The 57,671-nt window shown below is 48.1% G+C and carries 51 protein-coding genes (1 of these 51 running past the window's edge); 1 reads left to right on the top strand and 50 read right to left on the bottom strand.

The features are described 5' to 3' along the window. The 30 genes from A8709_RS20330 to A8709_RS20185 all read right to left on the bottom strand — a co-directional run. Window positions 1-436, bottom strand: the start of a protein-coding gene (locus tag A8709_RS20330; protein ID WP_065854539.1) for an S-layer homology domain-containing protein. It extends 2,591 nt beyond the left edge of the window; the window shows 436 of its 3,027 coding nt (coding positions 1-436); it begins with the start codon at window positions 434-436; the stop codon falls past the left edge of the window. Between the two features lie 417 nt (window positions 437-853). Then, on the bottom strand, window positions 854-4,771 hold the full coding sequence (locus A8709_RS20325; RefSeq protein WP_084225203.1) for an S-layer homology domain-containing protein: 3,918 nt from the start codon (window positions 4,769-4,771) through the stop codon (window positions 854-856). A gap of 276 nt (window positions 4,772-5,047) precedes the next feature. Beyond that, window positions 5,048-6,157: an MraY family glycosyltransferase gene (locus A8709_RS20320; protein ID WP_065854537.1), complete on the bottom strand. Its 1,110-nt coding sequence runs from the start codon at window positions 6,155-6,157 to the stop codon at window positions 5,048-5,050. A 137-nt stretch (window positions 6,158-6,294) separates the two neighbouring features. Then, window positions 6,295-7,089 (bottom strand): WecB/TagA/CpsF family glycosyltransferase, encoded by a 795-nt coding sequence (locus A8709_RS20315; protein ID WP_065854535.1) that lies wholly within the window; start codon window positions 7,087-7,089, stop codon window positions 6,295-6,297. Window positions 7,090-7,176: 87 nt separating this feature from the next. Further along, window positions 7,177-8,310 carry a polysaccharide pyruvyl transferase CsaB gene (gene csaB, locus A8709_RS20310; RefSeq protein ID WP_065854533.1) on the bottom strand — a complete coding sequence of 378 codons (1,134 nt, stop codon included), beginning with the start codon at window positions 8,308-8,310 and terminating at the stop codon, window positions 7,177-7,179. After that, complete coding sequence (locus A8709_RS20305; protein ID WP_065854531.1) at window positions 8,283-10,334, bottom strand: DUF5693 family protein; 2,052 nt, start codon at window positions 10,332-10,334, stop codon at window positions 8,283-8,285. The genes csaB and A8709_RS20305 overlap by 28 nt, the downstream gene beginning before the upstream one ends. A gap of 184 nt (window positions 10,335-10,518) precedes the next feature. Continuing rightward, entirely contained in the window at window positions 10,519-12,222 is a 1,704-nt protein-coding gene (locus A8709_RS20300) for a phospho-sugar mutase (protein ID WP_425262340.1), read from the bottom strand. A 25-nt stretch (window positions 12,223-12,247) separates the two neighbouring features. Further along, the gene (gene fabZ, locus A8709_RS20295) at window positions 12,248-12,676 is read right to left on the bottom strand and encodes a 3-hydroxyacyl-ACP dehydratase FabZ (protein ID WP_065854527.1); all 429 of its coding nucleotides are present in this window, start codon (window positions 12,674-12,676) and stop codon (window positions 12,248-12,250) included. Window positions 12,677-12,854: 178 nt separating this feature from the next. Then, a complete protein-coding gene (locus tag A8709_RS20290; protein WP_065854525.1) occupies window positions 12,855-13,373 on the bottom strand; it encodes a CDP-alcohol phosphatidyltransferase family protein in 519 nt (172 codons plus the stop codon). Between the two features lie 155 nt (window positions 13,374-13,528). Continuing rightward, entirely contained in the window at window positions 13,529-13,747 is a 219-nt protein-coding gene (locus A8709_RS20285) for a DNA-directed RNA polymerase subunit beta (RefSeq protein WP_065854523.1), read from the bottom strand. A gap of 24 nt (window positions 13,748-13,771) precedes the next feature. Beyond that, complete coding sequence (locus tag A8709_RS20280) at window positions 13,772-14,638, bottom strand: flagellar hook-basal body protein (RefSeq protein WP_065854520.1); 867 nt, start codon at window positions 14,636-14,638, stop codon at window positions 13,772-13,774. A gap of 24 nt (window positions 14,639-14,662) precedes the next feature. Next, entirely contained in the window at window positions 14,663-15,556 is an 894-nt protein-coding gene (locus A8709_RS20275; protein WP_065854519.1) for a flagellar hook-basal body protein, read from the bottom strand. 28 nt (window positions 15,557-15,584) lie between these two features. Next, window positions 15,585-16,583, bottom strand: coding sequence for a rod shape-determining protein (gene mreB, locus A8709_RS20270; protein ID WP_065854517.1), 999 nt, complete (start codon window positions 16,581-16,583; stop codon window positions 15,585-15,587). A gap of 165 nt (window positions 16,584-16,748) precedes the next feature. Further along, a complete protein-coding gene (spoIIID, locus tag A8709_RS20265; protein WP_028556953.1) occupies window positions 16,749-17,039 on the bottom strand; it encodes a sporulation transcriptional regulator SpoIIID in 291 nt (96 codons plus the stop codon). A 247-nt stretch (window positions 17,040-17,286) separates the two neighbouring features. Beyond that, window positions 17,287-18,021, bottom strand: coding sequence for a M23 family metallopeptidase (locus A8709_RS20260; RefSeq protein ID WP_065854515.1), 735 nt, complete (start codon window positions 18,019-18,021; stop codon window positions 17,287-17,289). An 82-nt stretch (window positions 18,022-18,103) separates the two neighbouring features. Beyond that, complete coding sequence (gene spoIID / locus A8709_RS20255) at window positions 18,104-19,153, bottom strand: stage II sporulation protein D (protein WP_065854513.1); 1,050 nt, start codon at window positions 19,151-19,153, stop codon at window positions 18,104-18,106. A gap of 327 nt (window positions 19,154-19,480) precedes the next feature. Continuing rightward, window positions 19,481-20,800 carry a UDP-N-acetylglucosamine 1-carboxyvinyltransferase gene (gene murA / locus A8709_RS20250; protein ID WP_065854511.1) on the bottom strand — a complete coding sequence of 440 codons (1,320 nt, stop codon included), beginning with the start codon at window positions 20,798-20,800 and terminating at the stop codon, window positions 19,481-19,483. 199 nt (window positions 20,801-20,999) lie between these two features. Continuing rightward, window positions 21,000-21,260: a DUF1146 domain-containing protein gene (locus A8709_RS20245; protein ID WP_065854509.1), complete on the bottom strand. Its 261-nt coding sequence runs from the start codon at window positions 21,258-21,260 to the stop codon at window positions 21,000-21,002. 19 nt (window positions 21,261-21,279) lie between these two features. Next, the gene (locus A8709_RS20240) at window positions 21,280-23,778 is read right to left on the bottom strand and encodes a S8 family serine peptidase (RefSeq protein WP_065854684.1); all 2,499 of its coding nucleotides are present in this window, start codon (window positions 23,776-23,778) and stop codon (window positions 21,280-21,282) included. 246 nt (window positions 23,779-24,024) lie between these two features. Continuing rightward, on the bottom strand, window positions 24,025-25,536 hold the full coding sequence (locus A8709_RS20235) for an NADH-quinone oxidoreductase subunit N (protein WP_065854507.1): 1,512 nt from the start codon (window positions 25,534-25,536) through the stop codon (window positions 24,025-24,027). Window positions 25,537-25,540: 4 nt separating this feature from the next. After that, window positions 25,541-27,163, bottom strand: coding sequence for a complex I subunit 4 family protein (locus A8709_RS20230; protein ID WP_065854505.1), 1,623 nt, complete (start codon window positions 27,161-27,163; stop codon window positions 25,541-25,543). Continuing rightward, a complete protein-coding gene (nuoL, locus tag A8709_RS20225) occupies window positions 27,153-29,075 on the bottom strand; it encodes an NADH-quinone oxidoreductase subunit L (RefSeq protein ID WP_065854503.1) in 1,923 nt (640 codons plus the stop codon). The genes A8709_RS20230 and nuoL overlap by 11 nt, the downstream gene beginning before the upstream one ends. A 15-nt stretch (window positions 29,076-29,090) precedes the next feature. Further along, window positions 29,091-29,402, bottom strand: a complete 312-nt coding sequence (nuoK, locus tag A8709_RS20220; protein WP_065854501.1) for an NADH-quinone oxidoreductase subunit NuoK — start codon at window positions 29,400-29,402, stop codon at window positions 29,091-29,093. Window position 29,403: 1 nt separating this feature from the next. After that, a complete protein-coding gene (locus A8709_RS20215) occupies window positions 29,404-29,934 on the bottom strand; it encodes an NADH-quinone oxidoreductase subunit J (RefSeq protein ID WP_065854499.1) in 531 nt (176 codons plus the stop codon). Beyond that, on the bottom strand, window positions 29,927-30,379 hold the full coding sequence (gene nuoI / locus A8709_RS20210) for an NADH-quinone oxidoreductase subunit NuoI (protein ID WP_065854497.1): 453 nt from the start codon (window positions 30,377-30,379) through the stop codon (window positions 29,927-29,929). The genes A8709_RS20215 and nuoI overlap by 8 nt, the downstream gene beginning before the upstream one ends. A 166-nt stretch (window positions 30,380-30,545) precedes the next feature. After that, entirely contained in the window at window positions 30,546-31,550 is a 1,005-nt protein-coding gene (gene nuoH, locus A8709_RS20205) for an NADH-quinone oxidoreductase subunit NuoH (RefSeq protein WP_065854495.1), read from the bottom strand. Next, the gene (locus tag A8709_RS20200; RefSeq protein ID WP_065854493.1) at window positions 31,550-32,650 is read right to left on the bottom strand and encodes an NADH-quinone oxidoreductase subunit D; all 1,101 of its coding nucleotides are present in this window, start codon (window positions 32,648-32,650) and stop codon (window positions 31,550-31,552) included. The genes nuoH and A8709_RS20200 overlap by 1 nt, the downstream gene beginning before the upstream one ends. A 3-nt stretch (window positions 32,651-32,653) precedes the next feature. Beyond that, entirely contained in the window at window positions 32,654-33,643 is a 990-nt protein-coding gene (locus A8709_RS20195) for an NADH-quinone oxidoreductase subunit C (protein ID WP_065854491.1), read from the bottom strand. Further along, on the bottom strand, window positions 33,640-34,158 hold the full coding sequence (locus tag A8709_RS20190; protein ID WP_028556938.1) for a NuoB/complex I 20 kDa subunit family protein: 519 nt from the start codon (window positions 34,156-34,158) through the stop codon (window positions 33,640-33,642). Before A8709_RS20190 ends, A8709_RS20195 begins: the two co-directional genes overlap by 4 nt. After that, window positions 34,143-34,508, bottom strand: a complete 366-nt coding sequence (locus tag A8709_RS20185; protein ID WP_065854682.1) for an NADH-quinone oxidoreductase subunit A — start codon at window positions 34,506-34,508, stop codon at window positions 34,143-34,145. Before A8709_RS20185 ends, A8709_RS20190 begins: the two co-directional genes overlap by 16 nt. A gap of 220 nt (window positions 34,509-34,728) precedes the next feature. Here A8709_RS20185 and A8709_RS34685 point away from each other — a divergent pair, with 220 nt between their 5' ends. Further along, window positions 34,729-34,893 carry a hypothetical protein gene (locus A8709_RS34685; RefSeq protein ID WP_167357136.1) on the top strand — a complete coding sequence of 55 codons (165 nt, stop codon included), beginning with the start codon at window positions 34,729-34,731 and terminating at the stop codon, window positions 34,891-34,893. Window positions 34,894-34,995: 102 nt separating this feature from the next. Here the strand turns inward: A8709_RS34685 and A8709_RS20180 are convergent, their stop codons facing one another. The 20 genes from A8709_RS20180 to A8709_RS20085 form a co-directional block, all read right to left on the bottom strand. Then, window positions 34,996-35,400 (bottom strand): F0F1 ATP synthase subunit epsilon, encoded by a 405-nt coding sequence (locus A8709_RS20180; RefSeq protein ID WP_065854489.1) that lies wholly within the window; start codon window positions 35,398-35,400, stop codon window positions 34,996-34,998. 92 nt (window positions 35,401-35,492) lie between these two features. Then, window positions 35,493-36,890: a F0F1 ATP synthase subunit beta gene (atpD, locus tag A8709_RS20175; RefSeq protein WP_065854487.1), complete on the bottom strand. Its 1,398-nt coding sequence runs from the start codon at window positions 36,888-36,890 to the stop codon at window positions 35,493-35,495. 45 nt (window positions 36,891-36,935) lie between these two features. Then, on the bottom strand, window positions 36,936-37,793 hold the full coding sequence (gene atpG, locus A8709_RS20170) for an ATP synthase F1 subunit gamma (protein WP_065854485.1): 858 nt from the start codon (window positions 37,791-37,793) through the stop codon (window positions 36,936-36,938). 129 nt (window positions 37,794-37,922) lie between these two features. Beyond that, a complete protein-coding gene (gene atpA / locus A8709_RS20165; protein WP_065854482.1) occupies window positions 37,923-39,437 on the bottom strand; it encodes a F0F1 ATP synthase subunit alpha in 1,515 nt (504 codons plus the stop codon). A 32-nt stretch (window positions 39,438-39,469) separates the two neighbouring features. Further along, window positions 39,470-40,003, bottom strand: a complete 534-nt coding sequence (locus A8709_RS20160; protein WP_065854480.1) for a F0F1 ATP synthase subunit delta — start codon at window positions 40,001-40,003, stop codon at window positions 39,470-39,472. Beyond that, window positions 40,000-40,485 carry a F0F1 ATP synthase subunit B gene (atpF, locus tag A8709_RS20155; protein WP_065854478.1) on the bottom strand — a complete coding sequence of 162 codons (486 nt, stop codon included), beginning with the start codon at window positions 40,483-40,485 and terminating at the stop codon, window positions 40,000-40,002. The genes A8709_RS20160 and atpF overlap by 4 nt, the downstream gene beginning before the upstream one ends. A 75-nt stretch (window positions 40,486-40,560) precedes the next feature. After that, a complete protein-coding gene (atpE, locus tag A8709_RS20150) occupies window positions 40,561-40,785 on the bottom strand; it encodes a F0F1 ATP synthase subunit C (RefSeq protein WP_028556930.1) in 225 nt (74 codons plus the stop codon). A gap of 78 nt (window positions 40,786-40,863) precedes the next feature. Continuing rightward, the gene (gene atpB / locus A8709_RS20145; RefSeq protein WP_065854680.1) at window positions 40,864-41,562 is read right to left on the bottom strand and encodes a F0F1 ATP synthase subunit A; all 699 of its coding nucleotides are present in this window, start codon (window positions 41,560-41,562) and stop codon (window positions 40,864-40,866) included. Window positions 41,563-41,608: 46 nt separating this feature from the next. Further along, window positions 41,609-41,989, bottom strand: a complete 381-nt coding sequence (locus tag A8709_RS20140; protein WP_065854476.1) for an ATP synthase subunit I — start codon at window positions 41,987-41,989, stop codon at window positions 41,609-41,611. Continuing rightward, window positions 41,989-42,210, bottom strand: a complete 222-nt coding sequence (locus A8709_RS20135) for an AtpZ/AtpI family protein (protein ID WP_065854474.1) — start codon at window positions 42,208-42,210, stop codon at window positions 41,989-41,991. Before A8709_RS20135 ends, A8709_RS20140 begins: the two co-directional genes overlap by 1 nt. A 223-nt stretch (window positions 42,211-42,433) precedes the next feature. Beyond that, window positions 42,434-43,570 (bottom strand): non-hydrolyzing UDP-N-acetylglucosamine 2-epimerase, encoded by a 1,137-nt coding sequence (gene wecB / locus A8709_RS20130; RefSeq protein ID WP_065854472.1) that lies wholly within the window; start codon window positions 43,568-43,570, stop codon window positions 42,434-42,436. Window positions 43,571-43,637: 67 nt separating this feature from the next. Then, complete coding sequence (gene upp, locus A8709_RS20125) at window positions 43,638-44,267, bottom strand: uracil phosphoribosyltransferase (RefSeq protein ID WP_065854470.1); 630 nt, start codon at window positions 44,265-44,267, stop codon at window positions 43,638-43,640. A gap of 294 nt (window positions 44,268-44,561) precedes the next feature. Continuing rightward, entirely contained in the window at window positions 44,562-47,765 is a 3,204-nt protein-coding gene (locus A8709_RS20120; RefSeq protein WP_065854468.1) for a glycosyl hydrolase, read from the bottom strand. 17 nt (window positions 47,766-47,782) lie between these two features. Next, window positions 47,783-49,381, bottom strand: coding sequence for a response regulator (locus tag A8709_RS20115; protein ID WP_065854465.1), 1,599 nt, complete (start codon window positions 49,379-49,381; stop codon window positions 47,783-47,785). Then, the gene (locus A8709_RS20110) at window positions 49,381-51,168 is read right to left on the bottom strand and encodes a sensor histidine kinase (protein WP_065854463.1); all 1,788 of its coding nucleotides are present in this window, start codon (window positions 51,166-51,168) and stop codon (window positions 49,381-49,383) included. Before A8709_RS20110 ends, A8709_RS20115 begins: the two co-directional genes overlap by 1 nt. Before the next feature lie 70 nt (window positions 51,169-51,238). Beyond that, window positions 51,239-52,855, bottom strand: coding sequence for a type 2 periplasmic-binding domain-containing protein (locus A8709_RS20105; protein WP_065854461.1), 1,617 nt, complete (start codon window positions 52,853-52,855; stop codon window positions 51,239-51,241). A 77-nt stretch (window positions 52,856-52,932) separates the two neighbouring features. After that, window positions 52,933-53,805 (bottom strand): carbohydrate ABC transporter permease, encoded by an 873-nt coding sequence (locus A8709_RS20100; RefSeq protein ID WP_084225201.1) that lies wholly within the window; start codon window positions 53,803-53,805, stop codon window positions 52,933-52,935. A 17-nt stretch (window positions 53,806-53,822) separates the two neighbouring features. Then, entirely contained in the window at window positions 53,823-54,725 is a 903-nt protein-coding gene (locus A8709_RS20095; protein WP_065854460.1) for an ABC transporter permease, read from the bottom strand. 172 nt (window positions 54,726-54,897) lie between these two features. Then, window positions 54,898-56,598: a family 16 glycosylhydrolase gene (locus A8709_RS20090; protein WP_065854458.1), complete on the bottom strand. Its 1,701-nt coding sequence runs from the start codon at window positions 56,596-56,598 to the stop codon at window positions 54,898-54,900. A gap of 2 nt (window positions 56,599-56,600) precedes the next feature. Then, window positions 56,601-57,671 (bottom strand): glycoside hydrolase family protein (locus A8709_RS20085; protein WP_208607715.1); only part of this gene is annotated, 1,071 nt, incomplete at its 5' end.

Genomic DNA, 57,671 nt, shown 5'->3' with positions numbered 1-57,671 from the left:
TTGTATCAGTGATACCATCGATGATACCAGCTTTTTTAGCTGCTTCGATGAAAGGAATGGACCAAGCGATGGAAGCGTCAGTACCGTCTACATCTGCGAAAGTGGAAGTTGTTTCAGTTCCAACTGTCAAACCAAGTACTTTAGCAACAAGTTTAGCTGCTTCAGCGCGAGTCATGTTTCCTGTGATATCAAAAGTTGTATCTGTTTTACCTTCCATGTAACCTTTAGCAAGCAAAGCATCAACTTTAGCTGCCATTGTTGCATCTAGACCAGCAAGGTCTGTGAAGTCTTTGGAAGTTTTTACAGCCGCTGTAGTTGTCGCGGTAGTAGTTGCATCCGTTGTTGTTGTTGTAGTAGTTGTATCAGCCATTGCTACTGATGCGAACATTGAGAATGCTAGAGTTGCAGTTGCAAGTACTTTAAAAGTCTTTTTCATAAAATGTGTTTCCTCCTAATATTTTAAAGTTTTTTTGTTATAAAAACTTATAACCAACGTTGCGACATGTGAATCATGTGACTCTGTGAATCTCTTGAAGCACACTTGATAGCTTTCCGTGTAGCTTCGCGTCTATCACCTCGGCTACAAACTTAGTATACGACACTCTATACTACATTTCATTGTAAAGTATTTTCCAGAAGAGCTTCTCTTTTCGCCTGAATGGAGTCACCTCAACCTTCTATACCCACAAGTTAAAGATTAATGCCTATTTGTAAAGGAAATAAGAATAGAAGCTTAATATAAACTAAAAATTACCTGAATGTTTCCTGAAAGACAATTAAAAGACACATTTAGAAAGCACAAAAGACTGCATCCGATTTCTCTCGGAATGCAGTCTCTTTGGCGATTCTAGCGTTATTTAGGAACCTTCTTCTGTTGTTTCAATACGCGCATAGCCACTACAGCAGCTTCTGCACGGGTAAAGTTCTCAAGCGGATCAAAACGCAAGGTCGTCTTCTTCTGGCCTTGTAGAAGGACATTTTCTTTTCCTTCTATTAAACCTAGCTTGCTGATTGCGTCAATGGATGTAAGAGCATAGTAGTCGATACTATTAGCATCTGTGAAAAGCTTTTGTAGATTCGCTAGTGATTTGGCCTCGTCACCGCTTAGCTTGGACTCTGCGGCACGTGCAATCATCACCGCGGCATCTTGACGCGTGATCGCGTTATTCGGCAAGAACATGCCGTTCGCGTTCCCTCTGACGATACCAGCTCTTGCAGCAGCTTCAATGTAAAGGAAGTTGTATTGCTCGAACTGTGTATTACTATTGCTTCCAGCCAAGTTGTAGCCCCTCTGTACATCGACAAAGGTACTGTTGTTATAGCCAACTCCTGTTTGCTGTGTATCTAGGTTCTCTAAAGGAATATCAAAAATCTTCACAAGCATCGTAACAAACTCACCGCGATTGATCGCATCGTTCGGCATGAACTGACCAGGTGATTTGCTATTCATGATACCTTTGGAATAGAGCGTGTCTAAATCATTTCTCGCCCAAGGGTGGTTCGTCACATCATTATAGCTATCATCCATGTACATGACCTGGAAATAGCCGAATGAACTAACTGGAACGGTAATGGTGTTGGATTTCGGATCAACGACACCGCCAATATTTCTCCATGAAGGCGTAGCAGGCCCTTGCCCTGTTGCATTGTTAAAGTAACCATATTGGTAAACAGTCAAGTACTTCCACGCATCGTCTCGAATATTAGAATCATATTTGAGCGTCAGGGTACCGCGTTCCGTAGGCATAACAAGATCGTTATAGTTACGGTTATAAAATGGTGTTAATTTCGGATCGGTCGTATTCGGCAGAATACCTCCGCCTAGGAAAGCTTGTTGCAAGCTTGAATTCGTTGAATTCGCATTTACAGGGATAATCCCTGCATCTACCCAGAAACGCTTGCTAGCAGGCCTAAAATGGCCTGTAGGCTCGATTAATAGTTGTTTCCAGCCTGTACTCTCATTGAGCTTGTCGATACGTCCATCATCGTTATTCGCGATACCAAACAAAATCTGACGATCTGTAGTAATGTATTGTGTCGCATTAGTCCGATCATTACGCATCAACTTTGTATCTTTCGGGAATTTCAAATCAATATCGCCATTAAAAATTTTCATGTTACTCGCTAAAGGAGCTTTGTACGACGCACCTTCAATACCTGTATCCGTATTGAACAAGACGATACTGCCGTTCGTTTTACCGGTACCGCGGGTAACTACGAACTTAATTTCGTTAGCACCTACTTTGAGATTTCTTACTTCATAGAAGAAATGCCCTGTTGCTTTGTCAAGAATCGCTTGATCTTTACCAATCGTCACGGAATCTGCTTTATCTGCTAAGATTTCTAGCATGTAGAAGTTCTGATTGATATTCGCCTGATCGACGCCTTTGCTGTTCTTAATAATTTGATTTCGTTTTGGTGCGATGAAATCATAAGGAACCGGCTCTCTTGTTATCGTGATTAGTTTGTTCGCTGTGGAACCAGAAGTACCATTAGCTGCAACTAGTTCAAATACATAGTCACCGTATTCCGTCATGTTATAGACGACGGAGTCGAAGTCTTGTACAGGCTTAACATACTGCGTCGAGTTCAATCCAACAATTTGCGTACCTGTAACCGATGTAGATGCTGCCTTGCGTAAGTATAGCGTCGTCCCAGGCAGTCCTGTTCCTGGATTTACGATAGAGTTCAGAACTTGACCTCTAAATTGAACGGATGGCGCTCTTGTTACAAAGGTATCTGGCAATGAGCCCGCGATAAATTCAGGATTTAAAGGATCAGTCTCAACTGGTTTCAAGTTATTTACCACTGGGACATCGTCGGAAAGTATAAAAATGTCGACGCTCGATGACGTGATTAATTGTCCACCTATATTTAAAGCGATTTTCAATGTGTATTTGCCATCTGTTTTACCGTCACTTTGGACAAACTTGTTTATCAAAGCTTTTGTAAGTGTAAATGTACCATTGTTAGCCACCGTCGGTTGTTCAGTAGTAGCATCAACAGATAGTTGCTTATCATTAAGTGTATAGACTACTTTGGGGTATTCTGCTGCAGGTAGATTAACTACTCTACCTGTTACACACGGGACTGATCCTGAAACGCTAGGACATGTCAACTTAGCCGCGTTATTCACGACGATTCCGTTAAAAATATTATTGACAATGACGTATGGTGCACCGGAGACAATTAAGTCATATTGCTTAACCCCGGCTGTGTATGGGGCTCTATTTGTATCATACGGTGTAATTTTCATGGTAACAGGGCCATCTGCAATCCCTTGCAAGTTTATATCCGCATATACAGATCCTGTTGTGGTTGTAATTGTAGGGTAAAGTACAACTGATGGATCATTTGGGTCAGCACCGGTGTTGTAGATCGTTCCGTTTAATTCAATTTTAACGTACTTTGCAACGCTATTCGTATATACTCTTAGAGAAGCAGGGAAGTCAGTGAGTTGGGTTGTTCCCGATTCACTCATAATAGCTTCGTAACTAGCACCACCTGCTGAAGCTTTACGAGTAAGTCCCACGTGATCGACATAGGCCTGATTCGGGTTCACATAAGAATAATTATACTTTGAATATGTCACACCTCCATTAGTATCCGTAAATTTGAATACTAACTCTTGATATGTCGCACCCTTGTTAATAGGCAAGGAACCAGTAATATCATAAATATTATAAGCACTTGTAGAAGAAGCACTTTTGGTAATTGAAGCAGTTGGTACAGTTGGTACAGTTGGTGTTGAACTATTTAAATTCCCTGTAGTCGTGACCGTCGGGTTATTTAATGTGTTTGTAAAATCAAAATGAAGATTAGCCGCTCCGACACCTGTAGAGGATACATCAGCGTACACATACTGAGACACACCAATTGAGGTTAAAGGTATCTTGAACGATGATGAGATACTTACATCTGCAATAGTATCATCTTGCAAATTTGGGCTGTCCACTAATTTCGAATATATTTGAGCACCACCGTTTGCATCCAGTTGACCAATTAGACCAACATTCGCGTTATAAGCAAATGCCTGACCATTATCATAGACGAATGATCGAGTTGCTTTATAAAAGTTAGTCGTATTCTTAGCTGCAAACGTGACTACGTTATCTCCTGGACGGAAATTCACTTCGTTCGTTCTGTTTGTATTCGTGATAAATGTGAAATCACCATTAATGAAGGCAGATGGTTGGAACGTGGAACCTTGCAACGAAGCTTCTACTTCTGTTGCATTGGATGAAGTTCCTGTGATAGAAACACCTGAATAAGGTGCTTGCTTCGGATAGAAACCACCGTCTACAAAGTCATCTCCATTAATTTTGAGTTTGGTGATATTCGTAACGGGTGTGTAATAAGCGTAGGAAGGGCTTGAAGCAATACTGCCGCCAGATCCATACTTAATCGTGATCTTATTAAGACCCGTCGTCAGCTGAACGTTTTTAAAGGATGCTTCATTGCTATTAGTTGTGCTCTTAACTGCTTTGTTCGTAGCATTGGTTGTCGTTTGGGATGTGTTCACGTTATAAATCTCATAGAAAATATTCGAGATTTGATCGTCCGCAATCCCATTGATTAGGAAATCAACATTGATTGGATTCAAAGTAAACCGGTCAATCAGACTATCATTGATGGCTACACCCGGATCCGGTGAGTATAGATTCGTAACGGTAATGGTCCCCGCGGCATTAGCCGCTAAGGTCGGCAGCATGCTAAGCACCATCGCTAGAACGATGGTTAGGCTCGTCCATTTCTTTTTAAAATTTCTCAAGAAAAAGCTCCTCCTTATGTTATCTAAATGTTGTATTATCAGTGGGTTGATCTTACCTCTGTAACCTATGTACCTACCAGCTTTCGACAATCCCTCCTATTTCCATCTATCATTCTACATGATTAGACGTGGCTGAGCGCCAAAAGTTACTACTGTACATTACTTATCGGTTGATTGCAGGTAAATGTTTAGAGTTAGAAAGCTTTTCCTTGAAAAGCAAGAAAAACCCAGCCACAAGGGCTGGGTTAGATAAGTCATATGAGATGAGATAAAGAGCTATTTTCCTACCCGATCACTTTGCACTTGCTTCCCAATCAGTCTCTGGAGGAAAGTAAGCACGGGTTTGCGGCTTTTACTAATAATACCAATCACTTCAGCACCTACGAGCATGACGAGGAACAGTGCAACGATAATCATGATCAGTCCCCAAATCGAATTCTGCGATATGAAGACGGAACAGACAACCGCACTACCGCCGAACATAGCAGCAATTCCATAGATGATCAGAACGCTTGTACGATGAGTGAAGCCCATTTGCAATAAGCAGTGATGCAAGTGACTTTTGTCCGGAGCCGAAATCGGCAGTTTATTCACATAGCGGCGCAGCATCGCGAAGAACGTATCGGATAGAGGCACGCCCAGAATCATAATCGGGATTAAAAGTGAAACAACGGCCGCTTGCTTAAAGCCGAGAATTGAGAGCGTTGCAAGGGCGAAGCCCAGGAATAAGGCGCCGGAGTCGCCCATGAAAATTTTGGCCGGATGAAAGTTAAAGAACATGAAGCCTGAGATACTTCCTAGCAAAATCACGCAAAGAAGAATAACCGTTACGTTCCCCATCATCAGGGCAAGAATAAGAATCGTTGTTGTAGCAATACCCGACACACCTGCTGACAAGCCATCAAGACCGTCAATCAAGTTAATCGCATTCGATACGCCGACAATCCACAATATAGTAATCGGGATACTTAACCAGCCGATAGGCAGATTGGTTGTCCCGAAAGGGATATTCACAAGGTCGATTTTGAGACCAAAGGAAACAACGATACAGGCAGCAATGAGCTGGCCTAACAGCTTCCATTTGGGCGAAAGTTGAAAACGGTCATCTAACGCTCCTGTGACAACAATCACAAAGCCACCGAGCAATAGTCCAAAAGCAGCATCTGAGTTCACGGCATCAAGTGCTGGAGAGACGACGAAATAAGCTCCGACGAAAGCAAGGAATATCGCTAATCCTCCTAATCGCGGCATAATTCGCGTATGCACCTTCCGATGGTTCGGGGCATCAACAGCTCCTACCCAGAAGGCAAATTTTTTGACCAGGGGTGTCAGCAACAGCGCCATAACGCACGCAGCAATAAACCCAATCGCATATAATCCATACATGTCTTCTTCACAGCTCCTCTTATCATGGGTGGCAGGTCAGGTCATCCGCCGAAATGAATTATACTCCCATTCCGTCACAAATACTACTGCTAAATTCATCTGAAATGACCGTTTTCAGGTAATTTTCATAGATTTTTTCATGATTTGGTGACGTTATCTTTGTCTCGCATCACTTTCATTGCGAATTTCGGGAGTAATAGCATCCTTTTGTAGCGCCAAGGCTCCTGCAGAAGGCGGTAAAACCATTCTAGACGTAATTTTTGAAATAGAACCGGTGCTCTTTTTAGCTTGCCCGAAAGTACATCGAAACTTCCACCGACACCCATCATTACTGGTACTCCGAGTTGTTCCTTGTACTTCCCGATCCACGGCTCTTGATTCGCTGCCGCTCTTCCTACGAGAAGAAGATCTGGCGCAGCATCCACAATAGCTCGAATCACTTCGGCATCCTCTGCATCTTTGAAATAGCCGTTGCGGACGCCAACGAGGCTCACTTTCGGGTACAAAGTTCGAATTTTCTCCGCCGCAGCCTGGATCACTTCATCTGAAGCGCCCAGCAAGTAAACCTTCCAGCTCTTCTTTTCTCCGACTTTCATCAGCTCATGGATCAAATCGTAGCCTGGCACTCGTTCCGCAACAGGTTGACCGACGTGGTTTGCCGCCCAAACGACACCCGTTCCATCAGGAACGATGAGCTCCGCTCGCTGCATCATGCTTAAGTAGGACGGATCGTCCTGCGCTGCCATGACCATAATCGGATTGGCCGTAATCACCTGATGCGGCTTTTTCAACTCGATGACATTGGCGAGGTAGTCGACGGTTTGCTTCATGCTCATTTTGGAAATAGGTACACCATAGATGCGCACCTTCGGTATCGCTTGTAAGGAGGCCAGCGCAGCTGGCTCACTATTCGTTATCGATGTGGAACTCATGATATCTCTTCCTTAGTATTGACGTTTTAAGTTGCTAATTGGTTGCTTGTTCGTGGTATAAGGTTGAAAAAATACACCCCTGAAGGTCTATTTCCTTTTGTAAAAGGAAATGATCCGCTGCGCGGGTAGCTGAGCTTGCGCCTTCAGCTCTTCGATGGCGGCGCGGCTTGACGCCGCCCACTGCTCACGAGCATCGAGGAGGCCTAGCGCCTCCTCGCTAAACGCTTCAGCATCGAAGCTAGCTGTCGATGCGGCGGCTTTCATACCAAGCCTATGGAGGAACTGGTCGATCTTCGGATCGTACGAGATCCCCACCATAGGCACGTACTGCGAGGCTGCATAAATCAAAGAATGCAGCCTCATCCCGATCAGCAGGTCGCAGCCCGCGACCTGCGCGAGCATATCCTGCGGATGCGTGACGCCACGCACCATCTCCGCGCGCCCCGCGTGATCGCCCAAGCGGTCGATCACGAACTGCGACGCCACCTCATCCGAAGGAAGGTGGAAGGGCAAGAACCGCAGCCGCACATCCGTGCGGGCTGCGAGCAGCAATTGCAGCGACCGCGCGAGAGCTTCCAGCTCAGAGCGGTCTTCGTTCCAGAAGCGGACGGACACGCCGATCGTCCGCACCGCACTTGCACCGATAGACACGCCATCACTAGGCGCGTCCGCAACACCACCCCGGAGGGGCAAGCCCATCACCGGGTCAGGCACGACCGTGATGCGCTCTCGCGGGAGGCGCATCCGACCCAATAAGTCCGCGGACTCTGTGTCGCGGACCGACACGAAGGCGCAGCGCTTGAATACGCTGCGGATCCAGCCATAGAACATCGGCCGGCTTACGGGCCCGATACCTTGTGAATATATAAACGTTGGCTTTCCAAGCCATTGTGCCAGCTTCAAGACAGCCAAGTAATACGGGATTGTCTTCGAGCTTGTCGCATCTTGCAGAAGGCTTCCGCCTCCGCTGATTAAGCCGTCTGACTCCCGCAAAGCACGAAGAAGAGGACCTGGCTTCATGCGGTGATACGCTTTGACCCCATACATGGCTGAGGTTTTCTCTGGGTTAGCCGAAAGTACGATAGGCTCAATCTGAATACCTTGTTCTTTACCTTGCTCCTGCAAAGCAAATAAAATCGACTGCAGCACAGCCTCATCCCCACTATTATCGAAGCCGTAGTAGCCGGATAACGCTATTTTGACACTTGGGGCTGTACCCATCTCTTCCAACTCCTTGTGAGTATTTCCCAAACTGCAATGAGAACGATTCCGATGATAGCTCCTAATATTAATCCGTAAAAGATACGAATTAGGGAGATGTGCAGCGGCGTATGCAGATGAGCAAAGGTATCCACTAAGGAAAGTTGGCCAATCACGCCTATGAAGAGCAAATACACCGCATGGCGATAACGAACGGATAAGTAAGCACCCAGTAAGAAAATCGGATGAGCCACTAAGAATTCCTTCGTCCGTGGACGTACGCCTAACGTATTTTCCAAGAAAGAACGGAATAATTTCTCCACGGTGGAGGCTTGTCCTTCATTCCCAGTACGTGACAAGTAGTAGTAGATAGCTGCAAGTCCTACACCTGCAATGACAATCCACAAGACACTAATATAGGAAGAAAGTATTCTGCGAACATTCGCCGCCTTCTCCTTGTACGTATTATTCTCACTAAAGAATAAGAGATACAACCCAGCAATACCAATCGGTAGGAGATGCAACATGCCTACGCCGCGGAACTGTTGAAGAACCAGTGAATAGGTAATGTGGTTCAGCAACGCGACTTCATACACAACACCTAGCAGCGAGATTGCCGATGTTTTCAGCAACGTCCAAAGGCCAAAAGCGAGTCCTGATTTCCACTTAGCTGCAGCACCCGATCGTACAGAGCGAATTGCCAGCATGACTGCCACACTAGGTGCGCTAATTGCAGTCGCAAGAGCAAGTCCTTGCGCATACAGGTTTGCCGAAAGTGTATGTAGGCCCACAAGACCTATTAAACCGATAACAAAGAAGATAAGCGTTAATTCCGGCAAGAAGAAAGACAGCATCCATACAATAAGGCTCAACCCGCCTACGAGTAAGAAAATACGAGCTACCTTTTGCCAGCCTGTGCTATGTACATCGAAGGCTTCTGCGGGTCCGAGGGTAAAGCCAACCTTCTCAATACGTGGGATCGCACCGTCTTTGCCTTGTAAGCTCTCATAATATGAGGCCAACGGATCTACTAATTTCCCTTTATCCACGCTTTTCACAGCATGTGCATTCAAGAAGACCATACGGATGTTACGATCTTTGACAGCTAAAACAAGTCGGTCTGCCATGCCTTGAATACGATCAGCAAGCTCCACTTTCTTCAGCGGCTCTGTCAGCTTATCACCATCTTTTTCTGTAAAAGAGTGCAGCCGCACAACATCGTAATTCGTTTCTTTGGCTAAGGTGCTGAAGCCCTTCTGTGGCTCCTTCAAGAGCTCAATTGCTGCCAGCCCAATGCCATTTTTATGAAGAAGATCAGCCATTTTGTTCAAATTCATTTCTGTATTTTCTTCGGTGTAGCCTGGAACCTCATTCCCATCTACAATGATTCGCTTCACGCCAAGATCATGAAACTGTTTCAACAAGGCATCCATCTCATTGGTGTTGAAAGGTCTGCGATTGGATAGGCGTACAACGATCTGGAAGCCCTGATCCTTCAGCATTTGCAAGGCAATCGGATCTGGATCCATGACTTTCATCGAGGCGTCATCCATGCTCATCTGGATAACAAGGCCATTCCTATTCTTGAAACTCCACGGCTTTACATCGACCTTAAGGTCTGCGAACGTTTTCTTGATAAGCGGTTCTAACTTCTGCTGTGTTTGGCTATCCGCGAACAGCACATAAGTGAAATTCTCGTTCGGATTACCAAACGTTTGTGTAAGGGCAGCCGCATCACGCGAGTTGTACATGTCGATACGACGACTTTCTTTGAACTCCGCCAAGGTGCTCTCATACACGGCCATCGAACTGATGCCCGCGGCTTTCATTTTGGGAAGCTCGGTGTTTACATAACCCTGTGGATTGGTTTGCAGATCGGCAATGTCCAAGAGATCACGATAGTCAAATACAAATTCGACTTGGTTCGCCGAGGTTTCGGTTTGGTGACGGGCATAGGCTAACGGTAACGAGCACAGCATGCCAATAATAACGAACCACCATAGGATATTTCTTAACGGGTTATTCCAGGTTTGATACAAATTCACGCTTGTCCACTCCTCAGAGCATTTACTTTTTGTTTACAAGTTGGATCCCTTATACATTCGAAAACCTCTCCGCTCCCAAACGCGGGAAAAACGTCCAATGCATGGTAGATTTCGTATCCAGCCATTCTATTAGACGATCTATCCCTCATTTAGGTTCTGAAGAGGTTCTGTTCCACTTAGTTCTCTATCCGTCTACACGATTAAGCACGTATTGAATAATGCTATCCAGCTGTTTTGCAGCTTCAGGACCTGTCGCCCCTTGTACCGCGAAATAGAACTTAATTTTCGGTTCTGTTCCCGATGGACGCAAGCAGAACCACGATCCATCCTCCAGCTTGAACTTCAATACGTTCTCGCGAGGCAAGTCTTGAATGCCTTGCGCATAGTCTTCTACGGAGCTAACACGTGTGCCGCCGATCTCAGCAGGAGGATTCGTTCTCCACGCTTCCACCATGCGTCCAATTTGTTCTACGCCGTCTTTCCCTTTAAGCGTTCTTGATTCCAGTTTTTCCAAAAAGTAGCCAAAGGATTCGTATAGCCCCTGCAGCACTTCATATAAAGTCTTGCCTTGCTTCTTATAAAAAGCTGCCGCTTCTGCGATTAACATAGCTGCGATGACCGCATCCTTGTCACGGGCATAGCTGCCAGCTAAGTAGCCGTAGCTCTCTTCGTAACCGAATAAGAACGTATGCTCACCAGTTTTTTCGAATTGCGACATTTTTTCACCGATATACTTAAAGCCTGTTAAGGTGTTCAACGTTGGAATGCCGTAATGGTTCGCAACCGCGGCGCCCAGCTCGCTCGTTACGATCGTCTTGATCACAACGCCATTCGCAGGCAGGGTTCCACGCTCTTTCATACTGGATAGCAGGTAGTTCACGATAATCGCACCGGACTGGTTGCCCGTAAGTACCACATACTCGCCATTCGCATCCTTCACCACTGCACCCATACGGTCAGCGTCTGGATCTGTTCCGATGATGATATCCGCATTCCAGTCCTTCGCTTGCGCGATGGCTAGCGTGAAAGCTTCACGCTCTTCTGGATTCGGCGATTTCACCGTAGAGAACTGCGGATCTGGCAGCTCCTGCTCAGCCACAACGCGGACTTGTCCAAAGCCTACGGCTTTCAGCACTTCGCGAACAGGCACATTCCCAGCGCCATGCAGCGGTGTAAAAATAACACGGAAGTCATCGCTGATTTCCTTGATTACGTCTGGGTTTTGACTAATCGCAGTGACTGCCTGTATGTAAGCTTGATCAACATCATCGCCTAACCAAGCTAGAAGCCCTTGTGCTTCCGCTTCTTCCTGAGATAGCTTCTTTACTTTATCAAAAGAATCAATGCTCTGAACCAGGTCAATGACCTGTTCCGCAAACTCAGGCACCAACTGCCCGCCGTCTGCGCCATATACTTTGTAGCCATTATATTCTGGTGGATTGTGACTTGCCGTTACGACAACACCTGCTGCCGCACCTAAGTATCTCACAGCAAAAGAAAGCTGAGGCGTTGCATGCAGCGTCTGGAACAAATATGCTTTAATCCCATTGCCTGCGAAGACAAGTGCTGCTTCTAATGCAAACTCCGGTGACATATGACGGGAATCATAGGCAAGAACGATCGCAGGGTTAGCTGCACCTGTTCCATTGACATACGATGCCAAGCCTTGGCTGGCACGCCCCACAGTGTACACATTGATACGATTCGTACCTGCGCCGATTACGCCACGGAGACCGCCTGTCCCAAATTCAAGATCTTTATAAAAACGATCCTCGATTTCTCTCTCGTCGTCCCGAATAGCTCGCAGTTCTTGCTTCGTTTGCTCATCGACAGCTGGATCTTGCAGCCATAATTGATACTCTGTTTGTACACGCGTCATCGTCGTCAGGTTCATCTCCTTTATAGATATGGGATTATTTATTAGCAAGGGCGAACATAAGCTCACCTTCGACTACCACTTTATCACCGACTTTAGCGACGGCTTGACCTTTGACAATGGTGCCTTTAATTCGTGTAATCGTCATTTCAAGTGTAAGGGTATCGCCTGGTACAACCTGCTGGCGGAAGCGAACACCATCAACGCCTGCAAACAGGCCGATTTTGCCTCTATATTCTGGCATCGACAGGACGGCAACTGCTCCTACTTGAGCTAAGGCTTCTACAATCAGAACCCCTGGCATTACGGGATATCCGGGAAAGTGACCCGTGAAAAAAGGTTCATTGATCGTAACATTCTTAATCCCTACAGCTCGAACCCCTTCTTCAACCTCCAAAATGCGGTCAACGAGAAGGAAAGGCGGACGGTGAGGAATGATCTCTTGAATTTGATTAATATCTAGCATCGTGCGTTCGTGCTCCTTTCGAATACTTGTATAAAATACAAGGGAATTACTTACAATAGGGAGGTCCCTTCATGCCCTGCAGAAGTGAAGGTTCATATAAGGGGAGCTTATGTAAAGGTCTGTGCCGCAGATCCCTACATAGGCTCTTTTTTCTATTCATAAGGCAGTACTTTTTCGGTTATTTGGCCCGAACCCCTCGATTAAGCAGCAAGAATTGAAAAATATAAATAAATGATGTTAGGAATGAGACCCCTATAACAAACCATAGGTAAGTGATCGCGAAATTAAGCTCAAATACAATAAAAAGGATGGCAAAATAGTAGAGAACTGTCGTTAGCTTCCCCATGACATTGGCTGGTACGGTTAATTTCCCTCTGAAATGAAAAAAGGCTGAGCCTATAATCATCCCTGCGTCACGTATAAACATAGCCGCCGCTGCTTGCCAAGGAATCATCTGCGAGATGAGCAAAGACAAGATGACTGCGATCATCATACATTTATCGGCAAGCGGATCTAGCATAACACCCATAGGGGTAATGAGCTTACGTGTTCTTGCGATATAGCCATCTAAAATATCCGTGAGTCCAGCTACCAGCAAGATGACGAAGGAGATTCGGATGTGGCCATTGAAAAAAAGCACGAGGTACACGGGGATTAGTACAAACCTGCTAAACGTGAGCATGTTCGGTATATTCAAGGTACTCCTCCTGTGCCAAAGAATCCGATCCGATATTTGACAGATATAACCTTCTTATCATTATAACGCCGCTTGCACACAAAATAAACCACTAAACCGTCCTTCGCGGACGGATGGGTTTATTCACAAATAAAACTCCCCTGCGGGAGTTTAAATTAATTTCCAAAAACGAGATCGTATAAGTGCCGCCACGTACTGATATGTAAAATTTCGGATGAGGGCTGATGACCTAGCTTCGTGTAACCTACCCATAAACCTATATAGATGGCTAGTACACTTAGCACTGGAATACGTATGATTTTGATAATCAGCCAAACGATCTTTTGCCATTTCGGCCGTGGTGTCTTTTTGACTGGAGCAGGCTTGTCTACCATCGAGCCTATCCCTTCCTTTCTACATCACACGCGCAAGTTATTAGCCATGTTCATCATCTGATCGGATGATGTGATCGCTCGGGAGTTCAGTTGAAGCGCTCTTTGTACAATAACCAAGTCCGTCATTTCATCGGAGAGTGTCACATTCGATTGCTCCAGGAATCCTTGCATCAAGCTTACGCGAGTCGCATTGGTACCTGCTACGCCGTTCACATCTTGCAGAATGTTCGCCTTCTCACCCGCTGTTACTTCTGCTGGAAGTGTGTAGAGGTTGTCCCCTACGTCTTGAAGCAGTTGCGGACGTACTACACGAACAAGCTTGATCTGACCTAACGTAATCGGCTCTGCTGCTGGGTCCTGTTCATTATAGCCTTGAAACGTACCATCCTTGCCCACGACGGCTCGATACCCAACCGGCACATGAATTGGATTACCATCTGTTCCTGCAACAAAGTGCCCTTCTTTGGTCGTAAGGACTGTCCCACCCGTGCCATCCGGTGTTAAGCTGAATGCGCCATTACGCGTCCACGCAGGCTGAAAGACTTGATTCCCGTTCTCGTCTATTTTGCTGACGGACACTTCAAACAAACCATCGCCTTGGATGGCGAAGTCAGTCGGAAGACCCGTAGGATGGATCGGACCCTGTGACAAATTCGTCTGAATTTGCACAAGTCTCGAACCCCAACCTTGGTTAAAGCCTAATGGCGAGAACCGGCCTTGTTGACGGAATCCTTCGGGTTGTGCTTGCACATTCGTCAAGACATCCTCGAAGGAGGCTTCTTTCTTCTTGAAGCCATTGGTATTAACATTTGCTATGTTATTGGAGAGAATATCCAGCTTTTGCTGTAAGCTATGCATGGATACCGATGAGTTGATCATGGAATTGTTCATGTTTGGCCCCTTCGCAAGCTAGATTTAGACGCGTCCTACTTCGTTTGCTGCTTTATCCATACTTTTATCATAGGATTGAATGACCTTCTGATTCGCTTCATACGCACGAAGCGCCGACATCATATCGACCATGGATTGCGCAGAATCCACGTTCGAGCGTTCAACAAAGCCCTGACGTACTTCAACTTGGTCGCCTGGTGCGACTTGTGTGATCGTAGCTTCATCCCCTGGATTAATGCGCAGCAGTCCATTCCCCTCACGAAGAAGCAGGTTCGGGTTTTCTGCGCGCGATAGCATTAAGCCAATCGGCTGACCTGTCGCGTTCAAGATCGGACGGCCTTCGCTGTCCATGAACTCACCTTTATTCGTCACTTTGAAGTTAGAGATCGGTTGACCCGCTGCATCTAGTAACACCAAGGGTTGTCCATCTCGTCCCATGACTTGCTCGCCATTCGCATTCACAAGCTGGCCTGCAGCATCTACAGTGAACTTCCCGTTCAAGGAATACCGCTGCTCACCATTCGGGTTCAACACTGTGAATAGCGCTTGTGGTTGGAACGTGCGTTCACCATCGGCATTCACGTATTTACCCGTAGCATCGAAGGTGATGCCGGGCACTTGAATATTCGAGACAAGTGCGAAGTCGAAGGGATTCTGCGTCTCCTGTAAATCACCCTGGGAATGCACAGAAATACTCTCCTCCGAGAACACACCTAAACTCATCTTCCCAAGCGGAGCTGGCGAAGCGCCCTGTCCACCGCGTATGGTTGAGATGAGCATTTCTGGAAACGAACGTGACAAGGCATTGCCCTGTTTAAAGCCTGGCGAGTTCAAATTGGCAATATTATTCGTAATCGTATCATGTCTGCGTTGCTCAGAAATCATCCCTGCCGCCGCGGTATACAGTCCTCTTAACATCTAGTCACCTCTTGGGTAGTCTATCTAACTAAAATTTACGTTTGGTTACTTTATCAAGGTTGTCCAACATAATGCCTGTCCCTTTAACAACACAGGACATCGGATCTTCGGCAATAAGGACAGGTACTTTCAACTCGTCAGCCAGTAATTGATCAAGGCCATGCAGCATTGCGCCGCCGCCCGTCAGAATAACGCCGCGGTCAATGATATCCGCAGATAATTCTGGCGGTGTCCGCTCCAGTACGCTTTTCGCTGCAGTGACGATCGATGAAACCGGATCCCACAGAGCTTCTTGTACTTCGCTGGAATGAATCGTAATCGTTAGTGGAAGTCCGGATACCATATCTCTTCCGCGAATATCCATCTCTTCATCACGCCCGTGTGGATAAACCGTTCCAATTCTCAACTTAATATCTTCGCTTGTCCGTTCGCCGATCAACAGCTTGTACTTATTTTTGATATACTTCATGATCGCGGTGTCGAACTTGTCGCCAGCAATCTTGATGGAGGAGGAGGTGACGATGTCGCCCATGGATAGCACGGCTACATCTGTCGTCCCTCCGCCTATATCTACAACCATGTTACCGCTAGGCTGGAAGATGTCCATACCGGCACCAATCGCGGCTGCCTTCGGTTCTTCTTCCATGAATACCTCTCGGGCACCGCTGCGCTCAGCTGCTTCGCGAATCGCTTTCTGCTCGACCGAGGTAATGTTGGTAGGGGCGCAGATCAGTATTCTCGGATGAGAATACCAATTCTTGCCCCCAATTTTCGCAATAAAATGCTTCAACATCATTTCCGTAATATCAAAGTCCGCAATAACGCCGTCCTTAAGAGGACGAATTGCGATGATGTTGCCAGGCGTTCTGCCTACCATGCGGAAGGCTTCTTCACCGACAGCCAGCACGCGTTTCGTATCGCTTTCAATGGCCACTACGGAAGGCTCATCTAGCACAACTCCGCGACCTTTTACATGAATGAGCACATTTGCCGTGCCGAGATCTATTCCAATATCCTTGCTGAACATTTCTGATTAATCCTCCCTAAACCTACCGTCCATCCCGTGAAGAATCGGCGCTCTTATATACAGTTCTAATTATAAGCTAAATTCGCTATAAATGCATGTTTTCCTCTTTTTCCGTGAAAATTCGACATGACCATATAAAGGAAGCATCTCGGGATGAAGGGTATCTTAGGACTTAACCGTTACTAGGCTTTCAGAAAGCTTCGGATTCCGGGTCTTGCGATACTTGATTTTCGTCGCTTCTCCTCCCCTAAGGTGTCGAATAGACTTGTGATACTCCAAAATGTGCTTCACCTGATTGGCCAGGTCCGGGTTGATTTCCGGTAATCTTTCCGTTAAATCCTTGTGCACCGTGCTTTTGGAAACGCCGAATTCCTTAGCAATGGTGCGAACCGTATTCTTGGTCTCGACGATACAGGTACCAATCTTAATGGTTCGCTCTTTGATGTAATCGTGCACTCCCCTCGCCTCCCTACTCGAGATAGTTTGGTAAAGTATATGAGGGGCATGACTAGATATTCTACGTAACCAAGCCTGACAAGCCCTTTTCCCATATTTATTTTCAAAATAATGGGCAAATTCGGCTTAGGACGCTTAAACCGGCTCTTAATCAGATGAAAAATGTGAAAAAGCAGCAGGAATAGTTCCCCGCTGCCTTCACTTATGTAGGCTAGTCGCCTGTGTAATCGAATTGCTTGAAATTCGCTTATTGCTTCGCGTTCAAGAGCGTTTCTGGATTAATCGCTGCGTTGTCGCTAACTTGACGAACCTCGAAGTGTAAGTGCACGCCGTCTTCTTTTTCGAAATCGTTACGGCCTGCTTTGGCGATGATGTCGCCTTTCTTCACTTCAGCGCCTTTCGTTACCTTCACGTCAGCTAAGCTTTGATACACGCTGATCAAGCCATTGGTATGTGTGATCTCAACAAGGCTACCTACAACTGGATTCTGCTCAACCGCCGTCACTTTACCACCAAGAGCCGCTAGAACGTCGAAGGCTGCGCCATCTTTAGCTTTCAAGTCAATCGCTGTGTGAGGCGTGAGTTGATCATTATAATCGATCATCGCTGCCGACTTCACATCATTGGAAGCATTCGTGTCATAGAAAGGAATTGCAACTTCGACAGCAGCTCTGTCTTTAACAGGCCATTGCATGGCTTCGGCCGTTCCGTTAACCGCAAGAGCATCAGAAGGTGCTTTCGGGTTATCGGTTTGTTCGTTACTGCTAACCTTAATTCCCAGATCTTCTTGGCTGACTGTTTTCGTTCCTGCTCCCTGGTATACCCACATTAAGGTTAAGATAATTGCTGCTGCTGCCACGTATGTCGCTGGGAATACCCATTTCTTAGCAGTCAATCTCTTCCATGCGGATGGTGAACTTTGTGCTCCTTGAACAGTTTTAGGAGCTTCTTCTTTCTGAAAACCTTTGTTATTATCACTCATGGTCATCACCTCATCAACCATTCTTGACACATTCCAAGGTTTTATACTTGAAGAAAGATATTTTTATAGAAACGCTGATAATTTAAGATTTATGAAGAAACGAGGATGCTTTTTCGATAGAGATGCCCGTGTAATAATAGGTTACAATCTCCTCCGCGGTTTTCCCTTCCTTCGCCATGCCGTTCGCCCCCCATTGACTGAGCCCTACGCCGTGACCGTAGCCATAGGTCGTTATAATAATCTGAGAGCCTGCCCACTTCCAAGCGAATTGAGAGGATGCTAGGCCTAGCTTCTCTCGCACTTCGCGTCCTGAGAACGTTTTGCCTCCGATACTGATACTTTTAATCCGATGTCCAGTGGACCACGAGAGTACCTTCATACCCTTCGCGCTTGTATCTAACGTTGCAATACTCGTCACACCGAGCTTCTGCAGCATCGTCTTGTAACTGATCGTGACACTCTCTTGATAGTGAGAGGATAGCTTGATGTCCCACGGGCTGGGCACGCTGCGTAGATAGGGACTTTTGAAAGGCCAATAATCTTCTGAATTCTCGGTATACCCATTGCTAGTAGAGAAAAAAGTGGCATTGATCGGCTCATGATTATAAGTAAGTATCTGATCTTTGGTCTCATCAACAGCCCTATTAATCTTGGCCATGTTGGTTTCATAGGACTTCTTGTCCCACTTCTCTTGAAGCTCTTGATCCGTCAGATAGGCTTGGTGGGCTGTCGTATCTGTGACAAGGGCATTATCCACGGGCATGTTGCTAAAATCCTTCTCTATCACTCTACGCACAACATACGTTCTTGCTGCCATCGCTTGAGCCTTAAGTGCCTCTAGCTCAAATTCAACCGGCATTTCAGCCGCTAACACACCTCTTACATATTGCTCTAGTGGAACCGTCTGAACCGTCGCCTGTTTCGTCAAATACACGGGGATCATAAGACCTTGTTCGGTGCTAGTCTCTCGCAACTGCCCTCCATCGATAGGGGCCGGTGGCAAATGGTCTGCGTTGGGAATCTTTTTGACTAGCAATCCAGGCACAATGATAGTGACACACAACATGGAAGATAAGCAAACAGTCATCCACAGGATGACCCCTTTTCTGAGCACGCGTTTCTTTTTGAACATATTCTAAGCAGCCTCCATAAGCGCGTTTACTAGCAGGAATTTTGGTATGTCTTAGCTTATGAGAGGCGTTGCTAGAATAGAACTTAGAAGAGGCGGGGTCAGGAGGTTGATAGGATGTGTGAAAAAGGAGAGCGTCGATCTGACTGAAGCGTGACTTTCACTAGTAGGACCAAGGTTTTCTGAGGATATACACCTGGTTTTGGGGAGATACCTGCAAATGCATGCTTTTTGGGTAAAAATACTGCTAACCACCCAAAAATGAATGCGCGCTGTCACCTTGCAAATAAAAAAGAACCACCAGGTTCAATCCCTGATGGTTCCTCTTGATTAAGCTAGCGTTGGCTGAATATTGAAAAACCCAAGCTCCGCCGCTTCCTGCTCGATTTCTTGCGGAACCGCTCGATAAATATCGGCGCCCAGTTCGCGCAGCACATCGGTGATGTCAACATAGCCACGATCGATATGGTGGACACCTGTGATCTCAGTCTCACCGTCAGCGGCCAATGCCGCGAGGATGAGCGCTGCTCCAGCACGTAGGTCTGTTGCACAAACCTTCGCACCGCGCAGCTTCGAGTTACCACTCACGATAGCTGTTCGTCCGTCTACTTTAATACTAGCATTCATATTCGCGAATTCTTCCACGTGCATGAAGCGGTTCTCGAACACAGTCTCGGTCACGAGACTCGTGCCATCCGCCACCATTAACAGCGCCATCATTTGCGATTGCATATCGGTTGGGAAGCCAGGATACGGCAGCGTCTTCACGTCTACCGCGCGTAACGGACCCGTAGCCCGAACGCGGATACCGTTCTCATCTTCCTCGATGATGACGCCCATTTCCTGCATTTTCGAAATAACAGGACGGAGATGGTCACCGATCGCACCCTCCATATACAGTTCGCTGCCTGTGATGGCAGCTGCAATCATATACGTACCCGCTTCTACACGATCCGGAATCACCGTATGTACACAGCCACGAAGCTTCTCTACGCCTTCAATGCGAATAACCCCTGTTCCCGCACCGCGAATCACAGCGCCCATCGCATTTAAGTAATTGGCCAAATCAACGATTTCCGGCTCTTTCGCCGCATTTTCAATCGTTGTTGTGCCTTCAGCAAGCGTTGCCGCCATCATAATATTCTCGGTTGCACCTACGCTGGCAACATCCAAATAAATCTTGGCACCCTTCAGGCGCCCTTTTACCTTGGCTTCGATATAGCCTTGACCCAGCTCAATATCAGCACCCATCGCTTCAAAACCTTTGAGATGCTGATCAATCGGTCTCGTACCAATCGCACAACCGCCTGGAAGCGATATTCTCGCTTGACCCAGTCTAGCTAACAATGGACCCATTACGAGGAAAGAGGCTCTCATTTTACGGACTAGATCGTAGGACGCTTCACAGGTATCAATCTGCGCAGCTCTTACACGAATCACCTGACGGTTATATTCGACTTCAATCCCTAAACTTTGCAATACTTTATTAATGACTAGTACATCGTCAAGGGGAGGCGCATCATGGATGACGCTTTCACCTTCCGACCCCAGAATAGAAGCCGCAATAATCGGCAGTACCGCATTCTTTGCTCCGTTGATTTTCACATTGCCAGCTAGCTTTCGGCCACCGCGGACGATAATTTTGCTCATCATGGTCCCTCCGCGCACTTATTTTATAAGACAGGTTTCACACATTTCTTAAGTTTATCATTGGATGCCACATGGACACAACTGTGTTCTTTTGGTAGTCAGAAGTGCCCTACATAGAGTTCGTAACGTATTGCGGTTTTCATTCCGTTCTATTATCCATTGTTGACAACAAACTTCAGCATTATTCGGGAAATAGCAATTAAAACATCTTGCTGAAGCTCATCGAGAGACCTAAATACTGAATGAAAAATCCAGCAACCAGCTGACCCAATCCAATTGAAAGTAAGATTTGCAGCATGATCGCTTGTGCGCCTTTGGGCTTTCTGAGCAAAATATCAAACCGGAACGCCTGCAGCGCCCACCACGCTAATCCGATGCATAGGACATAGACCGCTATGTTGACCATATTCATCAATGACGCATATTGCGCCACGCCACTCCATTTATCCGTCTCGCTCATAAGTCACTCCTCTTCAGTTCTACCGATTCACGACTTTCGCCAACAATGTCACAAACTCAGCTCGTGTTGCCCGATCTTCTGGATGGAAGGTACCGTCGGGAAACCCGCTAATCCAACCGTCGGCTGACATCTGCTTCAGAATGCCCACACCCCAGTACGATTCACTCACATCGCTAAAAGGAGAATTGCCCCGCTTCTTTCCGGTCATATTCATGCTGCGCGCTAGCATTTGCGCCATTTCCATGCGAGTCAGCTTCCCATCAGGATCGAATGTGCCATCGGGGTAGCCGTCGACGATCGACGCTTGAACGGCTTTGGCAACATCTGCATAAGCCCAGTGCGAAGTCGTCATATCGCTAAACTGCAGTTCTTTGCGTTTCGATAAATTTAGCGCGCGCGAAATCACGGTTGCCGCCTCTGCTCGCGTAATCGACTGATTCGGAGCGAAATGGTAATTGCCATACCCGCTGATCAACCCTTGCTCGGTCAGCTGAGTAATCGCGCTCTGCGCCCAATGCCCCGCTATATCGACATACCCGCTAACAAGCCCGTAGCTGTTCAGTTGCAAACGATACATCTGACTCATGAACCATTGGTTGGCTTGGAGCTTGATATAGTACGTCCCTTCAGGCAAAGGCTTCTCAAAATTGAGCTCCGTCGACCCATCACTGCGATACGTACCTTGCTCTTGAAGAGAGCTATTATAGAGGGTTGCATAAACGATCCGTGAGGTTGGGATATTCGTTAGTCTCACTTGAGCCAAACTATTGGAAGTTAATCGGAATTCGAACCAATCAAGATCATCATTTGTGCTAAAAAGACCTTCATACCCCGTATTCATCGCGGCAAATGTAGCTTGATACGATTTATCATTCGGCTCGTTAGGATCAACTAGCTTAGGTGTATACTCGATCTCTAGCGTGTATTCACCCGTAATCGGCCCCGTATAATCCTTCATATTGCTAACACGAATGTAATATTGACCGGGAAGTACGTCCATCAACGAGCTAACCTCCATGCCGCCATCGCCGGCCTGATCGATCGTTGTCGCCTTCTCCCCTTCCTTCTGGATCAATAGCATCGGATCTATGCGTCCTGTATCAGTAGACAACCGAACACGCATCGTACCCGAGTGCTCCAACGGTAAGGCAAACCAGTCGAGATCACCTTTTTGATGAAAGGTTCCTTTAATCGTTTGACTGCGAGCCGGTAGAGTAAACGCTTTGTACTGCTTATCATTATCCTCAAATGGATCGGTATAAATAACAAAATCTGTCCGCAGCGCATAATTTAATGCTGTCTTGCGCGTACGATCAACATTCTCTAACTGTACGTAAGTGCGCCCTTTGGTCACAGCTACTGTGAATGGTTGACCATCGCTCGCGCCAGATCCAGCCACAAAGCTTTGCCCCGAATCGAAGTTCACGCGGATTTGGCCGCTTTCTTCGGGCTGTACCCATAATTGAATGTATCCGTCATAGGTGGCATCAATCGCATACCAGTCCTGATCCTGCCCTGAGCTAAGATTAGCTCTGACCGCAGTATGATTCGGAAGTGAGGCTGCCTGGTTCGCTGACTCGTTCGGCTCAAAGCGATCTTGCTTATACGGCTCTGTCAGCGCCTTCTCGATGTTTAACAAACCGTAGCCCGTCTTTTCGTCCCACCCTTTGGCCATCAAGTCTTGCGCCGTTTGTTCTAGCTGCGAACGCACCTGATATGCCGTCATAGCTGGGTATTTGCCCAAAACCAAAGCTGCCGCTGCTGCCACTTGAGGAGCCGCCATCGAGCTTCCGTCTTGGTACTGATACCCTCCGCCCAAAGCGGTGGTGTATACGTCCCAAGGCGCCATGATATCCAGCTCTGGGCCATAATTCGAACGAGAATCCGCCTTCTTATCTGGACTAACCCCGCCAACTGCCAACACCGTTGAATATGCCGCGGGATATTTCACACTTGTACTCTCATTGCCTACAGCGGCAACGAGCAGCACATTATGATCCTCCGCATATTGCACAACACCTGCTAAGTAATCCGAATATTTATTCAAACCTAAGGATAGTACAACGATTTTGGCTCCATGATCGACGGCATACTTAATACCTTCGCCTAACTTCGCCTCACCGCCAGTTCCATCGGCTTCTAATGCTTTTATTGGCATAATCTTAGCATTGGGAGCAATGCCCGCAATCCCTTTATCATTATTTATCGTCGCCGCGATCAATCCCGCAACGTTCGTTCCATGTCCATTATCATCATATGGCTTCTTGCCAGGCTGGAGTAGATTAACGCCTTCAACCAAACTACCCACTAAATCAGGATGACCTAGGTCCACACCTGTATCAACAACCGCGACCACAATCGGCGAACGCGAATCTCCAGCAGCCGCCCACGCTTGATCGACGCGAATCATATCCAGATAGGTTTGCTTCACCCTCATGGGATCCGTAGATACGGGATAAGCTGCCTCTACGTTCGTCATGAACCCAGTAAGTACGAGGACGAATATCATTACCATCATGGGTCCTACGTATCGAAAAATTTTCATCACATCAGGTCCTTTATCCTAGAATGATTCACTTTGCCATTTACTTATCTATCTATACCACATTAAACATCTTCTCGATACCTATAACGGATTTTCTTCGCAAAAAGTTCAGATCTGACGAAATATTTTTAGAAGTATTTTCTGGGAGTTAGGAAATACTTGGGAAATAGAAAAAGCCTCCCCTACTTCTTACGTAGGGAAGGCCTTTTGGTAACGAATTTACATGAGGATAAAATCCTTTGTCAGGGTAAAGATGCTCTCAATCGCTTTCAACACCACATGTGGAACAACGCCTAATGCCACGCTAATTAGTGCGCACAGCCAAACTGTTATGCCCAGTGGAACGGACACTTTGATCAAAGCAGGCTCGTAATCGCTGCGCATGAACATTTGACGGATAATGCTGAAATAGTAGTAGAACGAAACCACGCTGGTTGCGATCATTAAAGCCCCAAGCCAGTATTGATGGGTCTCCATCGTTCCTAGGATAATGTAGAGCTTACCGAAGAATCCGCCAGACAATGGAATTCCAGCCAAGGATAAAATGAGCAATACCATAGCTACAGCCGTTAACGGTGCGCGGTAGTATAGACCTGCGAAGCCTTTGGCCTCCGTATGCCCTTCCGCCTGCTCAATTATCATCAATACGGCGAAAGCGCCGATGTTCATAAAGACGTAGGCGCTTAAGTAGAAAATGAATTCAGAGAAGTTTCCATAATGCGTCGCCGAGAAGTACGTACCAATCGGAACGAGCAGATAACCTGCATTCGCAATTCCTGAATAGGCGAGTAGCCTTTTCATGTTCGATTGCTTCAAGGCAATGAAATTACCCGTCACCATGGCAACAGCGGCCATAACGGAGATCGCTAGGAACACATCCGATTGCAAATGGGTATTCTCGAAGGTGTTAAAGCCAAACAACACGTAGAACACACGGAACAAGATGGCGAAGCCGGCTGCTTTGGAGACGACAGCCAAGAATGCCGTAACAGGTGTTGGCGCACCTTCGTAAACATCTGGTGCCCAGCTGTGAAACGGCGCTGCCGCAATCTTGAAGCCAAAGCCCGCCAACAGCATGAAGAAGGCAACGTAGAGCAATGGCTCATACGAGGTTACCAGCGTCGGGAGAGCCGTGCCAATTTCTTGCAGGTTGGTGGAGCCCACCATACCGTAGAGAAAGGACATGCCGTATAGGATGATTGCGGACGAAATACCGCCCATAACCAAGTACTTGAATGCACCTTCGTTGGATTTGCTATCCTTTTTCTTCATGGCAACGAGCAAGTAAGACGTAATGCTCAGTAATTCTAATCCTACGTAAAGTGTAATCATGTCCCCTGAAGAGGACATAATCATGGCACCTAACGCAGCAGGCAGATAAAAATAATAGTACTCGCCGACATGCGGAATGCTATCCTCTTTCACGAAGCCTAAGCTCATGAAAACGATGAGTCCCGTTCCGACTAAGGTACACAATTTAAGAATGTTAGAGAAATCGTCGATGCGATAGCTCTGATTCAACAGCTGAATCGCTTCATCCGGATTCAGTTGCAGCACAACGAAGACGGCGGAAACCGCGATACCGACGAGTGTCAACCACCCGATAATCGAACGGCTGAAGCGGTTCGGCAGAACCAAATCCAAGAGAGATAGGATGATCGCCGTAGCAATCAGCGCAAGCTCAGGGAGCAGATGCGTCAAATCAGCAACATGGAGTCTAATCTGTTCCACTGGACTAACCTCCTATCTTCCCGGCTACGCTATGGATCAATTGATCCAAGCTGCCAATGGTTTGTTGAAGCGGCTGACTCAGCACGCTTGGGTACACACCCAACAAGAGAATGAATGCGACCAACGTAATCATCGGCACCGCCTCGATTAAGCGCGCATCGCGCATTCCTTGCTGTAACAAACTCGGCTGTTTAGGGCCGAATGTGATGTTCAGCACCCCGCGCAGCACGTACACCGCTGTGAAAATGATACCCAGTGTACCGACGATCGCGTACACGCGGTGATTCTCGAAGAGTCCGAGGAACGCGAGGAACTCGCTGATGAAGCCGGATAAGCCTGGCAATCCGAGCGATGCCATCCCCGCAATCAGCAGAATACCGCTGATGAAAGGGATATTCTTCGCGAGACCGCCCAAGCGATCGAGCTGCGTGGTCTCGGTCCGCTCGTAGATACTGCCGACGAGCAAGAACATCAGTGCTGAGATCAGACCGTGTGAGATGAGCTGGAACACGGCACCTTGCAGACCTGAGATGTTAAACGCAGCAAGTCCGAGCAGGACGATGCCCATATGGCTAATACTCGAGTAGGCCAGCACGAGCTTGAAGTCCTTTTGGACCATCGCGAGCAAGGCGCCATACACGATGTTAATGACACCGAGGAGCGCAAGCACCCACGCCCATTGATGGGCTTCCGCAGGGAAGAACAGAATACCGAAACGGATGAGGCCGTAGGCCCCCATTTTCAGCAAAACCCCGGAGTGAATCATAACAATAGCTGGCGGAGCCTCTGTATGCACTTTCAGCATCCACGTATGGAACGGGAAGATCGGAAGTTTAATACCGAACGCCACAAGCAGCATGATGAATACGGTCCATTTCATACCCTGACTCATGAAGAACGGCGTATTCGCTTGATTCACATAAGCTTCAGGAGCTTGCAGCAGGTTATGCGCAATCGTATGGATGTCACCGCTATAGTAGATGATCGCTTCGGTCTGTGACGGATCCTGATTGAAACCCGCGGTCGTAACCAGAATTAGGAACGCAATCAGCATGATCGCGGAGCCAAGTCCGTTATAAAGCAAGAAGCGATTCGCCGCTTGCTCCCGGTTCATGTAGCCCCATATTCCGATTAGGAAGAACATTGGGACCAGGGTAATCTCGAAGAACAGGAAGAATAAGAAGAGATCCTGTGCCAGAAATACACCGAACATCCCTGTTTCAAGTAAAAGGAACAATATGAAATACGTTTTCCAACGTTTCTTAATGTACACAGACGCTAGTGCAGCCATGGACGATACTAGTGCCGTTAGAAAGACGAGCGGCAACGAAATACCATCGACGGCTAATGAATATTTAAACTCGAAGAAGTAGGACGTGATTTGCTGAATACCCTCATGATTGAGCGGCACTTTAATCCAGTCGAGCGACTCCTTATACTGCAGCGGATCCCCTTGGTAGTTATAGTCGACATACAGCCATGCCGCCAGAATAAGCGGAATCAGCGTTGTGACGATACCCACTGTTTTAATCAAACGGCCTTTATCCCCACGAAGGAAGAGCAGGACCAGTACGCCAAGCAGAGGTGAGAAGGCAATCATACTCAAAATAGGTAAATTAGCCGGCATGTATGAACCTCCTTCCTGCGATGGCAAGTGCCAGAATCAGCATCCCTAATAGCATGATGACCCCATAAGATTGCAGTTGACCATTCTGAAGTCGGGAGCCTAAGCGTCCAAGACTAACAACTGTGAACGCGACCAAGCGTACAATCCCATCAATGACATAAATATCGATCAATTCCAAGATGAACCCTAGTCCACGAAGCGGTTTAACAACGATTGTGTCGTAAATTTCATCGATGAAATATTTGCGATTCAGCAGCGTGTACAACCACGGCATTTTGCTCGAAACAACGTCCCGAGGGATGGTGCGTTTGAGATAAATCAGGTAACCAAGCCCAATACCGAGCAATCCAGCCAACGTGGATAAAATGATAACCGTCCAATTCGCCGCTTCCTCATGGTCTTGCCCTGTTAGCCAGTGGCCGAGCCATTCATTGAATGGCGTATTCACGAAGCCTGCGACAACGGCCAGCACAGCTAAAATGATCAACGGTATCGTCATCGACGCCGGTGATTCATGCGGTTCATGTTCGTGCGCATGAGCATCATCGTCGTGATCGTTAGCAGCATGCGCCTTCGCTCTAGACGATCCCATAAACACGAGGAAGAATAGACGAGACATGTAGAAGGCGGTGAAGAATGCCGCAATAACACCGACCCAGAACAGAAGCTGGTTATGCTCGTAAGCTTCCGTTAAGATCATATCCTTCGACCAGAAGCCTGCGAATGGGAAGATACCGGATAAAGCCAGCGTTCCGATCGCGAAGGTCCAGGTTGTGATTTTCATTTTGCGGGATAAACCGCCCATTTCGTTGATGTCCTGTGTATGAACCGCATGAATGACACTGCCTGCACCCAAGAAGAGCAATGCTTTGAAGAACGCATGTGTAAACAAGTGGAACATTCCTGACGTATAGGACACGCCAATGCCCAGCGCCATCATCATGTAGCCGAGTTGACTCACAGTTGAATACGCGAGGATCCGCTTAATATCGTTCTGCGCGATACCGATCGTAGCTGCAAAAATGGCCGTAAATCCGCCCACATAAGCTACAACGGTCAACGCATCCGGTGACGCATGGAAAATATCAAACGTCCGTGCTACGAGGTACACCCCTGCGGCAACCATCGTTGCAGCGTGGATCAGCGCCGATATCGGCGTTGGTCCTTCCATCGCATCAGGCAACCAGGTATGCAACGGGAACTGACCGGATTTCCCCATCGCCCCGACGAAAATCAGAACAGCAATCCATGTGACGATCATAGGGTCGATTTTACCCGTTGTGAAGGCATTATGTATGGATGTGAAATCAAGCGCATGTCCTGGCATGTAGAGATACAACAACAGGATCGCGATAAACAAGCCCACATCCCCGATGCGGGTGACGATGAATGCCTTTTTGGCGGCAGCCTTCGCCTCTGGCTTGAAGTACCAGAATCCAACGAGCAAGAAGGAACAGACCCCTACAAGCTCCCAGAAGATGTAAAGCTCCAGCATGTTTACCGCAATGACCAGGCCCAGCATGGAGAATGAGAACAGCGCGATATAGCTAAAAAACACGTGAATCCGCTCGTCGCCCTTCATATAGCCTTTGGAGTACACATTGACCAGCAAGGAAACCAGTGTCACGATGACAAGCATAAGGCTGTTCAGGTTAGTAACCTCAAAGCCCATTTTTAGCGTAAAATCACCGACTTGCAGCCAGTTCATTTTATCCCATGTGAAATCCTCGACATTGCCGCCAATCCGCTCGACGAAAATGAGCAAAGCCACAATAAACGAGAGCAGCATCGCAAAGATACTAACGTAAATCCCTAAGTCCTTGAGTTGACGTCCCATCGCCGTGAGCGCTAGAAAAGCAAGCAGCGGAAACAATGGAATGAGCCAGGCGTACTGTGAATAGTCCGATACCATAGCCTTGTTAGCCTCCTAGCGCTTCATAGAATCCAAATCCGTAACTTCGACCGTACCTTTATTTCTATAAATGGTGATCAGAATAGCAATCCCCACTGCCGCCTCAGCAGCCGCAATCGTAATGTTAAAGAGGGAAAAGATTTGACCCGTCAGCGCAGGATGGTCCCCGAGCTTCGAGAAGGCGATCAAATTCAAGTTCACTGCATTGAGCATAAGCTCGATGGAGAGCAGCACGATAACCCCGTTCTTCTTCGTTAGAGCCCCATAAAGACCGATACAGAACAGAATCGCTGCCAGTGTGAGATAGGGGGTAATTAACGTTCCCATGCTAGTCCTCCTCTCTCTTCGCCACAACGATAGCACCAATGAAGGCAACCGTTAGCAGCACAGACATGATTTCGAAGGGAATAACATGCACGTTATAGAGCAGTTTGCCGATTTCGAGCGTATTATCCTTACCCGCATCCAAGCTTCCAGAAGAAACGAAGGTCGATTTCTGAATGGCATAGAACAAGATCCCGAACAAGCCTACCGCGCCCAAAATAGCCAATCCCTCATGCCACGGACGTTTAGGTCCCTCGTCTTCACCCTGTCTGTGCTTCGTCATCATAATGCCGAAAATCATCAGAATGGAGATTGCGCCTGCGTAAATCAGCACTTGCACGAAAGCCACAAATTCCGCTTCAAGGATCACGTACAGACCGGCCAAGCTAATGAACGTAAGGGCTACGGCAATAACCATGTGAACGACTTTGGTAAAAGAGATCATGAAGATCGCTCCGCCAATCGCGAGCAATGCGAAAATGAAGAAGGCCCAGCTTGTGCCACTGGATAGAAAATCGCCAAGTCCATTAAACATCTTTCTTCGCGCCCCCTTTAGGCATCGCCGAATTGTTCTCTTGACGAATGTTTTGCGTGTTGCTGCTCAGCCATTGCATATCTTTGAACAAATCATCCCGACTGAACGAGCTCAGCTCAAAATTGTTCGTCATGACGATGGCTTCCGTCGGACATACCTCTGTGCACAGGTCGCACAGAATACAAATTTCAAAGTTGATGTCGTACGTATCAATGACCTTCCCTTTTTTCTCAGGGTCGGGGTTCGCTTTACCCGTTAACGTAATACACTCCGTCGGACATACACGCGCACATTGATTGCACACAATACATTTCTCAGGATCAAAATATTGAATACCGCGAAAACGATCCGGCATTTTAATCGGAACTTCCGGGTATGCGTAAGTCACTTTCTTTTGAGTCAGGTGCTTAAACGTGAAGCCTAAACCTTTCATAATGCCCTTCATGTGTTTCAACTCCTTAACGTTTTCCAGAGGAAAACTGACTTCGTGCGCATAAATCTAACGGTTGCGATAGGAAAACTAGCATCGTAGGCGTTAAAAAGAAGCTTTCCTCTACACGTATGACTCAAGGTCTTTCGCTCGATCAGGTTAGGCCTATACCTTGCTTTTCTTAAAAGATCGTCATGATGATTGCTGTCAGCAGCATATTGACCAGTGCTAGTGGAAGCAGCACTTTCCAGCCAAAACCCATCAATTGGTCGATGCGAACCCGTGGCAGTGTTGCACGCAGCCAGAACAGGAAGAATACGACCGAAGAGAATTTCAGCAGGAACCAGATGACACCTGGAATGAAATCAAGGAACCCGAATGGCGCATGCCACCCGCCTAGGAAAATTAAGCTGATGAGTGAAGCAATAACGAAGACATACACATACTCCGATAGCATGAAAAAAGCGAAGCGGAAACCGCTGTATTCCACATGATAGCCCGCGACGAGCTCGGATTCAGCTTCCGGTAAATCGAAAGGCGTTCGATTCAACTCCGACACACCGGCAATCACGAAAATGATGAAGCCCAGTATCTGCGGAATGAAGTTCCAGTGCCAGAAGCCGCCTGTTTGGTGATCCACGATGGTATGCAGATTCAAGCTACCTGTCATCATGACCACACCAACAACCGAAATAACCAGCGGAACTTCGTAGCTAATCATTTGTGCTGCAGAACGCATACCGCCAAGTAACGCGTATTTATTGTTCGAAGCCCAACCGCCAAGGATGATCCCGATGGTTGAAATGCCTGTAAGGGCTACATAATAGAGCAATCCCACATTCAAGTTCGCATTAAACATCCGATCCGAGAACGGGATGGTTGCGATGATCGTAAAAGATGGGATAAAGGTAATGATCGGTGCGAGGATGAACAGCTCACGCTCAGCTTTTTTGGGAATCGTATCTTCCTTAATCAGAAGCTTAAACACGTCGGCGACGCTTTGAAGCAGCCCGAAAGGCCCTGTTCGGTTCGGCCCAATTCGCAATTGCATCCATCCGATGACTTTACGCTCAAAATAGATTGCGTAGGTAACAAAGCCCAGAACGAGCATCAGCATCACAATGCCCCAGAATAGGAACACGAGGAAGTGCGTCCACGTAAGACTCTCCTCCAACAGATTAACCATTAGGCATCCACCTCCCCAACGACGATATCGATGCCGCCTAGAATCGTGATTAAGTTCGTCATGGACTCACCAACCAGCAGCTTAGGCAATATTTGCAGATTCACGAAGGACGGTCTGCGGAATTTCAGGCGGAATGGCTCTTGTTTGCCCCGGGAAATAATATAACAGCCGATTTCCCCACGGGGAGACTCGATCGCTGCATAGACTTCACCTTCTGGCGGGCGAATGACACGAGGCACTTTGCCCATCGTTTCGCCACCCTCAGGGAAGACATCTAGGGCTTGTTCTAAAATGCGAAGCGATTGCTTCACTTCTTCCATCCGAATTAAATAACGGTCATAACAGTCTCCGCCATTACGGACCGGCACATCGAACTGGAAGCGGCTGTACAGGCTGTACGGCTGCGTTTTGCGAATATCCCAATCTACACCCGTGCAACGCAAGTTCGCACCGCTAAGGCCATACGCAATGGCTGTATCAGCATCATACTTACCTACGCCTTTGATCCGCGAGAGGAAAATTTCATTGCCGGTGACGAGCGTATGATATTCTTCTAATTTGCCGTACATATAAGGAACGAATTTCCGTACTTTCTCGATCCATCCATCGGGTGCATCCCATTTCACGCCGCCTACACGCATGTAGTTATACGTCAAACGGGCGCCGCACAATTCGTTGAATAGATCGATGATGATTTCACGATCGCGGAATGCGTATAAGAACGGACTCATGGCACCGATGTCCAGCAGGTACGTTCCCCACCACACCATGTGAGAGGCGATGCGCTGCAGCTCCATCACAATTAAGCGAAGGAATTCCGCGCGTTCTGGGATTTCTAATTGCATCATTTTCTCTACGGCGTTCACTAACGCGTAGTTGGTTGTCATCGCCGATACATAGTCCATACGGTCGGTGTACGGGATGATTTGGGTATAGCTGAGGTTCTCAGCCAATTTCTCAGTTCCTCTATGTAGGTAGCCCATGACGGGTATTGCTTCTCGAATGATTTCACCATCCAGCTTGACGATCACGCGGAAAACGCCGTGGGTACTAGGATGCTGTGGACCAACGTTCAACAGGAGCTCTTCTGTCCGTAACACGTGCTACACCTCCGGGTCAAGCGGTTCGTAGTCTTTGCGCAGTGGATGACCCACCCAATCATCAGGCATCATAATGCGTACTAAATTCGGGTGGCCAGGGAAGTCGATGCCAAATAAGTCAAAGGCTTCACGCTCGTTCCAGTCGGCCGTCGGCCATACAGGGGCCACCGAAGGGATGCTTGGGTGCTCACGGTCCGTCTTCACCTTCACACAATACTCGCGCTTGTGTGTAAGGGAAAGCAGATGATACGCCACCTCGAGGTGCGTTTCTTGATCCACACCGGAGAGATTGCGCAGATAATCGCAGCGCAGCTCTTCGTGGTTGCGAAGAGTCAGCGCGGCCTGCGGCCAGCGCGAGCTGTGAATGACGACGTAAGGACGATGCGCGTCCCTTTCGTTGATGAAGGCCTCGACGACGGCGTCTTCGCCTGCCTCGGCCTTCAAGATCTCGACCAACCGATCCAGCAGCGGCTGGTTCGGTGACGGCTCTTTCGGCGCGGCTGGGTCCGCCGATTCGGTCTTGGCGCCGCGTGCTGCGGCACGTGCGGCGCGGGCTTCTGCAGCGGCCTGGGCTTTGGCCGCTGGGTCTTCGCTGCCAGCGTCTGCGGACGCTGGCGTTGTTGCCCCGGCGGGCGCGGGCTTGCCCGACTCCGGAGCTGCCTCTGGCGGAGGCGGCTCGGTGGCTTCTGCTTTACGCTCACCATTACTATCCGCAGGCACTTCGGCTTTGCTTTCGCTGTTGTTCTCTGCACGCACTTCTATGTTGTTTTCGCCGTTTCTCTCTGCACTAGTTACTTCAGCTTTGTTTCCACCGTTGCTCTCTGCAGCAGCTTCCACTTCGCTCTCAGCACTATCTTCAGCCCTAGCCTCAGACAAAGCTGCCTCTTTACTCGCCTCTCTACCTTCCACTTCAGTTCCCGCATTATCCTCAGCCTTACCTTCACCCTCAGAACCCGGAACTACCGTTTCCTCGGGCTTTTTCTCCTCACTCATCGGTTCGTCACCTGCTTCCCAGTCTTCGCCTCATAGCGAATCTTCTCCTGAAGCTTGTTGATTCCATAAATGAGTGCAGCTGGATTAGGCGGACAACCTGGGATGTACACATCCACCGGTACGATTTGATCCACCCCTTTGACAACGGAATACGACTTCACATAAGGTCCACCTGCCGTAGCGCAGGAACCCATCGCGATAACCCACTTCGGCTCAGGCATTTGTTCATAAAGACGGCGCAGCAAAGGAGCCATTTTCTTCGTAACCGTACCTGCCACAATCATGACATCTGATTGCCTAGGTGACGTACGGAAGATGACTCCGAATCGGTCTAAATCATAGTGTGAACCACCTGTTCCCATCATTTCGATGGCACAACAAGCCAAGCCAAAAGTTAATGGCCAAAGCGAATTACTGCGAGCCCATGCTTTTACCTGCTCCAGCGTTGTCATAAATACATTACGGTTAATTTCTTCCCGTTCCTCGGGAGAGATTGACTCTAGACTGAAGTCCATTGCAGCACCTTCTTCTTCCAAGCGTATATTAATCCTATGGCAAGCAAGGCTACAAAAATACACATTTCTATTAAAGCAAACAATCCAAGCTGATTAAACGCAACAGCCCACGGATAGAGGAACACGGTCTCCACATCAAAGATGACGAACATCAAAGCAAACAAATAATAACGAATGTTAAACCGGATCTGCCCTTCACCTACAGGCTCATTACCACTCTCGTACGTCGTGTACTTCTCATCGATGGGTTTACTCGGTCTTAACCATTTGCCAATCGTTAGCGCTACAATGGGGAGGACAACACCTAGCCCAAGAAAAATCGCCACGATTACATAGTTATTTGTATACATCATGTGAATGTAACCGCCTCCATTTCTGATTTGCATTCTTTATCATTTTCTTAGTTTTGGTAATAATCACCTTTATTAGTATATCAAAAAGGGGTATGGGCGTCGACATTAATTCTTCCCGCGTATGAGTAGGATCCCTCAATGGTGGGTAATACTATGCACGGGGCATTGAGGCTCTCGCCGCAAACCCTATTTTAAACCAAGGAAGGAATGATTTCTTATGGCAAATGCATCAAATGCTAATCACCAACATAGAACCAATGACAAAGTCACAGAGACTGGTCGCTATCGCGATGCAGACGGACAAAGTGTAGAATTGACTGCGGGTCAAACGTTCCCTCCCTGCCCGAAAACAGGACAATCCACCACTTGGCATCACGCTTAAAATGAACCCTTCACACTGGCTCCTCTCCTCTGAGAGGGGCTATTTATATGCCCGGTTAAAAGCAAAAAAGCGGAGGAACCGAAGTTCCCCCGCTTGATCTATTTATTTCCCGGACACGCCGATACGATTCACTGCTCTTTGTAAGGAAGCTTCAGCACGTTTGAAATCCACGTTATCTTGCTTGGTATCCGCAAGACGTTTCTCCGCACGGTCTTTCGCTGCCTTCGCACGATCGATATCGATTTGTTCAGGTAGCTCGGCGCTTTCCGCCAAAATAACCACCTTATCCTTGCGCACTTCCATGAATCCGCCGTTTACTGCGATGACTTCGTCTTTAGAGCCCGTTCTCTTCACAGTAATCGGTGCAATTCTCAGTGGAGTGACCAATGGAATGTGATTCGGCAGAATCCCAAGCTCCCCTTCAGTACCCTTCACGCTAACCATGTTCACTTGTTCAGCGTACACTTTGCGCTCCGGTGTAACAATTTCCAGTAGGAATGTACTCACTTGGATTCTCCTTCCTAAACGTTTACCGTAGGTAAACTATCGTAAGCGTTGCTTATCTTTGAGCAAAAACCGTTCTTAGCAAGATGCCAAGCTTACAGTGTTTTTGCTTTCTCGATAGCGTCTTCGATCGTTCCAACATTGTGGAAAGCTACTTCAGGAAGGTTATCGTGTTTACCTTCAAGGATTTCTTTGAAGCTACGCACAGTTTCTTTCAATGGTACATAAAGACCTGGGAAACCGTTGAACGGCTCAGCAACGTGAAGCGGCTGAGACAAGAACAAGCGGAGACGACGCGCACGGTGTACAGTCAATTTGTCCTCATCGGACAACTCATCCATACCCAAGATCGCAATAATATCCAGAAGTTCTTTGTAACGTTGAAGAATTTGTTTAACGCCTTGTGCTGTTCTATAGTGATCTTCGCCAAGTGTTTCTGGCGTCAAGATACGGGAAGAAGAAGCAAGTGGATCTACCGCAGGGAAAATACCTGCTGCAGCAATACTACGCTCCAAGTTCGTTGTTGCGTCCAAGTGAGCGAAAGCCGTTGCAGGAGCCGGATCCGTATAGTCATCGGCAGGAACGTAAATCGCTTGAATGGAAGTAACGGAACCTTTTTTCGTGGAGGTAATACGCTCTTGCAATTGACCCATTTCTGTAGCTAGGGTTGGTTGGTAACCTACCGCGGAAGGCATACGGCCTAACAAAGCGGAAACCTCGGAACCAGCTTGTGTGAAACGGAAGATGTTATCGATGAATAGAAGAACGTCTTTACCTTCTTCATCACGGAAATACTCAGCCATTGTCAAACCGGACAAAGCTACGCGAAGACGCGCGCCTGGAGGCTCGTTCATTTGACCAAATACCATCGCTGTTTTTGCGATAACGCCGGAGTCTTTCATCTCGTGGTAAAGGTCATTACCTTCACGAGTACGCTCTCCAACGCCTGCGAAAACGGAGATACCGCCGTGCTCTTGTGCGATGTTGTGGATCAACTCTTGCATCGTTACGGTTTTACCTACACCCGCGCCGCCGAAGAGACCGATTTTACCACCCTTAACATAAGGAGCCATAAGGTCGATAACTTTGATACCTGTTTCAAGAATCTCTGCTTTTGTCGACAAGTTGTCGAAAGCTGGAGCTTCTTTGTGAATGCCGCTTGTTAATGTACGGTCAACTTCTTCGATTCCATCAATCGGATCTCCCAATACGTTAAACACACGACCTAGTGTTGCTGCTCCAACTGGTACAGTAATTGCAGCTTTTGTATCTGTAGCTACTGCTCCACGCACAAGTCCGTCAGTTGAGGACATTGCGATACAACGAACCAAGTTGTCACCAAGGTGAACAGCTGCTTCGACTGTCATTGTGGAAAGTACGCCATTATCATTTTTTTCAATCTTGATGGCATTCAAGATTTCAGGGAGTTGTCCGCGTTCGAACTCAATGTCGACGACTGGCCCTGTAATTGTTACAACGCGCCCTTTGCTCATGGTTTCCCTCCTAAGAAAAGCTTTGCTTCCGTAGAAGCTTCATTGTTATGCGTTCGCGTTCGCTCCAGCAACGATTTCCGATATTTCCTGGGTAATCGAAGCTTGACGCGCACGGTTGTAAGCTAATGTGTAGCCGCTGATCATTTTTGTAGCATTCTTCGTAGCAGAGTTCATCGCTGTCATTCTCGCACCAAACTCACTTGCTTTACCTTCCAGTACTGCACTGTAAATAAGCGTTTCTGCATATTTAGGCAGCAATACTTCCAGAACACCTTCTGGTGATGGCTCATACTCATAACTAGCAGCAGCCACGCCAGTAACTTCCTCCATAGGAAGCAGGCGAATCATGGTTGGAATTTGGGTAATCGCATTCTTGAATTGGTTGTATACCAAGAACAACTGGTCATATGTTCCGTTCTCGAAGTTCTTCACTGCTGCTGAAGCGACAGATTTGATATCCGCGAATTTCGGTGAATCCGGAACACCTGTTACTTCTTCTACAACTGGCATATTGCGCTTGTGGAAGTAGTTACTGCCTTTACGTCCGATTACAAAAATCGAATATTCAGCTGTTGATTTATGGTTTTCACGAATCTCGGTCATGACCTTCCGCAACACGTTAGCGTTGTATCCTCCAGCCAATCCACGATCCGAGGTGATTACTAAATAGCCCGTCTTCTTCACTTCGCGTGTCTGTAACATCGGGTGTTTGATCCCTTTGCTTCCAGCTGCGATGCTTTGAACAACTTCTTTCAACTTGTCTGAGTAAGGACGTGCTGCTTCCGCAGAACGTTGTGCTCGTCTCAAATTCGCTGCAGAGACCATTTCCATCGCTCTCGTGATTTGCTTCGTGCTTTGTGTGGACTTGATTTGGCGCTTAATCTCGCGCATTCCTTTTGCCATACCTGCTCACCTCTCTTTTGAGGCTTAGAAAAGCCTTCATTCGAAGACCTGAACTCAGGCGATCAGCCTGCCCAGGGTTAACATGGGAGGTAGAGCTTCACTGTAGGCAGGAAGCTCTACCATCATGATTTATACAGAAGCTGCGAAGCTCTTTTTGAATTGAACAATTGCTTCTACAAGCGCTTTATCGTTATCCGGAGTGATGTCCTTCGTATCGCGAATGCTGTGTAGAATTTCTGGACGGTTCGATTCCAAGAAAGCCAAGAATTGACCTTCAAAACGTGTAACGTCTTGAACAGGAAGATCATCCACGTGTCCTTTAACAACTGTGTATAGGGAAGCAACTTGCTTCTCCAATGACATCGGTTGGTGAACACCTTGTTTCAAAATTTCAAGCGTACGAACACCACGGTCCAAACGCGATTGAGTAGCTTTATCTAGGTCAGAACCGAATGCTGCGAACGCTGCAAGCTCACGATATTGTGCCAAGTCAACACGAAGTGTACCGGCAACTTTTTTCATCGCTTTCGTTTGAGCGGAGCCCCCTACACGGGATACAGAGTTACCAACGTTAACCGCTGGACGCTGACCTGAGTAGAACAAGTCGGATTCTAAGAAGATTTGTCCGTCCGTAATCGAAATTACGTTCGTAGGAATGTATGCTGAGATATCGCCTGCTTGTGTTTCAATGAAAGGAAGTGCCGTCATGGAACCGCCACCTAGCTCATCATTCAATTTCGCAGCACGCTCTAGAAGACGGGAGTGCAAGTAGAAAACATCCCCTGGATAAGCTTCACGACCCGGTGGACGACGAAGCAAGAGGGACAACTCACGGTAAGCAGCTGCTTGTTTGGACAAGTCATCATAGACGATCAACACGTGCTCGCCTTTGTACATGAAGTACTCACCCATTGCGCAACCTGCGTACGGAGCCAACCAAAGCATTGGTGAAGGCTCAGAAGCAGAAGCTGTTACAACGATTGTGTAGTCCAAAGCGCCAGCGTGACGAAGTGTTTCAACAACACCTACGACAGTGGATTGCTTTTGACCGATAGCAACGTAGATACATTTAACGCCGTTGCCTTTTTGGTTGATGATTGCATCGATTGCAATCGCTGTTTTACCTGTTTGGCGGTCACCGATGAGCAACTCACGTTGTCCACGGCCAACCGGTACCATCGCATCAATCGCTTTGATCCCTGTTTGCATTGGCTCATGTACCGATTTACGGGCCATAACGCCTGGTGCTGGGGATTCGATTGGACGGAATCCAGTTGTTTCGATAGGACCTCTACCATCAACCGGTTGACCCAATGGGTTAACAACACGGCCTAGTAGTGCATCACCTACAGGGATTTCCATGATACGGCCAGTACGTTTAACTTGGTCGCCTTCACGAATATCTTTGTAAGGTCCGAGAATAACGATACCTACGTTGCTTTCTTCCAAGTTAAACGCGTAACCTAGAACGCCACTTGGAAACTCAAGCAGCTCGCCTGCCATTACGCTTTCCAAGCCGTGAGCACGAGCGATACCATCACCAACTTGAATGACTGTACCTACATCAACCACTTGGATATCGGAATTATAGTTTGCTATCTGTTGTTTAATCAATGAGCTGATTTCTTCAGGTTTGATACTCAACGAACTTCACCCCTATTCTTACAGTGCTTGTGTTAAACCAATGCTTTGGCCAAGCGGTCTAGCTTGCCTGCCAAGCTTCCATCATATAAACGATCACCGATACGTACTTGTACACCGCCGAGCAGCTTAGGCTCAACTACGGACGAAACACGAATCGTTTTACCTGTTACTTTGCTAAAATGTGAGGCAATTTCCGCTTGCTGTGCATCCGTTAATACGAATGCGGAGTAAACGATTGCGCTCGCTTGCCCGAGTGCTTCATTCGCAACCTTGACATAATCGCTGACCAAGGCGGAAAGAATGGATTGTCTACCTTTATCAATCAAGACCAGCAGCGTGTTCCACACCGGTTCGGAAACATTGCCCTCGAAAATCTGCTTCAGCAGGTCCGTTTTGACGGTCGTCCCGATGTTCGGATGGTTCAGGAACATCTGCAAGTCTGCATTGTCCCTAATCGCACTAGCTACAGATTTAAGCTCTTCTTCCACTTGGGAAATGATATTCTTTTCCTTCGCTACTTCGAAGAGAGCTTTGGCATAACGCTTCGCTACGACGATGTCACTCATACGTTGCCTCCTACCTCTTTGAGGTAATGCTCAACAAGTTCTTCTTGTGACTTTTCGTCGATTTGTTTCTCGATAATTTTGGATGCGATCAGAACGGACATCGCGCCAACTTGGCTGCGAAGAGCGGCAACCGCTTTGTTCTTCTCATTTTCGATATCTTTCAACGCTTCGTCTTTCAGACGATTCGCTTCTGCGCTAGCAGCATGAATAATATCATCAGCTTGCTTGGAACCTGTATGCTTCGCTTGCTCAATAATATCGTAAGCTTCCTTACGAGTTTGTTGCAGCGCTTGCTTTTGTTCCTCTAACAATTGATCAGCTTGCTTGCGGCTGTTTTCAGCTGTTTGAATTTGATCTTTCACCAATTGTCTGCGTTTTTCCATCATGCCGAACAGAGGGCCGAACGCAAATTTAGAAAGCAACAAATATAAAATAATGAACGAGACGAGTTGTATCCAAAATGTGGACCATTCAATATGCAAGTAACGTCACTCCCTTCTGATAACATGGGCAAAACGAAGGCGTGGTAGCTAATGCCATCCCCGCCAAACGGTTTCTTAAGCTTTTCCCATAAAGATGAACGCAAGAACCAATGCAACGACCGGCATTGCCTCAACTAGACCTACCCCGATAAACATTGTTGTTTGAAGCGTACCACGAAGTTCTGGTTGACGGGAAATACCTTCCAAAGCACGACCTACGATCAAACCGTTACCAATACCTGCACCTAGTGCTCCCAAACCGAATACGATACCTGCTGCTACTAATGCTATTGCTCCCATTGATAAAATCCTCCCTTAAACTCTTAAGTTTTTGTTGTTGTATAAGTGACTCGAGACTTCCCGAGGTAAGTCTTACTCTTAATGCTTTTCTTCGTGAATCAATGTTTGTGAGATATAAACCATGGTTAGCATCGTGAATACGAAGGCTTGAATCGCACCTACGAACACACTGAAGCCCTGCCATACGAAGAGAGGCGCTACGCCAAACCAACCTGCTCCAACAATGACAGATATCATAATTTCACCTGCGTAAATGTTACCGTAAAGACGGAAAGCGAGTGTAAGCGGCTTGGAGACGACTTCAATTAAATGAAGGATCAACATTGCCCCTTTGAACTCAAAATAATGCGCGAAGTAATGCTTCGTGTTGCGAGTTATCCCTAAGAAGTGACTTAGTACGATAACAACAACCGTTAACGCCCCTGTTACTGCGATATCAGCTGTCGGTGATTTCCACCAAGATACATGATCTTCCGTCACGATCGAGAAAGGAAGGCCGAGCATGTTGCCGATAAAGATGTACATGATAAGTGTAAGACCTAATGCGATGAATCCCTTGCCATGTTTGGAACCAATCGTGCTCCCAATAATGCCTTCTACAAACTCAATTGTCCATTCCATGAAGTTTTGCAATTTCGAAGGATTCGTTACGGATGCTCGGCTAGCTCCTGCGATTGCAAGAATAAGCACGATAACTGAGGTAATCCCGATCATCATCAGTGCGGATGCATCGAAATGAAAGCCTAACCACTCAAACTCTGGTACCTTATGTTCCATATTTTCCATTTTCACCCCTTTCATCCATTGAAGTTACATCGTGGAATTACTTCTTAGACTTCCTAATAGAAAGAATACCCAGTACGAGTGTTGCCAATTGAGCAAAAAAGTATCCAACAATCGTTGTGGTTATTGCAACATGTTCGGGATACCTAACGGCAACCAAACCTACGAACCCAGCGATTGCTGCCCTAGTCAGAAAGCCAAGGGTTACCTTGCGCCCGCTCTGCTCTATCGCAGCTGCTGCCAACTTGTTAATCTTCCAGGCTAGAAACCTTGCACTGATCATACTCGCAACGGAGCCAAGCATAAGTCCTGCAATGTAAATCCTGTAATCGACAAGAAGCGCCCATGCAGCCAAACAAAAGGATAAAAAGAATAGAAATACGTTTTGAACCGTTTTCAGAGTGGCTGAAAAGTCGTCCATCATAGCCCTCCGTACTGCTTTATCATGAAGTAAATGCTAATGATGCCGGTTACAAGCCCCAGTAAAAATCCACCTAACAGCCAGAATTGGCCTCCTAGTGTGCTGCTTAGCCATTCGCCGAAGAAATATCCAGCGACCAAACAAACGACAAGATCTATGCCAATTGCACTAGTTAACGCCACTGCCCGCCAAGGATTATCATTGGAATTTGGCCGTTTCATCGCATCCTCCTGGGTGTTTTCCACATGGGAAAACGTGTCTCGCAGCTTATCTGCTACGAATCCTCATTCATTGTAACGAAGCCACGCAAGGTTTGTCAATTGACGGAACTTCATTTGTCACATCTCACAAAACCCCTTGGAGCCTTGCGGCTCAAGGGTTTGCGCGTTTTCAAACCGAACAGTCCAACTGTACGCTGTAGCGTTTGTCATGATTTTGTCACGGTTAGAAAGATTCCGGGCGTTCAGTAGTCCTACCGAAATGGTGGAGAATGGATTGAACGATTCGTTCGGACGCTTTTCCATCCCCATAAGGGTTGGCGGCTTGGCTCATTTTATTGTATAAATCTGCATCTGTCAGGAGGGCGCGAGCACGCTCGTAGACCACTTCTTCATCCGTTCCAACCAGCTCCAGCGTACCAGCTTGAATGCCTTCTGGACGCTCCGTTGTGTCACGTAGGACAAGCGCTGGAACTCCGAAGGTTGGCGCCTCTTCTTGAAGGCCACCAGAGTCAGTCAGAATCATATACGTATGCGGGTAGAAGTTATGGAGCTCGAAAACGTCTAGCGGATCTATCAGCTTGATGCGCGGATGATTGCCAAGAATTTCATGGGCAGGCTCCACAACGACCGGATTCGGATGCACCGGGTAAACAATCGCAATATCTTCAAATTCATCAGCGATGCGTTTCACGGCACGGAAAATTTGACGATGCGGTTCACCTTGTGCTTCCCGGCGATGCGCTGTCATCAAGATCAGCTTGCGGCCTGCAGCCCATTCAAGAATGGGATGCTCGAAATTCTCCCGCACGGTGTACTTGAACACATCGATGGCCGTATTGCCTGTCACATAAATTTGTGACTCGGATTTATTTTCTTTTCGCAGGTTATCTGCCGATTGCTGGGTTGGCGCAAAGTGGAGATCCGCGATAACGCCAGTTAATTGACGGTTCATTTCCTCTGGATACGGGGACAATTTGTTCCACGTCCGAAGACCCGCTTCCACGTGGCCTACTTGGATCTGCTGCATGAATGCCGCATAGCTGGCAAGGAATGTCGTTAACGTATCCCCGTGAACAAGAATCAGGTCCGGCTTCGCCTCTTTGAATACAGGCTCTAAACCTTGCAGAACGCGCATCGTGATTTCGTTCAACGTTTGGCGGTCTTTCATCACGTTAAGATCAAAGTCAGGCGTAATTTTGAAAATATCCAGCACTTGGTCCAGCATCTGACGATGCTGCGCCGTTACACAAACCAGCGACTCAATCTGCTCAGGGTGCTTCTCCAGCTCGAGAATAAGCGGAGCCATTTTGATAGCTTCAGGTCTTGTTCCGAAGATCGTAATCACTTTAAGACGTTTCATCGGTTTCTTCTCCCTCTAAAGTTTTCTGTAGGAAAACTGACTTCGTAAGCATAGTCTTTTTCAAATATTAATCCGTACCGTACAGACGATCTCCCGCATCCCCGAGACCTGGCACAATGTAACCATGATCATTCAAATGATCATCAACCGCAGCGACGTAAATATCGACGTCAGGATGCTCTTTTTGAACGGAAGCGACGCCTTCTGGTGCAGCAATGAGACACATGAGCTTAATGCGCGTGCAGCCTCTGCGTTTCAGCACTTCAATCGCTGCATTGGCGGATCCGCCAGTCGCGAGCATCGGGTCGATGACTAACAAGTCCCGCTCCAAGACGTCAGTAGGCAGCTTCACGTAGTACTCCACAGGTTGAAGCGTGTCAGGGTCACGATAAAGACCAACGTGTCCCACTTTGGCAGCAGGCATCAGCTTTAGAACGCCGTCAACCATGCCCAAACCAGCACGCAAAATAGGGATAAGCCCCAACATTCTGCCCGAGATGACTTGGCAATCTGCCGTTGTTACGGGGGTTTTGACTTGTACGTGCTCTAGTGGCAGATCTCGTGTAATTTCATAAACCATTAATGTAGCAACTTCATCGACAAGCGCTCTGAAATCCTTCGTTGTCGTATTCTCATCCCGAATATAGGTAAGCTTATGTTGAATAAGCGGATGATCGCAAATATGTACTTTACCCATGTGTTCCTCCTAATATAAGCATGGTAGCCGATGGCAAGATTCGTTCTTCTCAACCCTATTTCGACCTGTTTCGAGCAATCTACAGGCAGGGGGTCAGGCAAACCTTGTCTATTATATCATATGTTATCCAACTTATCTGCTGTAGAACCCAACAATATGCACTGTTTGCGATGGGACATCAAATTATAGCAAAAAACCCTCGAAAGCCTTACTCTCGATGTGAGAATAGGCTGTAACGAGGGGCTTGAATGAGGCCATGATGATGAAAATTGGTAGTGGCATGTGGATACTTTACTACGATGGAATGAGCAGCAATTGCACACCTAATAACCCGAAGATAACGAAACAGTAGCGATCGGTCCAAATCTTATCGGCGCCAGCATCGACCCAGCCAATTTTATCGGTGAAACTTGTAGGTCCAACAAACGTTACTTCACCTTTGAGATGATGATGGGGGCCAAATGTATTTCGACCACTGGTCAACAACTCGATCTGAAGCAGGAGCTGCTCTCCTTCGATTTCATCCGTGATATCCAGTTGCTGTGTACCCCAGAGAATCGTCTTGGCGGAGCCGCCATTTATCGATATGTTCATTGCCGGGCAGCGCATGGCGTCCCACTGGAGAACGAGCCTGCTTCGCGCATCGCGTAGGCTTAGTAGTACTTGCTCGGATAAGGTCATGGTTTGCTCCGCGGCAATTGCACCACCATAGAAGACCAGACCTTGCTTCGTGGTGTCCGCCAGCTGGAGCTGCTCTGGCAGTGTTGTCAGGGTGAATGGACCTTCCGTCCATAGCGCGTCCCGCTCCGTATGCTCCCAGCCCCCCTGCGGCTTCACGGCAAATGGGCCCAGCACGTAGATGCTTTCAATCTCAACATCGAAGAAGAGCTTATTCCGAATCGGAGCTAAATTAGCCCCTGCCACACCGAAGAACCTATAGACCTCTTCATTGCAGTAAAAGTGACCGGACATGCGGACGCGATTCTGCCCCGCCTGAATATATTCTCCGATGGGCAGCATCGGAAAGCTCCGATCCCCTCCGTACCAACCGTCCGCTTCCTCTGCTCGGACGAGTTGACCATTCACCCGAAGTTCCCACTGCTCGGGCCGCTCCACAGCTATCTTCCACAGCGAACGATCGGTATGCAGCATCAGCTCGGCATCTATCTCGAACGTGAACTCCAGCTCGATATGAACAGGTCGCTGCATGGCGATGCAATGCTCTTGAATATTCAACACGTAGGTTGGAACAGACCAATCACCATCGTCGATACGAAAAGAGGCATAGTCCAGCGTTAAGGCGTTAGGTGCGGATAGCTGATAGTCCCACGGTGCGTCGATGTTGATAGTCTCTTGCGGCGCCGTTGCCGTTGAGAATAAGTTCTCAACGGTCGGCTGTGAAGGCTGCTGGCGTGAAGCACCAGCACTCCATAGATCCAGTTCAGCGATGCCTTCCTCGCTGTCCACAACCATGAAGAGCTTCGAGTCACCCGGGCTCAGCTTTATTGGTAGACGCGCATCGACTTCGCCTATTGTCCCATTTTCCAAATCGAGTTCAAGCCACCTTCTGTTGTCTTCCTTATGAATCTGCAACGCTATGGACTCAGCATCGCCTGTGTGTACAGCGAAGAGCATCGTCATACCTGGCAACCGGCGTTCCTGTACATAAAGCTTACGTATGGCATCTGATGATGCGCCTTCGACCGATGATACCCAATCTCTGCGCACCTGCACATGTTCGCCTATGCGGCTGCTTTCGGTTATTCGAACCGCTTCGTCACTCGAAAACCAAGCTGTCAGCTCGTCACATCGCTCACCTGATAAGTAACGAGGCATTTCCCCCGCCAGAATGACCTTCCCGCCAGCTGCTGTGAATTGCTTCAACAATTCAAAAGTAGAAGCTTCTAGCGTGAGCGAGTCACTAATGATGATCGTATCGTACTCCTGCGATCCCACAAGCAGCAGGCCATCTCTTGTGTCGCCGTACTTCCCCATCAACCCTTCATCCCCGTAGTCAAAGTCACGCTGAAGCCCCAACAACACGGAAGCCAACTCGTCCATCCGGTCCTGTAGATGCTCCACAGCTTCCTTCTTAGCCCCATGCTGAAGCCAAGCTGTGCGAATCGGGTGCAGCACAAGAATCCCTGGCACAGCCTTGCCCAAGGTCAATAAATAAGTGAGCCTGCCAAAGTAATCGTTAAACTGACGATATACATCCCACCAAGGCTGCTGCACATACAGAGACGGCGGATAATCCCGCTTGCGAACTCCGCGAATCGAATACGATTGCAGATGCGGGCATAGCCGATTCACGCCTAGGACAAACTGCCATTCGGCGATCCTTTTCATCTCGCGAAAGCTCAGATTCCAGCCACAGCAACCGAAGGTTTCTGTGATGACGAAAGGCTTTCCTAACTGCCGCGCTACCGAGGCGGCCTGCTTGGGCAGCAGTACACTACGCGGCGTCCGTCCTAACATATCAATGCCCGGCATATGCATCCGCTCATATAGCGGCATGACCCCAGCTGTATACTGCATCTGCTCCGCGAGGGTATCTTCCCCCATGAAGTGGCCTGTAAGCTGCCAATTATGCGTCTCACACCAGTCCGCGACGAGGCGGACAGATGCCTGAAATTTTTCGCTCGCGAGGTGCCAATAACGGTAGCGAGCAAGATAAGCTGCATCCAATACTTCGCTTGGTGTCCCTTCCTCTACCTCCGTCAGCAGCCAACCCAGTGCATTCAACAACGTATCCCCATAGCGCTCCCTATAGGCGATGTCCAAATCAACGGACCAAGGGATCCCTGAAAACTTAAATTCATCTGTGAAAATCCCCGGAATCCCCTTAGCACCAAAGCTCTCACCCATACGGTCGAAGTAAACCTCGTGGCACGCCTGTAAGAAGGCCTCCATCGCTTTGGCAGAAAGGATATCGATATAGTAGGGATTCACGCGGCACATCACAGCGATGCCTTCATCCCACGCTAGAAGAGACGACTCCCCTGCTAACGCCTGAGAATCCTCTTGCACCCGCCACTGGCTCTCTCCCGCTCCGCGCACAAGCATACACATAAAGTCAGGATCCTGCCTGTATACGTCGATCTGCTGCTCCGCATCATCTTGACGCGTAACCTTAACGCCTTCCAGTGACTTCTGCTGATAGTTGGCCCCTAATGCAGGAACAACGCCATTTGCCGTTCCACTGGGCCAGCCATTCTCATCGTAGCACCACGCTTCCAACCCTTGGGCTTTGGCTTCTTCCGCGGATATTTCGACGGCATCCAGAAACTCCTCACCCATATAAGGCGTGCCCAACCCCTGCCGCGTATGCATAAAGAAGCCGCCTAACCCTGCTCGCTTCATCTCACCGATCTGCCGACGCAGCTCATCCGGTTCCAACTTATCATTCCAAGACCAGAAGGGCAGGCTGCGATAAGTGGCAGGCGGATTCTGAAATATCGACGGCTCGAATTCACTTTGCACATGCTTCGCTTTCACAATCGGATCGCTCCTAGTCAGTCCCTCCCGCTTGCTGCAACGAACTTCTGCGGGGAGGTCCCGGTTATTTTTTTGAACAACGTACAGAAATACTTCTCATTATGAACGCCTACCGCCTCGGCCAGCTCTAAATTGGAGTAGTCTCTCCTGCGCAACAGCTCGATGGCCCGCTCAATTCTTCGCTTCGAGACGTAGTCGGTGAAATTGATGCCAAGTTCTTTTTTGAAAAGCTCGCTCACATAGGACGGATTCAAATGAATATGCTCCGCCACAATGCCGAGTGAGATCGACTCCTTCAGATGATCGTCAACGAATCGCATGGCCTTAACCATTTCAGCGCGGAGACCACTCCCTTCGGCCTGTGCGTGAAGCCTTTCCCACGCTAAGCGCAGCCGTTCCACCAGCTGATGCAAATGCGTACAATCCGTAAATATCCCCGCTGCGGCTACATCAGCATGTTCCGTTGGCAGCAGCCGCTGCCGAAGCCGCGCGCACCAACTTTCCACATAACTCAGTAACTTACTGGGATTAATCCGATGACTGTGCAGCAAATGAAGCAATGGCGCGAGCGCTTCGCCTCCCGACTTCGTATTTGTACGATCGAGTGTTTCTTCAAAACGCTCCACAAATTCACGCCAGTCACTCTCGCTGTAACTTAACCTGCGGTTTGGTGTAACCACCGTGCCAAAGCTGGCATAGAACGTGTCAACGATTGCACCGCCCGATTCCTCATATGCCGCTGACGCATGCCTCCAACCGCTGTACATCCGGCTCACTCCAACTGAAACGGATATCCGTAAATACGTCTTGATGGCATCGTGAATACGCTCCCCTAGCTCATAACAGATGCGATCGAACGACTGTTCGCTGCCCGCTCGAATCGTAGCAAAGGCTACGATGACGTTAGGCTGTAGCTCACAAGCGAAGCAACCACCGCTCTCCGTCAGCACTTCCTCAATAATATTCAGCATGCCGTACTTGAGCATGTTGCGATCACCTGGCGAATACTCCGCGCAGAATACCTCATAATTATCGAATCGCACCGCAAAACAACCATACTGACGCGGCTCAAAGCCCGGCACCAGTTCCGCACTTCTGCGCTCCATAATAGATTCCGACACTTCGCCGCGCAGCATCTCCTCGAGGAGATGCTTACGAAGTCGATAGGAATTCTCCTTCACCGAACCGCTCAGACTCTGGAGACGCCGCTCCTTTTCCTCACGAGCCATCACATTGTCTCGTGCTTTGGACAAGGCTGTGCGAACATCTTCTTCGCGCAAAGGGACCTTGACCAAGTACTCAAACACGCCCATGGCGATCGCTTGTTTGGCATAAGCAAAGTCGGAGTAGGCGCTTAAAATGATAACCTCCACGCCCGGCAGACGTTCGCGGAGCTGACGGATCAGCTCGATCCCGTCCATTCCTGGCATCACAATATCCGTAAGAATGAGATCCGGACGCAGTTCTGCCGCTTTTTCCAACGCTTCAACGCCGGAATAGGCTTGACCAACGAGTCGAAAAGGCAACCGCCGCTCTCCCCATCGCTCGAAATAAGTGACCAACCGCTGTACCATCGGCGGCTCATCATCCACGACTAAGCAAGTGACCTCTCTCATTACGCCTCCCCCTCTTCTCGTTGCTCCGGCTTTCCAAGCTCCTGCCCTATATCATCTGGGAATGTCAATGTGACACAAGTTCCACGACCTTGCTCGCTCCACACGTTAAGCCCGTAAGGTTCACCATAATTCAAACGGATGCGCTGGTGAATGTTGTACAAACCGATGCGTTTGCGCTGGTCTAACTTTTTCTCAACAGGATCGGCCAGTAATAACTCGGTTGTCTTCTCCGGTGTCATGCCGACACCTTCGTCCTCCACTTCAATAATGAGCATGCCTTCTCTCCGAATGGCGGACAGCCGGATAGCACCCGACTTACGCCCACCTGCATAGCCGTGGAAAATACTGTTCTCCACGATCGGCTGAAGCGCCATACGAAGGACAGGCAGCTGCAGCGTGACAGGGTCAATCTGTTCGATCAGCTCAAACTCACAATCGTACCGAATCTTTTGAATATATAAATAATCCTTCACATTCCGAAGCTCCTGCTCTAAGCTGACACGGTCTGAGAAATCGGTAATTCCGTATTCCAGAATCGAAATCAATGCCTCAATGAGGTTATCCACCTCATGGTAGCGGCCGAAAGCAACCACATTCGAGATCGAACCCAGTGTATTGTATAGAAAATGAGGATTAATTTGGGACTGCAACACTTGAATCTCTAACTCTTTCTTCTTGCGTTCACCAAGGTTGACGTGCTCAATTAAGGTTCGAATTTGCTGCAGCATCTCGTCGAATGTCTCAGCAAGTTTCCCAAATTCATCACGACGTGAACTGGAAATGTTGACATTCAAATCCCCGTGGCGAACTTGGCTTATTTTGCGAATGAGATAATAGACCGGTGTCCGAATCATACGAGCGACGAAGCCCGCCGTCATCGCACTGAGAACGAATCCAAGCAGCAGCAGTCCGATGAAAAATGTCTCGATTCGCTTCAGCGAAGTTTGCAGCGTCGTGCCGTCATAGAAGGCAAATATGATCCATTTGGTACGTGGATTAATGCTCTTCATAATGGTCACATTCGTCCCATTCATCCGCTCTTGAAAGACGTCATCCTTCGCTTCGGCAAGCTCACGGCCATCCCGATCGTCAAACCGCAGCCGATGATCGACAACATTGAACAATCGACTCCCCACGGGCTCCAGAATGACGCGCCCCTCTTTGTCCATAATCCCCAGCTGCAGATCGTTACTGCCGCCGCCAATCTTCTGCAACCGCTCCTGCAGAGCAGTTAAGTTCAAATCGACAGCTACAGCCATAGGCTCGTCAGCGATCGTAATCGCTTTGGTGAACGTCACCGTCCAACCAGAGAAGAAATTCTGGTAAGGTTGACTCACCGTCACGGAGCCGTAGGCGTTACTATACGCCATTTTGTACAAAGGATCGCGGTCTTCTCTTGTATCATTGATGACTTTCGTTACCGAATTTCCGCCCAAGATGGATAAGTCCTTGCGAATCATATACACATCGGTCAACATGACCGAATTCTCTCGATAGGCATTCTCCAATGCGGCTTGCGCAGCGTTTAGATCATTACGCCACGAATTAGCTGAGCTAGACAGTTGAGAGATCGTATTTTGCACAAGCAGAAAGTACAGGTCGATATACTCCTCTTCCTTATGCAGGAGCTGAGTCGCTTGATTAAGCTGACTTGTTGTAATTTCATTTTTTATATAGCGATAAGATAACCCGCTAAGAATAGCCTCCGAGCTGAGCACGAAGACGAAACAGACTAGAAACAGCCGGAACGATATGTTGTGAAACCATTTCTTCATCCAATCCCGCATGTGTGCACCCCTCGTTGCTAAGCTATTGAATGTGGAAAAAGAGGAGGTATCTCCCCTTCTCCCGCACTTATTATTTTAAAACCCCATCACCTTGCAGCTGTTTCGTGTAATTCGCAATCGCATCGTTCAGCTTAAATTTGTCCTGCAGCGTCTTCACGTAAGCATCCCAGTTCGCCAGCGGCTCTTTGCCTGTTACGAATTTGAGCATCATCTCATTGGCATATTTGAGTCGATCTTGTGCCATAGGGTCGCTTGGGTCATCGAAAACACGTGGATTAATATTGTTCTCTTTTAAATAGCTCGTGTTGATCTTCTGATTGGCGTTCGTGATGTCAGGCTTCTGAAAGTCAAAGTACACGCTGTCCGTCGCTTTGCGAACGAACGCATAGTTATAGCGCCACTCGATTTCTTTCTCATTGTAGGTGGATCTATCTATCAGCTTCGGCGTGCCATTTGTAACTGTAAATGATTTATCTTTGATACCATAGGCAAGGAACGGGTAAGCATCTTTATTCGTGTACAGATACTGAATGAACTGCATAGCACGCTTTGCTTTGCCTGCATCTTTCATCGCTTCCTTCGAGAGACCAATCAGCGACTGTTGGAAAGGTTTCACATCCAGAATCTGATCCCCATACGGTCCCTTAGGAGGTGCGATTTGCTTCCAATCCGGCACACTGCCTCCAGCATCCTGCATTTTCTTCGTTTCCGCAGGCTCTGAACGGCGCCAGTCGTTAATCATAATACCCACTTTGCCTTGGTACATCTTACTATCACGTTTGAGACCGTCGTCAATGGTTACCCAGTCCGGATCAACGACCTTCGCATCGATCATATCTTTAATAAATTGCAGGGCTTCTTTCGTCTTCGGATCGGTGTTGTACACGACAACCTTACCGTCTTTGACATCCACGAAGTTAGGCTGCACTCCAAACATCCAAAAAATTTGTTGGAAGCCTACTGGGCCGCTCGTGCTATAACCAAGTGAACCATCCTTCGGCAGCATGGCGACGAAGCCATACGTATCGTTCTTGCCATTGCCGTCTGGGTCATTAAAAGTGAACGCTTTCATGACGTTTAATAAATCTTGTGGATTGGTTGGAATAGACAGGTTCAACTTCTGCAGCCAGGTATTGTTGATCCACCAGCCATTTACACCGCCAACCGCTTCAGATGCAGGTAAGCCGATCGTGTGACCTTTATATTTCATAGGCTCAAGGCGAGAAGGATCGAATGCTTTCGGGAGATCTGGAAACTCCTTCAACAAATCGTCGAGATCCGTCAATAAGCCTTGATCGTAGTATTTAATCGCCGAAGCCCGATCTGGGAACGACACAATATCCGGAATTTGGTTGGAGGAGATCAATAAGTTGAGCTTATCCTTCCAGTTCTCGCCGCCCATAGTCATATCGAGATCCATGTTGTTGTCTTTCTCGATCATCTGACGGATTGGATCCTGCTCTTTCGCCGGCATTGGGGTTGTTAACCGATAGCCAATCGTGTTATAAAAGCTGATTTTATACTTCTTATCCGCTTCCTGCGGTTTAGCCGTTTGTGTAGCTCCCGAGGATGCAGCAGCAACACTTGCACTTGGAGACGCCGTATTCTCGGCCTTGCTGCAGCCCGCAGCAACAACCCCTAACAGCACAGTCATGCTCAGCAACGCACTTGCGTGATTCTTTTTCATCTTGAACCTCTCCCTTTAGTCTATTATACATGCTATATCGAGAGTTGCCTCTAGATATCATCGATATCGGCTCTGGACTAACCTTTCACAGAGCCAAGCAGAACACCACGGGTAAAATGCTTCTGAATAAACGGGTACACAACCAGTATGGGCAGTGTGGTAATGGCGACGGACGCCATTTGAACCGAAATCGGATTGACGGAATTAGCCGCTTCCGCTGCGTCCCCGCTAATGGCGACGGAAGCGAGTAGAATCTGGCGTAGAAACAGCTGCACAGGCTGCTTCTCAGGGGTATTGATGTAGAGCAGGGCATCAAAGTAGCTGTTCCAGTGCCATACGGCATAGAACAGACCAATCGTTGCAATAATTGGAACGGAAAGCGGGATTACGATACGAACGAGAATCGAGATTTCGCCCGCTCCATCTATGCGCGCAGCTTCATCAATGGCTTCTGGCAGCTGTTCGAAAAAGCTTTTCACAATCATGAGATAAAACGCATTAATCAAGCCTGGGATGATAAGGGACCATTCGGAATTAAGTAGTCCTACATTTTTTACGAGCAAATAGCCCGGAATAATACCGCCGTTGAACAGCATGGTGAATACGATGAATAGCAGGAACCCGCTTCGCCCAGGCAGCCCTTTACGTGAAAGCGGCAGGGCAGTAATGACGGTAAACACTAAGTTCAGCAGCGTACCGACAACAACTCGAAAGAGTGTAACTTGGTAAGCGTCCAAGAGCCTGCCACCTTGCATAATCTCTCGATATGCGGTCAAGGTGGTATGGGTTGGGATGAGGACAAGACCATCTTTCTTAATAAACTCGGAGATTGGTGTCAGTGAAACACTGATTACATACAGAAACGGTAATACACAAGAAGCAGCTAGCAGGGATAGAAGCAAATAATTAAGGCCTTGGGCGACCCGGTCGCCAGCAGTCATATGACGCATGGATGATTTTCCTCCTCCTACCAGATTTGTCCGTCAAATTTTTTGGCAATACGGTTCGCACCAAGTACAAGCACGAAGCCGATGACCGATTTGAATAACCCGACAGCGGTAGCAAGTCCAACACGTCCCTCTTGTAATCCGACCCTATACACCCAGGTCTCGATCACATCCGCCTTCTCTTGATTCAGCGGGTTGAGCATGATGAAGATTTGGTCAAAACCAACATCGAGAATCGCGCTAAGCCTAAGAACCAGCATTAGGATAATGACATTGCGAATACCCGGCAGGGTAATGTGCCACAATTGCCTAGTTTGAGACGCGCCGTCCATCGTTGCTGCTTCGTACTGACTCGGATCGATTCCTGTGAGCGCTGCCAAGTAAATGATGGCTCCCCAACCAACCGACTGCCAAATGTCCGTTGAGACGATGAGCGTTCGGATGAGCCCCGACTCCGTTAGGAAGGAGATCCGATCCAAATGGAACGCGGTCAACAGCTGATTAACGAGCCCCGACCCTGGCGCTAAGAAAGCGACAAGCAAGCCGTAAATGATGACCCACGATAGAAAGTGAGGTAAATACGTTAAGGTTTGGATCGTTCTTTTGAAACCTGGCGAAGTGACGGCATTCAGCATAAGCGCCAGAATAATCGGGGCTGGGAACGAGAAGATCAGCTTGTAAAACGAAATTATAATGGTGTTCCCTATAATTTGTTTAAAGTACACACCGTCGAAAAATAACTGAAAGTTCTGCCACCCCACCCACGGGCTATCGCCCAGTCCTTGCAGCACGTTATAGTTTTTGAACGCAGCGACGATGTACACCATCGGCACATATTTGAATACGGCGAAGTACAGCAAGCCAGGGAGCAATAGCGCGTACATGACGCCATATCTTCGCAATAGGTTAATCGTTCGTTGCATGTTTGCCTCTCCTCTCTCTCTCTTTGTTTATAGCTTTATTGTATCGCCGCGGGAGGAGTGATCCTTTTCATATCTTTGGCAGTTGGTCTAAAATCTTCGGAAATCGCGCGACCGATAGGAAGCACGCGTTAGTTAAAAAGCCGTCTCCCCGAAGAGAGACGGCTCCTTATGCTTAATTCTTCACGAGTGTGATGTAATCGTAGGCTAGATTGTAGGTGCTGGCGGACGCATTTTTGCCCGTTACCGTGAAACGGAACGTCTGGTTGCCCGCTGCACTAATCGTGACCGTGCCCAGATTAGACTCGGCGTACCCGGATGCTGCCGCATACTGGTCAACGGTCGAGCCTAGATTTGTGCCGTTAACAGCTAGCTGATAAATCCCCTTATTGGCCGCTTTCCGATTGCCCACGTATACCGTATACGTACCTGTTTGTGGGACATTCAGCGTGTACTGTACATAATCGCCTACTGCATTCCCACTCAAATTGTTAAAAGAACCCCCGCTCGCTGGCGCATCCGCATAATTCGCTTGCGAATCACCGGTGGAAACCGTCACCGGCAAGGTTTCCGCTTCGTACACCGTGGTAGCCGAGACCTCGCTGAAATTCACATCGTCAACGAGCATCCACTGCGTGGACGTGGCATTCGATGTGAATGCAATCGTGGCCTGACCATTGGTCACTGGAATATCGTTCAGCGTAACTTGTGTCCAAGTACTCGTTGCTGGGATTGTTAGGTTCATCTCCGGTCCGCCATAATTCAGCACACGCATCATGGACTGTGATTGACCCCCAGAACTCTTTACCCAGGCGCTTAACTGGTACGTGCCGTTCGCAATGCCGTTCAAATTTTGCTTCGTCGTCACCAGATAATCACTCGACTTGGCATGCTTCAATGCACGCGTACCCGTATGGGTATCCGTCGTTGTCATGAAACTGGCATCCTTGTCATAGGTTTCAATCCAGTTTGGTGTATCTTGGTCTGTGTAACCCTTCGATGTATCCTTCACGGTGTACTCCATTTGAGGATTACCCAGCAGGTTGGCATTCGGATAACTTTTCGCATAGTAACGGAAGTAATCGAATTCGCTCTCACCTGGCAGCTTCGAATAGTCGGAGACTCCTGAGTAGCCCAAGGCTGTCAGCCAGAAGTTGGCCGGTGCAAACGGCTGCGGGATTGTCGTTGTATTAATCGAGTTGACGAGCGTGCCGTCGAGATAAAATTTAATTGCCGTCGGCGTCCATTCATAGCCATACACATGCCAGGCATCTGGCGTAGTGCTTACACTCTGACGCGGCGAGCTGTAACCAGGCACGTACGTGATAGTCCCTGTGTCATATCCGTTGGTTCCCGAGTTATGCTCGAAACCATCAATCTCTGTCGCTTGATTGTAGTAAGGCAAATTGCCAGCGGCAATTTCAGCCGTTAACCCCGTTACATTGTCCGCGGCAATATGGTTACTCAGTCCCATACTCCAGAAGGAAGAATGCAGCCCTGTCGTAGCATTAAACAGCTTCGCCTTCGTCTCATAATAGCCATAGCCGAACAGTTTCTTCGAAATGATGCCACCGCAGGTGTTATACCAAGTACCATTGATCTGCTCGTGTTTAAAATCGATATGCAAAGATCCGCCCGATTCTCGCACATTTTCTTTGCGATTATAGCCTTGGGAGTACGGGCCTGCGTCGCGGTACATCCAATCATTTTCATTCACGGCTGCATCGTTAAACTCATCTGCGTAATATAACGTGTAGCCCGTTGGTGCCGTGGCTGATGCCTGAGTTGGCGAAAGTGTCGATAGGGCGGCTGTGGCCAACAAACAAACGGGCAGCACCGTGCGAAGGGGTTTAAACCATTTTGGGAATAGACTCATTATTAATCTCCTCCTAGTGGAATTTGGACGTTATACGTTCGGCTCCCCTCTCGTTCGAGAACAGCGCACAGCAGAACTGCGGGCTTCCCGCTTTCGTCGAACCATAACTGAGGGCGTTCAAGTCTCGTGACGGGCTGCGTTGCTTGATTGACCCAGGGAATCTGCAGATCAAACGCCAACACATGCCGCGATGGTCGCCAGGACAAGCCGTCGGGTGATTCAAACAAAGCAACAGAACCACGTTCCGATTTCGTAAAATAACCCTGAAAATCCTTCATCAGCGCGTAATACCCCTCGCCCTGACGCCATATATAGGGATCCTCCACGGCCCAATCGTTCGTCGGGTTCGAAACTGTCGGATCTGGCTGCTTGTGGAACGGTCCTAACGGATGATCGGCCAAGGCAATGCCCGCATTGACCGCGCCCCCTTTAGGCGGAGGGCCCTCGGCCACGCCTTTGTACATCATCAGGATTCGGCCGTCCGCCATTTCACACACCGTGGGATTGCTCGTCATCAGGCCATCCCACTCTCTGAGGGAAACATCAAGTACGGGACTAGCCGTACGTGTCCAAGGACCTGTGGGATGATCTGCCACGGCAACGCCGATGCGTTGGTTATTGCGGTACGCCCACCAAGTCGCCTCGTCGACAGGCTGATCAAGCGCACAATCGGGGCCATGCGTCCCCATGTAATACAAGTAGTAACGGTTACCCTGCCGCAAAATCGCGGGGTTGTGCACCACGTCTCCATCCCAGCTCGCTTCGCCGTCTCTGCAGCTCCACACCGTATCCACGTGGTGAAACGGTCCGAGCGGATGGTCCGCCACTGCGTAGGCAATCTCCGAATGTGTAACCCAAGCGTCAAACCCAGCCCGCTCCGGCCATCGCGAGTAAAACAAATAATACGTCCCCTCCTCATCTCGTGTCATCGATCCGCACCATACATGCCATCCTGCTAGCTCGAACTTCGCTTGGGCCGGCACCGGCCGAAGCCGTTCTTGAAAATTCATGCTCATCGCTCCTCGTGCTCCGTGCTCCGTGCTCCGTGCTCCGTGCTCCGTGCTCCGTGCTCC

The sequence above is a fragment of the Paenibacillus pectinilyticus genome (assembly GCF_001700435.1).
Classification (GTDB): domain Bacteria; phylum Bacillota; class Bacilli; order Paenibacillales; family NBRC-103111; genus Paenibacillus_E; species Paenibacillus_E pectinilyticus.
This window is presented reverse-complemented; position numbering and strand designations above follow the sequence as displayed.

Bases quoted from the DNA above. Each gene is read 5' to 3' on its own strand.
- atpD (WP_065854487.1), bottom strand. From the start codon at position 36,890: ATGAGCAAAGGGCGCGTTGTAACAATTACAGGGCCAGTCGTCGACATT.
- mreB (WP_065854517.1), bottom strand. From the start codon at position 16,583: ATGTTCAGCAAGGATATTGGAATAGATCTCGGCACGGCAAATGTGCTC.
- A8709_RS20190 (WP_028556938.1), bottom strand. From the start codon at position 34,158: ATGGACTTCAGTCTAGAGTCAATCTCTCCCGAGGAACGGGAAGAAATT.
- A8709_RS20115 (WP_065854465.1), bottom strand. From the start codon at position 49,381: ATGAGAGAGGTCACTTGCTTAGTCGTGGATGATGAGCCGCCGATGGTA.
- A8709_RS20240 (WP_065854684.1), bottom strand. From the start codon at position 23,778: ATGATGGTAATGATATTCGTCCTCGTACTTACTGGGTTCATGACGAAC.
- A8709_RS20260 (WP_065854515.1), bottom strand. From the start codon at position 18,021: ATGAGTGATAATAACAAAGGTTTTCAGAAAGAAGAAGCTCCTAAAACT.
- A8709_RS20315 (WP_065854535.1), bottom strand. From the start codon at position 7,089: ATGAGTTCCACATCGATAACGAATAGTGAGCCAGCTGCGCTGGCCTCC.
- A8709_RS20275 (WP_065854519.1), bottom strand. From the start codon at position 15,556: ATGTTAAGAGGACTGTATACCGCGGCGGCAGGGATGATTTCTGAGCAA.
- A8709_RS20160 (WP_065854480.1), bottom strand. From the start codon at position 40,003: ATGAGTGACATCGTCGTAGCGAAGCGTTATGCCAAAGCTCTCTTCGAA.
- A8709_RS20320 (WP_065854537.1), bottom strand. From the start codon at position 6,157: ATGTATGGATTATATGCGATTGGGTTTATTGCTGCGTGCGTTATGGCG.
- A8709_RS34685 (WP_167357136.1), top strand. From the start codon at position 34,729: ATGGCAAATGCATCAAATGCTAATCACCAACATAGAACCAATGACAAA.
- A8709_RS20100 (WP_084225201.1), bottom strand. From the start codon at position 53,805: ATGCGTCATATGACTGCTGGCGACCGGGTCGCCCAAGGCCTTAATTAT.
- A8709_RS20135 (WP_065854474.1), bottom strand. From the start codon at position 42,210: ATGAAACGGCCAAATTCCAATGATAATCCTTGGCGGGCAGTGGCGTTA.
- atpE (WP_028556930.1), bottom strand. From the start codon at position 40,785: ATGGGAGCAATAGCATTAGTAGCAGCAGGTATCGTATTCGGTTTGGGA.
- fabZ (WP_065854527.1), bottom strand. From the start codon at position 12,676: ATGCTAGATATTAATCAAATTCAAGAGATCATTCCTCACCGTCCGCCT.
- spoIID (WP_065854513.1), bottom strand. From the start codon at position 19,153: ATGTTCAAAAAGAAACGCGTGCTCAGAAAAGGGGTCATCCTGTGGATG.
- A8709_RS20140 (WP_065854476.1), bottom strand. From the start codon at position 41,989: ATGGACGACTTTTCAGCCACTCTGAAAACGGTTCAAAACGTATTTCTA.
- A8709_RS20195 (WP_065854491.1), bottom strand. From the start codon at position 33,643: ATGAGTGAGGAGAAAAAGCCCGAGGAAACGGTAGTTCCGGGTTCTGAG.
- nuoL (WP_065854503.1), bottom strand. From the start codon at position 29,075: ATGGTATCGGACTATTCACAGTACGCCTGGCTCATTCCATTGTTTCCG.
- A8709_RS20285 (WP_065854523.1), bottom strand. From the start codon at position 13,747: ATGGTAGACAAGCCTGCTCCAGTCAAAAAGACACCACGGCCGAAATGG.
- wecB (WP_065854472.1), bottom strand. From the start codon at position 43,570: ATGAAACGTCTTAAAGTGATTACGATCTTCGGAACAAGACCTGAAGCT.
- A8709_RS20185 (WP_065854682.1), bottom strand. From the start codon at position 34,508: ATGTATACAAATAACTATGTAATCGTGGCGATTTTTCTTGGGCTAGGT.
- nuoK (WP_065854501.1), bottom strand. From the start codon at position 29,402: ATGGGAACGTTAATTACCCCCTATCTCACACTGGCAGCGATTCTGTTC.
- A8709_RS20230 (WP_065854505.1), bottom strand. From the start codon at position 27,163: ATGCCGGCTAATTTACCTATTTTGAGTATGATTGCCTTCTCACCTCTG.
- murA (WP_065854511.1), bottom strand. From the start codon at position 20,800: ATGAGCAAAATTATCGTCCGCGGTGGCCGAAAGCTAGCTGGCAATGTG.
- A8709_RS20090 (WP_065854458.1), bottom strand. From the start codon at position 56,598: ATGAGTCTATTCCCAAAATGGTTTAAACCCCTTCGCACGGTGCTGCCC.
- A8709_RS20110 (WP_065854463.1), bottom strand. From the start codon at position 51,168: ATGCGGGATTGGATGAAGAAATGGTTTCACAACATATCGTTCCGGCTG.
- A8709_RS20280 (WP_065854520.1), bottom strand. From the start codon at position 14,638: ATGAACAATTCCATGATCAACTCATCGGTATCCATGCATAGCTTACAG.
- nuoH (WP_065854495.1), bottom strand. From the start codon at position 31,550: ATGGTTAATCTGTTGGAGGAGAGTCTTACGTGGACGCACTTCCTCGTG.
- atpG (WP_065854485.1), bottom strand. From the start codon at position 37,793: ATGGCAAAAGGAATGCGCGAGATTAAGCGCCAAATCAAGTCCACACAA.
- upp (WP_065854470.1), bottom strand. From the start codon at position 44,267: ATGGGTAAAGTACATATTTGCGATCATCCGCTTATTCAACATAAGCTT.
- atpB (WP_065854680.1), bottom strand. From the start codon at position 41,562: ATGGAACATAAGGTACCAGAGTTTGAGTGGTTAGGCTTTCATTTCGAT.
- A8709_RS20105 (WP_065854461.1), bottom strand. From the start codon at position 52,855: ATGAAAAAGAATCACGCAAGTGCGTTGCTGAGCATGACTGTGCTGTTA.
- A8709_RS20215 (WP_065854499.1), bottom strand. From the start codon at position 29,934: ATGTTTAATGGACTTGGCGATTTTCTATCCAGTGGCACAAGCTGGGCC.
- A8709_RS20095 (WP_065854460.1), bottom strand. From the start codon at position 54,725: ATGCAACGAACGATTAACCTATTGCGAAGATATGGCGTCATGTACGCG.
- csaB (WP_065854533.1), bottom strand. From the start codon at position 8,310: ATGGGTACAGCCCCAAGTGTCAAAATAGCGTTATCCGGCTACTACGGC.
- A8709_RS20245 (WP_065854509.1), bottom strand. From the start codon at position 21,260: ATGAGCGAGACGGATAAATGGAGTGGCGTGGCGCAATATGCGTCATTG.
- nuoI (WP_065854497.1), bottom strand. From the start codon at position 30,379: ATGAAGGGCATTATGAAAGGTTTAGGCTTCACGTTTAAGCACCTGACT.